The organism is Paralteromonas sediminis (genome assembly GCF_003820355.1).
GTDB classification, from domain to species: Bacteria; Pseudomonadota; Gammaproteobacteria; order Enterobacterales; family Alteromonadaceae; genus Alteromonas_F; species Alteromonas_F sediminis.
Map to the genome: position 1 here is coordinate 230,687 of NZ_RPOK01000006.1, position 51,865 is coordinate 282,551.

Annotated in this window: 45 protein-coding genes and 1 tRNA gene (1 of these 46 only partly in view); 27 read left to right on the forward strand and 19 right to left on the reverse strand. The window is 45.2% G+C overall.

Going from position 1 to position 51,865, the window contains the following annotated elements:
• The 9 genes from DRW07_RS17495 to purF all read left to right on the forward strand — a co-directional run.
• A protein-coding gene (locus DRW07_RS17495) for a 4-phosphoerythronate dehydrogenase (protein ID WP_240630717.1) crosses the window boundary here: on the forward strand, nucleotides 1–189 show its final stretch. Its footprint begins 921 nt before the window's first position; only the last 189 of its 1,110 coding nucleotides appear in the window; the start codon falls outside the window, past its left edge; the stop codon is at nucleotides 187–189.
• A 39-nt stretch (nucleotides 190–228) separates the two neighbouring features.
• On the forward strand, nucleotides 229–1,245 hold the full coding sequence (locus tag DRW07_RS17500) for an aspartate-semialdehyde dehydrogenase (protein WP_124029237.1): 1,017 nt from the start codon (nucleotides 229–231) through the stop codon (nucleotides 1,243–1,245).
• Between the two features lie 269 nt (nucleotides 1,246–1,514).
• Nucleotides 1,515–4,886, forward strand: a complete 3,372-nt coding sequence (locus DRW07_RS17505) for a FimV/HubP family polar landmark protein (protein WP_124029238.1) — start codon at nucleotides 1,515–1,517, stop codon at nucleotides 4,884–4,886.
• Nucleotides 4,887–4,936: 50 nt separating this feature from the next.
• The gene (gene truA / locus DRW07_RS17510) at nucleotides 4,937–5,725 is read left to right on the forward strand and encodes a tRNA pseudouridine(38-40) synthase TruA (RefSeq protein ID WP_124029239.1); all 789 of its coding nucleotides are present in this window, start codon (nucleotides 4,937–4,939) and stop codon (nucleotides 5,723–5,725) included.
• Between the two features lie 85 nt (nucleotides 5,726–5,810).
• A complete protein-coding gene (gene accD / locus DRW07_RS17515) occupies nucleotides 5,811–6,650 on the forward strand; it encodes an acetyl-CoA carboxylase, carboxyltransferase subunit beta (protein WP_124029240.1) in 840 nt (279 codons plus the stop codon).
• A 2-nt stretch (nucleotides 6,651–6,652) separates the two neighbouring features.
• Nucleotides 6,653–7,888: a bifunctional tetrahydrofolate synthase/dihydrofolate synthase gene (gene folC, locus DRW07_RS17520; RefSeq protein ID WP_124029241.1), complete on the forward strand. Its 1,236-nt coding sequence runs from the start codon at nucleotides 6,653–6,655 to the stop codon at nucleotides 7,886–7,888.
• Nucleotides 7,889–7,917: 29 nt separating this feature from the next.
• On the forward strand, nucleotides 7,918–8,535 hold the full coding sequence (locus DRW07_RS17525; protein WP_124029242.1) for an SPOR domain-containing protein: 618 nt from the start codon (nucleotides 7,918–7,920) through the stop codon (nucleotides 8,533–8,535).
• Nucleotides 8,536–8,619: 84 nt separating this feature from the next.
• The gene (locus DRW07_RS17530) at nucleotides 8,620–9,111 is read left to right on the forward strand and encodes a CvpA family protein (RefSeq protein WP_124029243.1); all 492 of its coding nucleotides are present in this window, start codon (nucleotides 8,620–8,622) and stop codon (nucleotides 9,109–9,111) included.
• Nucleotides 9,112–9,126: 15 nt separating this feature from the next.
• Nucleotides 9,127–10,644 (forward strand): amidophosphoribosyltransferase, encoded by a 1,518-nt coding sequence (purF, locus tag DRW07_RS17535; protein WP_124029244.1) that lies wholly within the window; start codon nucleotides 9,127–9,129, stop codon nucleotides 10,642–10,644.
• 18 nt (nucleotides 10,645–10,662) lie between these two features.
• On the opposite strand, the gene DRW07_RS17540 is transcribed toward purF, so the two are convergent.
• Nucleotides 10,663–11,262: a Yip1 family protein gene (locus tag DRW07_RS17540; protein WP_124029245.1), complete on the reverse strand. Its 600-nt coding sequence runs from the start codon at nucleotides 11,260–11,262 to the stop codon at nucleotides 10,663–10,665.
• Nucleotides 11,263–11,396: 134 nt separating this feature from the next.
• Nucleotides 11,397–12,578 (reverse strand): cation:proton antiporter, encoded by a 1,182-nt coding sequence (locus tag DRW07_RS17545; protein WP_240630718.1) that lies wholly within the window; start codon nucleotides 12,576–12,578, stop codon nucleotides 11,397–11,399.
• 56 nt (nucleotides 12,579–12,634) lie between these two features.
• Between DRW07_RS17545 and DRW07_RS17550 the strand changes: the two genes are divergently transcribed.
• Complete coding sequence (locus DRW07_RS17550) at nucleotides 12,635–13,264, forward strand: acyl carrier protein phosphodiesterase (RefSeq protein WP_124029246.1); 630 nt, start codon at nucleotides 12,635–12,637, stop codon at nucleotides 13,262–13,264.
• On the opposite strand, the gene miaE is transcribed toward DRW07_RS17550, so the two are convergent.
• Entirely contained in the window at nucleotides 13,185–13,964 is a 780-nt protein-coding gene (gene miaE / locus DRW07_RS17555) for a tRNA isopentenyl-2-thiomethyl-A-37 hydroxylase MiaE (protein WP_124029247.1), read from the reverse strand. The genes DRW07_RS17550 and miaE overlap by 80 nt on opposite strands.
• Nucleotides 13,965–14,051: 87 nt before the next feature.
• A complete protein-coding gene (locus DRW07_RS17560) occupies nucleotides 14,052–14,894 on the reverse strand; it encodes a phytanoyl-CoA dioxygenase family protein (protein WP_124029248.1) in 843 nt (280 codons plus the stop codon).
• Nucleotides 14,895–14,977: 83 nt separating this feature from the next.
• Here DRW07_RS17560 and DRW07_RS17565 point away from each other — a divergent pair, with 83 nt between their 5' ends.
• On the forward strand, nucleotides 14,978–15,826 hold the full coding sequence (locus DRW07_RS17565) for a putative RNA methyltransferase (protein ID WP_124029249.1): 849 nt from the start codon (nucleotides 14,978–14,980) through the stop codon (nucleotides 15,824–15,826).
• A gap of 71 nt (nucleotides 15,827–15,897) precedes the next feature.
• Nucleotides 15,898–16,734: a hypothetical protein gene (locus DRW07_RS17570; protein WP_124029250.1), complete on the forward strand. Its 837-nt coding sequence runs from the start codon at nucleotides 15,898–15,900 to the stop codon at nucleotides 16,732–16,734.
• A gap of 13 nt (nucleotides 16,735–16,747) precedes the next feature.
• Here the strand turns inward: DRW07_RS17570 and DRW07_RS17575 are convergent, their stop codons facing one another.
• Nucleotides 16,748–17,317, reverse strand: coding sequence for a DUF5655 domain-containing protein (locus tag DRW07_RS17575; protein ID WP_124029251.1), 570 nt, complete (start codon nucleotides 17,315–17,317; stop codon nucleotides 16,748–16,750).
• A 224-nt stretch (nucleotides 17,318–17,541) separates the two neighbouring features.
• Here DRW07_RS17575 and DRW07_RS17580 point away from each other — a divergent pair, with 224 nt between their 5' ends.
• Nucleotides 17,542–18,165, forward strand: coding sequence for a carbohydrate binding domain-containing protein (locus DRW07_RS17580; RefSeq protein ID WP_124029252.1), 624 nt, complete (start codon nucleotides 17,542–17,544; stop codon nucleotides 18,163–18,165).
• A 60-nt stretch (nucleotides 18,166–18,225) separates the two neighbouring features.
• Here DRW07_RS17580 and DRW07_RS17585 read toward each other — a convergent pair whose 3' ends face one another.
• Both DRW07_RS17585 and DRW07_RS17590 read right to left on the reverse strand, forming a co-directional pair.
• A complete protein-coding gene (locus DRW07_RS17585) occupies nucleotides 18,226–18,690 on the reverse strand; it encodes an energy transducer TonB (protein WP_124029253.1) in 465 nt (154 codons plus the stop codon).
• 74 nt (nucleotides 18,691–18,764) lie between these two features.
• Nucleotides 18,765–20,795 carry an NADPH-dependent 2,4-dienoyl-CoA reductase gene (locus DRW07_RS17590; protein WP_124029254.1) on the reverse strand — a complete coding sequence of 677 codons (2,031 nt, stop codon included), beginning with the start codon at nucleotides 20,793–20,795 and terminating at the stop codon, nucleotides 18,765–18,767.
• 196 nt (nucleotides 20,796–20,991) lie between these two features.
• On the opposite strand from DRW07_RS17590, the gene bglX reads away from it, so the two are divergent.
• The gene (bglX, locus tag DRW07_RS17595) at nucleotides 20,992–23,172 is read left to right on the forward strand and encodes a beta-glucosidase BglX (protein WP_205665417.1); all 2,181 of its coding nucleotides are present in this window, start codon (nucleotides 20,992–20,994) and stop codon (nucleotides 23,170–23,172) included.
• A gap of 45 nt (nucleotides 23,173–23,217) precedes the next feature.
• Here bglX and DRW07_RS17600 read toward each other — a convergent pair whose 3' ends face one another.
• Entirely contained in the window at nucleotides 23,218–26,340 is a 3,123-nt protein-coding gene (locus DRW07_RS17600) for a TonB-dependent receptor plug domain-containing protein (protein ID WP_124029255.1), read from the reverse strand.
• 264 nt (nucleotides 26,341–26,604) lie between these two features.
• Nucleotides 26,605–28,380, reverse strand: coding sequence for a tetratricopeptide repeat-containing sulfotransferase family protein (locus DRW07_RS17605; protein WP_124029256.1), 1,776 nt, complete (start codon nucleotides 28,378–28,380; stop codon nucleotides 26,605–26,607).
• A gap of 184 nt (nucleotides 28,381–28,564) precedes the next feature.
• Here DRW07_RS17605 and DRW07_RS17610 point away from each other — a divergent pair, with 184 nt between their 5' ends.
• Both DRW07_RS17610 and DRW07_RS17615 read left to right on the forward strand, forming a co-directional pair.
• Nucleotides 28,565–29,320: an esterase/lipase family protein gene (locus tag DRW07_RS17610; protein ID WP_124029257.1), complete on the forward strand. Its 756-nt coding sequence runs from the start codon at nucleotides 28,565–28,567 to the stop codon at nucleotides 29,318–29,320.
• A 20-nt stretch (nucleotides 29,321–29,340) separates the two neighbouring features.
• On the forward strand, nucleotides 29,341–29,967 hold the full coding sequence (locus tag DRW07_RS17615; RefSeq protein WP_124029258.1) for an RraA family protein: 627 nt from the start codon (nucleotides 29,341–29,343) through the stop codon (nucleotides 29,965–29,967).
• Between the two features lie 25 nt (nucleotides 29,968–29,992).
• On the opposite strand, the gene DRW07_RS17620 is transcribed toward DRW07_RS17615, so the two are convergent.
• The gene (locus tag DRW07_RS17620; protein WP_124029259.1) at nucleotides 29,993–31,318 is read right to left on the reverse strand and encodes a glycoside hydrolase family 2 TIM barrel-domain containing protein; all 1,326 of its coding nucleotides are present in this window, start codon (nucleotides 31,316–31,318) and stop codon (nucleotides 29,993–29,995) included.
• Between the two features lie 319 nt (nucleotides 31,319–31,637).
• Here DRW07_RS17620 and DRW07_RS17625 point away from each other — a divergent pair, with 319 nt between their 5' ends.
• The 4 genes from DRW07_RS17625 (at nucleotide 31,638) to DRW07_RS17640 (ending at nucleotide 35,877) form a co-directional block, all read left to right on the forward strand.
• Nucleotides 31,638–32,795: a sensor histidine kinase gene (locus DRW07_RS17625; protein ID WP_240630719.1), complete on the forward strand. Its 1,158-nt coding sequence runs from the start codon at nucleotides 31,638–31,640 to the stop codon at nucleotides 32,793–32,795.
• Nucleotides 32,792–33,622 carry a LytR/AlgR family response regulator transcription factor gene (locus DRW07_RS17630; protein ID WP_124029260.1) on the forward strand — a complete coding sequence of 277 codons (831 nt, stop codon included), beginning with the start codon at nucleotides 32,792–32,794 and terminating at the stop codon, nucleotides 33,620–33,622. The genes DRW07_RS17625 and DRW07_RS17630 overlap by 4 nt, the downstream gene beginning before the upstream one ends.
• Nucleotides 33,623–33,674: 52 nt before the next feature.
• Entirely contained in the window at nucleotides 33,675–33,965 is a 291-nt protein-coding gene (locus DRW07_RS17635) for a hypothetical protein (RefSeq protein WP_124029261.1), read from the forward strand.
• 199 nt (nucleotides 33,966–34,164) lie between these two features.
• Complete coding sequence (locus tag DRW07_RS17640) at nucleotides 34,165–35,877, forward strand: putative bifunctional diguanylate cyclase/phosphodiesterase (RefSeq protein WP_124029262.1); 1,713 nt, start codon at nucleotides 34,165–34,167, stop codon at nucleotides 35,875–35,877.
• Between the two features lie 7 nt (nucleotides 35,878–35,884).
• Here the strand turns inward: DRW07_RS17640 and lpxH are convergent, their stop codons facing one another.
• Complete coding sequence (gene lpxH, locus DRW07_RS17645) at nucleotides 35,885–36,616, reverse strand: UDP-2,3-diacylglucosamine diphosphatase (RefSeq protein ID WP_124029263.1); 732 nt, start codon at nucleotides 36,614–36,616, stop codon at nucleotides 35,885–35,887.
• A gap of 19 nt (nucleotides 36,617–36,635) precedes the next feature.
• The gene (locus tag DRW07_RS17650) at nucleotides 36,636–37,130 is read right to left on the reverse strand and encodes a peptidylprolyl isomerase (protein WP_124029264.1); all 495 of its coding nucleotides are present in this window, start codon (nucleotides 37,128–37,130) and stop codon (nucleotides 36,636–36,638) included.
• A gap of 118 nt (nucleotides 37,131–37,248) precedes the next feature.
• Here DRW07_RS17650 and cysS point away from each other — a divergent pair, with 118 nt between their 5' ends.
• Complete coding sequence (gene cysS / locus DRW07_RS17655) at nucleotides 37,249–38,625, forward strand: cysteine--tRNA ligase (RefSeq protein ID WP_124029265.1); 1,377 nt, start codon at nucleotides 37,249–37,251, stop codon at nucleotides 38,623–38,625.
• Nucleotides 38,626–38,631: 6 nt separating this feature from the next.
• Here cysS and DRW07_RS17660 read toward each other — a convergent pair whose 3' ends face one another.
• Genes DRW07_RS17660 through gloB form a run of 3 tightly spaced genes read right to left on the reverse strand, consistent with a single transcriptional unit; the run spans nucleotide 38,632 to nucleotide 42,109 of the window.
• Entirely contained in the window at nucleotides 38,632–39,645 is a 1,014-nt protein-coding gene (locus DRW07_RS17660) for an ion transporter (protein ID WP_124029266.1), read from the reverse strand.
• A gap of 2 nt (nucleotides 39,646–39,647) precedes the next feature.
• Nucleotides 39,648–41,270 carry a LysM peptidoglycan-binding domain-containing protein gene (locus DRW07_RS17665; protein ID WP_124029267.1) on the reverse strand — a complete coding sequence of 541 codons (1,623 nt, stop codon included), beginning with the start codon at nucleotides 41,268–41,270 and terminating at the stop codon, nucleotides 39,648–39,650.
• Nucleotides 41,271–41,326: 56 nt separating this feature from the next.
• Nucleotides 41,327–42,109: a hydroxyacylglutathione hydrolase gene (gloB, locus tag DRW07_RS17670; protein ID WP_124029268.1), complete on the reverse strand. Its 783-nt coding sequence runs from the start codon at nucleotides 42,107–42,109 to the stop codon at nucleotides 41,327–41,329.
• 55 nt (nucleotides 42,110–42,164) lie between these two features.
• On the opposite strand from gloB, the gene DRW07_RS17675 reads away from it, so the two are divergent.
• Nucleotides 42,165–42,935: an SAM-dependent methyltransferase gene (locus tag DRW07_RS17675; RefSeq protein ID WP_124029269.1), complete on the forward strand. Its 771-nt coding sequence runs from the start codon at nucleotides 42,165–42,167 to the stop codon at nucleotides 42,933–42,935.
• Here DRW07_RS17675 and metG read toward each other — a convergent pair.
• The gene (metG, locus tag DRW07_RS17680) at nucleotides 42,886–44,919 is read right to left on the reverse strand and encodes a methionine--tRNA ligase (protein ID WP_124029270.1); all 2,034 of its coding nucleotides are present in this window, start codon (nucleotides 44,917–44,919) and stop codon (nucleotides 42,886–42,888) included. The two genes, DRW07_RS17675 and metG, sit on opposite strands and share 50 nt — an antisense overlap.
• Before the next feature lie 126 nt (nucleotides 44,920–45,045).
• On the opposite strand from metG, the gene apbC reads away from it, so the two are divergent.
• A complete protein-coding gene (apbC, locus tag DRW07_RS17685) occupies nucleotides 45,046–46,167 on the forward strand; it encodes an iron-sulfur cluster carrier protein ApbC (RefSeq protein WP_124029271.1) in 1,122 nt (373 codons plus the stop codon).
• Between the two features lie 62 nt (nucleotides 46,168–46,229).
• Nucleotides 46,230–46,820, forward strand: coding sequence for a dCTP deaminase (dcd, locus tag DRW07_RS17690; RefSeq protein WP_124029272.1), 591 nt, complete (start codon nucleotides 46,230–46,232; stop codon nucleotides 46,818–46,820).
• Nucleotides 46,821–46,839: 19 nt separating this feature from the next.
• Here the strand turns inward: dcd and DRW07_RS17695 are convergent, their stop codons facing one another.
• Entirely contained in the window at nucleotides 46,840–48,453 is a 1,614-nt protein-coding gene (locus tag DRW07_RS17695; RefSeq protein WP_124029273.1) for an L-lactate permease, read from the reverse strand.
• A gap of 185 nt (nucleotides 48,454–48,638) precedes the next feature.
• Here DRW07_RS17695 and DRW07_RS17700 point away from each other — a divergent pair.
• A tRNA-Pro gene (locus tag DRW07_RS17700) sits at nucleotides 48,639–48,715 on the forward strand.
• Between the two features lie 514 nt (nucleotides 48,716–49,229).
• On the opposite strand, the gene DRW07_RS17705 is transcribed toward DRW07_RS17700, so the two are convergent.
• Complete coding sequence (locus DRW07_RS17705) at nucleotides 49,230–49,832, reverse strand: hypothetical protein (protein ID WP_124029274.1); 603 nt, start codon at nucleotides 49,830–49,832, stop codon at nucleotides 49,230–49,232.
• Nucleotides 49,833–49,968: 136 nt separating this feature from the next.
• Here DRW07_RS17705 and DRW07_RS17710 point away from each other — a divergent pair, with 136 nt between their 5' ends.
• Nucleotides 49,969–50,538: a hypothetical protein gene (locus DRW07_RS17710; RefSeq protein WP_124029275.1), complete on the forward strand. Its 570-nt coding sequence runs from the start codon at nucleotides 49,969–49,971 to the stop codon at nucleotides 50,536–50,538.
• A 54-nt stretch (nucleotides 50,539–50,592) separates the two neighbouring features.
• Nucleotides 50,593–50,883, forward strand: coding sequence for a hypothetical protein (locus DRW07_RS17715; protein ID WP_124029276.1), 291 nt, complete (start codon nucleotides 50,593–50,595; stop codon nucleotides 50,881–50,883).
• A 340-nt stretch (nucleotides 50,884–51,223) separates the two neighbouring features.
• Here DRW07_RS17715 and DRW07_RS17720 read toward each other — a convergent pair whose 3' ends face one another.
• Nucleotides 51,224–51,784, reverse strand: a complete 561-nt coding sequence (locus tag DRW07_RS17720) for a VapE domain-containing protein (RefSeq protein ID WP_124029277.1) — start codon at nucleotides 51,782–51,784, stop codon at nucleotides 51,224–51,226.
• Between the last annotated feature and the right edge of the window lie 81 nt (nucleotides 51,785–51,865).

Below are 51,865 nucleotides of genomic sequence, written 5' to 3' on the forward strand. Positions count from 1 at the left end.
ATATATGATATACATTTTGATCATAGGCAATTTGTAAATAACATGGCACAATCCAACGCATTCTCGCAAATGCGAAAGGCTTACAGAGTCAGGCGAGAATATTCTGCGTATAGACTGGCCTTTGCCAGTGAGTTGTCTGACGACAACCGACGCGTATTGACAGCCTTGGGCTTCAATCTAAACGCTTAATAAATCAATAAAATTTTTATAATAGGAGCATAAAACACCATGTCTCAATCCTTTGATGTTGCCGTTTTGGGGGCAACAGGTCTGGTAGGACAGACCATGATAGAGTTACTTGAAGCGCGTGACTTTCCAATTAATACGCTTTATCCACTGGCGAGTAAACGCTCGGCAGGTGGCACGGTAACCTATAAAGGAAAAGACATCACGGTGTTAGATGCAGACGAGTTTGACTGGTCAAAAGCGCACTTTGGTTTCTTTTCTGCTGGTGGCAGTGTGTCGGCAAAATTTGCCCCAATTGCCGGTGATGCGGGCTGCATTGTTATCGACAATACTTCACATTTTCGCTACGACAATGACATCCCTCTGGTCGTTCCAGAGGTCAATGCCCATGCATTGGCTGATTTCCGTAATCGCAATATTATCGCCAACCCCAATTGTTCAACCATTCAAATGTTAGTGGCACTTAAGCCTATTCAGGATGCTGTTGGTATTTCGAGAATAAATGTAAGCACTTATCAGTCTGTTTCTGGTGCGGGTAAGGACGCTATGGAAGAGCTGGCCAAACAAACCGCTGACCTACTTAATGCACGCGAAGTGAAATCAGAGGCCTTTAGTCGTCAGATTGCATTCAATGCGATTCCACAAATCGATGTTTTTATGGACAACGATTACACTAAAGAAGAGATGAAAATGTCATGGGAAACCCAAAAAATAATGGGCGATGACAGTATACTGGTCAATGCAACCGCAGTGCGTTTGCCCGTGTTTTACGGTCATGGTGAAGCTATTCATCTCGAAACGCATCAACCTATAAGTGCTGAAGAAGTGAAAGATTTGCTGGCTAACGCACCGGGTGTGACCGTGTATCGTGATCGTGAGGACTTTCCCACGCAGGTTAGCAGCGCTAGCGGCAATGACAGTGTTCATGTAGGGCGCATACGCAACGATATTACTCATCCCAATGGTATCAACCTGTGGGTAGTGTCAGACAACATCCGCAAAGGCGCAGCAACCAACAGTATTCAAATTGCTGAAACGCTTATCCGAGACTACCTGTAAAAAGAACTAATGTAAGCCACCTGCAGCTATCTTTTGCCGCGGGTGGCTTTGTGGTTTATATTCAATACTAATGTTTGCCAAGTTGACAAAAATGTAAAACACTTTTATGTCGGCGCGAATCTTGCTAGTTTTCAAACTGAGAGATTGTTCGCTTGTTTGGCGTCATAATTTTGTCGTTATTTTCAACCAGCAAACAGACAATAAATATAAAAAGGTTCATCCGGTTTACAGGGTAGGTGATCGGTTTTGGGGGACAGTGTAGAAGCGCTATGAGATACACCCGGTTAGTGATAATTGCCGCTCTTATGAGTGTAGGCATAGGATTTCCTGGCATAACGCCTTCAGGAAATGGTGCTTTTGCGCAGGAAAGTGTACCGATCAAGGGGCCAAAAAGTGCTACTGACCAGTTTTCTGGTGCAGTATACGGGCCGATAACCTCCAGTGACACCCTCTGGCGTATCGCTGAGCGGTACAGACAAAACAATACATTGTCTATTTATCAGGTAATGGTCGCTATTTATGAACTTAACCCTGATGCTTTTGAAAAACAAAATTTAAACTTAATGGTCGATGGCGCTATGTTGCAGCTGCCATCGGAGCGATTTATTGCCCGAATCGATGCTGAAAAAGCAAAAAAGCGGGCTGAGCAGGACGACAACAATTGGGAGCGTGCGCAACAGCAGCCTGGCGATCCCAAAGAAAACCTCAAACCGCCCTCACCACTTGTCAATCAGGAAGATTTGGCAATCACTAAGACGGCGCTAGAAGACAAGCTGAATACATTGGATGCTTCACAAGCTGCACAATTCGAGTTGTTACGAGAGCAGTTTGCGTTGTCTATTGATAGCGTCGAAACACTCCTTCAAGACAACCAAAAGTTGTATGAACGAATAGACAAGGTAAACACTGATTTAGACGCACTGCGCTCAAAAGTAGAGAGTGATGTGCAAACGCAGATGCAGGAACAATCGGGTCAAATCAACGAAATTCTCTCCTTGATGCGTCAGGAGCAACAGCAACGAGAAGAAAAAGAAGCTGCGTCAATTATGACCCTGCTTTCTTCGCCTACTGCACTCATAGCAATATCAGCGCTACTGACAGTGTCATTAATTGGTGGAATAGGCGCTTGGTTGTTAAAACGCAATCCGAGCAAAGCTCAAGATACTGACACAACAACAGTAACTGAATCAGCTGAAAAAGCGATGGACTTGTCAACAGCCGATGATCTGGCAGACACCTCCTTAGGGGGGGATGACGATTTGAGCGATGATGATTTGTTCAATGATGACGATTTACTGGACGATGTGTTGTCCAGTGAATTGGAAGAATCATTGGATGATGAACTTGAAAGTTTTGCTGATTTAAGTGATGAAATGTTAGTGCCGGACCAGTCTGAATCTGGTGACAGTTCGGAAGATTCATTATTTGAAGAGGGTGAATCTGAACTTGATCAGGATGATTTAGATAGTTTGTTTGAAGAAGATACCCTGGCTGAGGACCTCGAGAGCGGTGATGGTATCGACATTTCAATGCAAGACGAAGAGCTCCTCGATAACCTTTCTCAAGAGTCCGACTCTGAACTCTTGGATGAGATGCTTGAAGATGACGAAATTGATGACATCGCCAATGTTGCTCAGGATGGTGAAACGACCGAAAACCTGCTTGATGAAGGCGGTACAGAGGGTGCTGACGAAACGGTAACCGTAGATGCCATTGAACCGGCAGAAGATGCACCTGAGATAGATATTGACGATCTACTTGAGGAAAACGCTGAGACGCCAAATATCGCCGAGAAGCTGGGCGTTGATGAAAATAACCTTGATGAAGAAATGCTGTCTAAAATCGATGATGAGATACAGCAACAAGGACAAGAACTCGACCAGCTCACCGATAATATTATTGGTGAGATAGAACAGCTGGAAATGATGGGCGGTATGCTCGATGAGCTGGATGATAGTGATGAAGAGGCCATAGAAGTTCCCGAAGATGGAAGCCATGGGCCTCAAGATTTAGATGCACTGGCAGAGGATCTGGAAGATATTCAGGTTGATGATATGGCCAATGCCGAAGATTTTGCCGATCCATTGTCTGATGAACTACTCGCCGAGTTGCAAAATGATGATGCGGATGATTTAACTGAAGAATTACTGCAAGAGCTTGAGCCTGAACCCGATGATGTGGCTGAGGCACCCAAAGATGAAAGTGACGCGCTGGCCGATGAGCTACTTGAAGAACTCGAACAATCGCCAGATCCTCTTGATGATTTAAGTGATGAGCTTTTGGCAGAATTGGATGATGCTGGAGATTCTGAACCGCAAGCTGAAGAAGACAGCGACACCCCAGATGATGCCTTGTCTGATGACGTGCTGGATGAGCTTGAAAGCACGCCACAAGCTGAAGAAGATAGTGAAACCCTAGATGAAGCCTTGTCTGATGACGTGCTGGATGAGCTTGAAAGCACGCCACAAGCTGAAGAAGATAGTGAAACCCTAGATGAAGCCTTGTCTGATGACGTGTTGGATGAGCTGGAAAGCACGCCACAAGCTAAAGAAGACAACGACACCCTAGATGATGCCCTGTCTGACGACGTGCTGGATGAGCTGGAAGGCACGCCACAAGCTGAAGAAGACAGCGACACCCTAGATGATGCCCTGTCTGACGACGTGCTGGATGAACTGGAAAGCACACCGCAAGCTGAAGAAGACAACGACACACTAGATGATGCCTTGTCTGACGACGTGCTGGATGAGCTGGAAAGCACGCCACAAGCTGAAGAAGACAGCGACACCCTAGATGATGCCTTGTCTGACGACGTGCTGGATGAGCTGGAGAGCACACCACAAGCTGAAGAAGACAACGACACCCTAGATGATGCCTTGTCTGACGACGTGCTGGATGAGCTGGAAAGCACGCCACAAGCTGAAGATGACAGTGAAACCTTAGACGAACAAGATGCTGCATCACAGAATGATCATGAGATTGATGATTCAATTTTAGAGAATGTGGACGACTTCAGCCTTGAGCAAGAACAGGATGGGGTGTTACCGGAAGAGGAAAAACCCGCAAAAAAAGAGGTCAAGGAAGCAGCTGAAGATATCTCTGACGTGCCTGGTATTGATGACTGGTTATCAGAGAACTCAGATTCTACTGACACGGCGATTCTCGATGAGCTTGAAAATACTGATTTTGACGAGCTACTGAATTCAATCGACGAACCGACGCCAGAGATTGAAGAAGCACAAGAAAAGCCTAAACTGGATAACCCTGATCTGGACTTAGATGCGTTGCTCAATGACTTTGATGATATTGGTGCAGACTTGAGTGGCGACGCAATATCAGAAGACTTTGTTAGTGTAGAGTCGTTGATTGATGAAGCCGATCAGGACGATTCACCTTTACCTCAAGATGATTTTGATTTGGATGTGAGTCTGGATGAATTCACTGGGGCTCTGGCTGACAACGATATGATTGATGTAGATTTAGACGCCAGTCAGGCTGCAAATTTAGATCTAGCGAGGGCCTATATAGACATGGATGATTTCAGTGCAGCTAGAGGCTTGCTCAACGAAGTACTGGAGCATGGGAATGAGGGGCAAATTGAAGAAGCCAAGGCACTTTTACAAGAATTAGGTGATGCCTAAACCGTTTCGGGCTACACTAGCGCGCATTTTGTAGAAGGGCAGTGGTGAACATGCGAATAGCATTAGGCATTGAATACGACGGCGCGGCGTTTTACGGCTGGCAACGTCAACAAAATGTACCGAGTGTGCAAGCCCACTTGGAAGATGCGTTGTCTGTTGTCGCAAATCAACCGATTACCGTGCATTGTGCAGGGCGCACTGATGCTGGCGTGCATGCAACTGGACAGGTTGTTCACTTTGACTGCTCAGTACAACGCCCAGATAAAGCCTGGACGCTGGGCGTTAATGCTAACTTACCCGATGCAATTTCGGTTTGCTGGGTAAAAACAGTTGCTCAAGACTTTCATGCACGTTTCTCTGCGACGGCAAGACGCTATCGCTACATTATATACAATCACCGTTCACGTCCGGCTATTTTGTGTTCGGGCCTGACTCATGTGCACAAACCTTTAAACGAAGAAAAAATGCACCGTGCCGCACAGGCGCTGTTAGGCGAGCAGGATTTCAGCTCCTTCCGGGCTGCACTTTGCCAATCAAATTCTCCATGGCGAAATGTCACCAACCTATCTGTACATCGACAAGATCGGTTTGTCATTATCGATATTAACGCGAATGCATTTGTTCACCATATGGTCAGGAATATTGCGGGATCGTTAATTGCTGTTGGTTGTGGAGAACAGGAAGAGCAATGGGTAGCGTGGTTGTTAGCACAAAAGGATCGAACACTCGCAGCGGCAACCGCTAAACCACACGGCCTTTATTTGGTTGATGTAACCTATCCAGAAGAGTTTGAATTACCAACCCGGCCTGTCGGGCCAATATTTTTAACTGATGATTAGACCAGTTTTGCTTTTTATGGGCGCGTTAAATGTGGTGTAATACGCGGCTATCGCCCGCTTGGTATGAGTAGAGAGGAACATAATAATGAGCTGGATACAAAAAATACTTCCTAGAACCCAAACATCCACAAAAGGCAATGTGCCAGAAGGTGTATGGACAAAGTGCTCATCTTGCCAGGCTGTGCTGTACAAATCAGAATTGGAAAAATTGCAGGAAGTCTGTCCCAAGTGTGATCATCATATGCGGATCAGTGCTAGGCGTCGCCTGGATGGATTTCTAGATCAATCAAACCGCGAGGAAATCGCGGCTAACCTCGAGCCTCAGGATATCTTGAAGTTTAAGGATTCGAAGAAATACAAGGACCGTTTGGTCTCTGCGCAAAAAGCAACGAATGAAAAAGATGCGCTGGTAGCAATGAAAGGTGAGCTCAAAGGCATGCCGATCGTCGTTGCAGCGTTTGAGTTTTCCTTTTTAGGCGGGTCTATGGCGTCCGTGGTTGGCGCGCGTTTCGTCGCAGCGGTCAATGCAGCAATTGAAGCGAATGCACCGCTCATATGCTTTTCTACCAGTGGTGGGGCACGTATGCAGGAAGCCCTGTTGTCACTCATGCAAATGGCGAAAACATCGGCCGCGCTAGCAAAACTTAGCGAAAAAGGTTTGCCCTATATTTCAGTATTGACCGACCCAACCATGGGCGGTGTATCTGCTAGCTTAGCTATGTTAGGTGATATCAATGTCGCTGAACCTAAAGCATTGATTGGTTTCGCTGGCCCGCGAGTGATTGAACAAACGGTGAGAGAAACATTACCCGAAGGTTTTCAGCGAAGCGAGTTCTTGCTTGAAAAAGGTGCCATCGACATGATTGTTGACAGACGTGATATGCGAGACAAACTTCACGGAATTTTGCTTAAATTACACGCCTGATAATGCGTTCACTGCAGCAATGGCTGAGTTATCTGGAGTCGATTCACCCCACCTCAATTGATATGGGGTTAGTGCGGGTAAAACGCGTAGCAGACAGACTTGACTTCAACTGGCACTCTTCGACAGTTATTACCGTTGGTGGTACCAATGGTAAAGGTACAACCTGTCGCGTGCTTGAGTATCTGCTCCAGGCGCAGGGTCATAGCGTGGCCACTTATCGCTCCCCGCATTTGCTGGACTATCGCGAGCGTGTAACCTTCAACGGTGAAATGCGCGATGAATCTGAATACACGCAGGCTATGCAGGATGTTGAAGAGGCCAGAGGCGCTATCACATTAACCTATTTTGAGTTTGGTACCTTAGCCGCTATGCAAATGATGCAGCAGTGGAAACCTGATTTTATATTGCTCGAAGTCGGCTTGGGTGGCAGGTTAGATGCAACCAATATTGTTGACAATGATTGCGCTGTAATTACATCAATTGGTATTGATCACGAACGCTTTCTTGGCAATACAAGAGAGTCGGTCGCAACGGAAAAAGCGGGTATATTCCGCGCTCACAAACCTGTGATCATTGGTGAAACTAGCCCGCCCGCACCACTCTTGGAAAAAAGTTGTGAGTTGCGGAGCCTTGCAAGATGGGCCGGTAAAGACTTCGCTTACCACGAAAATACAGATGGCTCATGGAGTTGGTCAGGAAAGCAAAACGAGTTTGACAACTTGCCTTATCCTCAGGTGCCAATACAAAATATGAGTACAGCGCTAGCGACATTGGAAGCCCTAGGGCTAGCATTGGAGACTAAACACATTAATGCCTGCTGCCGCGAAGCGAGATTACCTGGCCGGCGACAGATTATCCAACGGCATCCTACCGTCCTGGTAGATGTTGCTCATAATCCTCACGCAGCGGCAGACCTTGTGAAGTATTTAACAACACACAGCTCGGCCAAGCACTACCGATTAGTTGTTGCCATGTTAAATGACAAAGCCACAAAAGAAACATTAGCGTGTTTTGAGTGTTTAGCGGCGAGCTGGTATTTGTCGTCTACTTCAGGTGAAAGAGGCTTGCCAGCACAAGCGCTGAAGGAAACGTTGAATACAATATGTGCAGCAACCTGTTATGAGAATATCGAACAGGCTTACTTATCTGCATTAAAAGAGGCAGACCGTGATGACATCATAGTGGTATTTGGCTCTTTTTTAACGGTGGCAGACGTATTAGCATTAGGGTCTGAGTAATTAACCCCAACTGGTTGTAGGAGCGACGCTTGTCCAGTCCTTTTCAAAACAGACTAGTCGGCACTGTGATATTAGTGGCGCTAGCGGTCATTTTCCTGCCTGATTTTTTAGACGGCAAAAAAGAGGCGCGAGAGCCTTTATTCGAAAGTGTGCCTGCGGTACCTGATAAAAAGCCTATAGTGAACCCTGAGCCATTTCCCTTGGAACGGGTCGAAAACAATGCCCAGCGACCGGTTGAGATTGTCGCCGCTGCGGCAGATGACGATGCCCTGAAAGACAATGAGTCAACTGTCGATGAAAGCAGTCAGGAAATGCCACCTTCATCGGATGAAAATACTATACCCTCTGCTCAGGATTTGGCGAATCAGACCGTGATTGAAAAACCTGACCCCTCACTTTCAGGTGCAGGTTGGGTAATCCAGTTGGGTAGCTTTCGGCATGAAAAGAATGTCAGGCTTTTACTGGATAAGCTAGAGAAGGCCGGTTACCGCGCATTTAGCCGTCCCATTCAAACGCAGTCTGGCCCGTTAACCAAGGTGTTTGTCGGTCCGGATGTGCAAAGAAGCAAGTTAGAGGATTCCTTACCCCACCTAAAATCACTGACAGGGCTTAATGGTAAAGTCACGCGCTTTTCTGTCTCGCCATAGGTACAACAAATCGTGGTATTCAGAATGGCAATCATATAGAATGCGCGCCATCTTGACGTTCTTCAAGCAGTCTGGGTGAGTTAGTTGTTAAACTGGATAGACTTTGCACTTATTGGTGTAATAGCGCTTTCTACAATCATAAGCATTGTAAGAGGGTTTATTAAAGAGGCTATATCACTAGTTGTGTGGTTTGGCGCACTTTTTATCGCTAGCCAGTTTTATCCTGACGTCGCTGTTTATTTCACTTCAATTGAAGATGCTGTGCTGCGCAATGGTGCGGCGATAGCTGTGCTGTTCGTTTCCACACTGATTGTCGGTGGATTGGCCAACTACACCATAGGCCAGTTGGTGAGGGTCACTGGATTATCGGGCACAGACAGAGCTCTGGGTGCAGTTTTTGGTGCATTGAGAGGCGTATTGATTGTGAGTGCACTATTATTCTTCGTAGATACGTTTACGCCTTCCTCGGAGGCACAATGGTGGCAAGAGTCTGTGTTAATTCCGGAGTTTGCCGTCATCATCGAATGGTTCTTTGAATACGTCAAAGGTAGTTCAAGTTTTGTTAAACCCGCTTAAACATAGGTATTACTGATGTGTGGTATTGTCGGAATTGTAGGAAAATCGCCAGTTAATCAATCACTTTACGATGGATTAACGGTATTACAGCACCGAGGTCAGGATGCCGCTGGGATCATGACCATTGATAATGGTGAGCTCAACTTGCGTAAGGCCAACGGTTTAGTACGTGATGTGTTTCACACACGCCATATGAAACGTCTTACGGGTAATATGGGTATAGGGCATTGTCGTTATCCTACTGCGGGTTCTTCGAGTTCTGCAGAAGCCCAGCCTTTTTACGTCAATTCTCCCTTTGGCATTGCTTTTGCGCACAACGGTAATTTAACCAATGCCCACGAACTGAAAGAAAACTTGTTCAGAACGGCTCGCCGTCATATGAACACAACGTCAGACTCTGAAGTGTTATTAAATATTCTTGCTCATGAGATTCAGCAAATTCCTGATCTGGATATCGCACCTCAACAAATGTTTGATGTTGTTGCTAAAGTTCACAAGCAAATTCGGGGAGCCTATGCAGTGGTTGCAGCTATTATCGGGCAGGGCATTGTTGCCTTTCGCGACCCCAATGGCATTCGACCTCTTGCGCTGGGCAAACGCACCACTGAGTTGGGTGATGAATTCATGGTGGCGTCTGAGAGTGTTGCACTTGATGCCGTAGGCTTTCAGTTTATTCGTGATGTTGCGCCCGGTGAGGCTATTTACATCACCGAAGCGGGCGAGCTGCATACCAAACAGTGCTTTGAAGCACCGACTCACACGCCTTGTATCTTTGAGTTTGTTTATTTTGCCCGTCCTGACTCATTTATTGATGGTGTGTCTGTGTATGCCTCCAGGGTAAATATGGGGCGCAAGCTAGGTGAAAAGATCAAACGTGAGTGGGCCGATTTAGATATTGATGTCGTTATCCCTATTCCTGAAACCTCCATGGATGTAGCGCTTCAAATAGCGAATACCCTGCAGTTGCCATATCGGCAAGGCTTTGTAAAAAACCGCTACATTGGCCGTACATTTATCATGCCTGGCCAGACCATGCGCAAAAAATCAGTACGACGTAAGCTAAACGCCATATCTTCAGAATTCAAAGGTAAGAATGTACTGCTGGTAGACGATTCTATTGTACGTGGCACTACTTCGGGGCAGATTATCGAGATGGCCCGAGAGTCCGGTGCGAAAAAAGTGTACTTTGCCTCTGCTGCTCCGGAAATTCGATTCCCGAATGTGTATGGCATTGATATGCCTTCGGCCAATGAATTAATTGCTTACGGCCGTGAGATTGAACAAATCTCCGATCTTATTCGCGCTGATGGGCTAATCTTCCAGGATCTGACAGACTTAGTTGAAGCTGTTAGAGAAGAAAATACAGCCATTGAGCAGTTTGAAACATCGGTATTTGACGGCAACTATGTGACTGCTGACATTGACCAAAGTTACCTGGAACGTATTGATATGGCGCGCGGTGAACAGAGTCGAAAAGCCCCAGTGTTGCAGGCTGAACTGACGAACCTAGATATCCATAACTTGGACAGCTAGGCTCGCTGTTATTGCGGATCAGGAAGTAAAGACTGGTCCGCCTAACATTCCCCAAATGATGACCGAGCCAGTCATTAGAATAACCAACAATACTAAGCCACAAGTTACCACTGAACTAGAGTAAATGAAGCCTTTCTCTTCGGGAATGTGAAGCATGATCGGCACACCTGAATACAGCAGGTAAACCGAGTATGATAAACCGGCTAAACCCACCATCATAACGAACCAAAGTGCAGGATATAAACCTGCAAAGCCCACCATAAACAGTGGCGTTGCGGTATACGCAGCCAGTTCGAGTGCTTGCGTATAGGTAGGTTCGGCATCAAACGACTTGGCTAGCTCGTGCATCATAATAGCCAAAGCGACAACGCCCGCCACGAGACCAAAATACATGCCAACGCTAAATAGCATGGCGGTTTGTTCCGTGAGTCTGATTTTATCGCCTACACCAATACTCCAGCCTAAATGCGCAGACGCGTAATAGCAGACAACTGCTGGAATAAGCGCAATGATAGCTATATGGCTAAGTGCATAAATATAGCTCTCGTGTTTTTCATCAATGTCTTTCCACTCTTCGCGTGGGTGAGTGTAGATACCCCAGAGGTGATTTAGAATCATGTTTGCATCTTTATGTTAACAAGGTGTTAACATGAGTGTGTCGGAATACGGTTAATTAATCAACACATTAAAGGAAATACTGACAAAAAAATCGGTTTAAGTTGTTTTAACAAGCGGTTATCTGCGCACCTTTATTAGTGCCTCATTGCTTGTTGCAGTGTTAGACGGGTTAGGACAGGGCCTGCGAGTTCGAAAAAAACCGTCGTACTTACTACGACAGACAAAAGCACCTGTCGGTGGTCAGGAAAATACTGTGCTGCGGCCAATGCTAGGCCTATTCCGACACCAGCCTGGGGTAACATAGCCAAACCCATCCAGTTCCTGGTCATCGCTGGGGCGCCACTGAGGGTCCCGCCAATAAAAGCACCCAGCCACTTTCCAAGACATCTGGTCACGGTGTAAACAAGGCCCAATAAGCCTATTGTTACAATGGCGCTCAAGTCAATACTGGCCCCCGCCAGTACAAAAAATAGCACCATAAATGGCCACTCAATATTTTCAATCTCGTGAAAAGGGTAGTCGTGATGACGGGCAAAGTTTGCAATACAAACGCCCATGACGATAGCAGAAATTAAATATGACACATGAAATGCTTGTGCTAAGCCGCCACACAATAGGACACACCCCATAGCTTCAATGAGCATAGGCTGACCCGGTTTCATTCTACCTGTTAAGTAAGAAGCCGGCAGACCGATTGCCAAACCCAATAAAACAGCGCCGCCGATATCCCATGCCACAAAAGCGAGAGAATCTGCGATCGCATGTCCATTGATTGCTGATGCTATGGCAATACACACACCAAACAACAGCAGTGCCCAGGCATCGTCGATCGCCACTACCGCCAACAGTGTATTGGCATAGTTTGACTGTAACTTGGATTCATCAATTACATCATAAATCGCTGCGGGTGCCGTAGCTGATGCTATAGCCCCAAGTAACAAAGCCACATCATAGGACACACCAATCAATGCTGCACCAAGGTAGACCAGTATCGCTGTGACCAGCGCACCCATTAGGGAAATCCACAAAACCTGGCTACCGCTGTTTCTAAATTGGGCAAAAACAAGCTTGCCTCCCAACAGGAAACCTACCATCAACAAGGCAATATCTGTGACAAGTTCAAAGCTATTAGTGAGCCCCTCAGGCAGCAGGTTTAACCCTTCACTGCCTGCAGCAACGCCAAGAAGTAATAAAAGGGTTACTCTTGGCAATGCTGTGCGTTGGCCTACAGCGTTCACTGCTAAGCTGATTAGGAGCAGGGCGCCAATGGCAATGAATATCGCTGACTGGTTGGAAATATCCATATTCGATAACATAGTACACTCTTATTGGTCAGCATAATCGCTAATCTATATAAAGCACAATACGCAGAATGAACTATCTGGGACATCTCTATTTCGCTCAATCAACAGCAGACTCGCATATGGGGAGTTTGCTGGGAGACTTTCGTCGTGGCGTTGATATTAGCCAATTTAATACCGCAACCCTAAAGGCACTGGAAAACCATTACAAAGTTGACAAATTTACCGACAGCCATCCCAATGTACTTGCCTCAAAGCGTTTATTTCGTCCAGAAAATAGACGATTTTCAACGGTGGCGCTAGATATTTTATACGACCACTTTTTGATCCGTCACTGGAGCGATTATCACAACCAGGCATTGCCTCATTTTACAACGGCTAGTTATTCGTTATTAAAAAAAAGGGTGCCTGTAATGCCTCCAAGAATGAAAGCGGTGGTTTTGCACATGATAGAAAATGACGGCCTTAGCGTCTATCGAACCATGCAGGGGGTAGATAAAGCCATACAACACGTTGCGAACAGAATTAGATTTGCGAATACGTTTGCTACATGTACTGACGATATCATGCAGCATTATGATGCTTTGTTAGACCATTTCTTAGTTTTTTTACCCGCTTTGATCAAGCATGTTCAACACGATAATCCAGAACTTCCTTTACCGGGCCACTGTGAAAACGAAATTGGTCGTCAGGCAAAGTAACTAGCTGGCGTTCTTTTTCGATAAAAAACGCTACTCTAGGCGCAATACTCTCAGTAGCGATTTGTTGCGCTAGGCTAAGATAATCTTCAAAGTGACGCGCTTCAGAGCGTAACAAAGAGACATAGAATTTACTGATGTTTTCTTCCATGAAAGGGGCGATAGCAGCAAACCGCTCACAACTTCTCGCTTCGATAATGGCACCACAAATAAGGGTGTCGATGAGCTTTGCAGGCTCGTGGGTTCGCACGCATCGCATCAGGCCTTTTGCATAGCGTGAAGCGGTCAGGTTGTCATAAGAAATATCACGACTTTGCATAATTTCTAAGACTTGCTGAAAATGGTGAAGCTCTTCTTTAATTAGCAGTACCATCTTGCTAATCATTTCATCACCATGAGCGAAGTCAGATTTATTAATCAGCTTTTTAGACAAACTGATATGTTGAGAAAAGTCGCCATTCCCTATTTTTCGATAGACAAAGTCTTCAAATGGCTTTAGCCACGCCAATAATGCATCGCCACTTTCTTTATCAACGGCATAGCGTCTGAGTAACAACATAGCCGTTTGTGCGGCCTTCAACTCGCAGTTTGCGTGATCAATCAGCAGAACAGCAAAATTTTCAGACCGTTTGGCTTGTGCAAGCCAGGTTTCAGGTGTTTTACAGCCAAGAAATGCATGTATGGGGTTAAGCAAAGTATCCACGATTTTTTCAGGTCATCTTGTTTGCGCTCATTATGCGTAGGCTGATTGTAGAATCAAGCAAAATGGCTGCTTATTGCGCCAATACAGTCACGTATTGTTTACCTGTAAACGCATAGGCGGTGCTTTTAACCAGTTGTGCTCATGATATTCGCTCTGCGCACAGGTTATATGTAGGGTAAACGCATGCCGAGATGTGTTTGAACGATTCGCTGAACTAAAATGCGGTAATACGCCATTAAATACCACCAAGGTGCCCGCTTTCACTTCAAGAGGCACAGCGGTTTCGTCTGCAGGCCAGGTAACGTCCGTGAGTTGTTCCAAATTTGTGGTGTTGTCCTCAAACCGTTTAAATTGCTCCTGAAGTGGGTAAGTGGCACCGTTGGGGGCTACCTGCAAGCAACCATTATTGAGATTAGCGTCTTCAATGGCCAGCCAAAATGTGACAACGGATTGCGGTGTTGTATAAAAGTAAGTTGCATCCTGATGCCAGCGAACCTCTCCACCAATTCTGGGCTGCTTGAAAATATACATGGACTGTCTTATTTCAGGTGCAACCACACCAAGATCGCGGGCGATGTTGGCAATGTCTGCAGACTGACTAAATTGTTTAAACGTTGGGTTCAGGTTGTGCAGAGCATGGCCAATCTTGTTAATGCTAAGTAACTTTTGCTGTGTGAGATGACCGTTGTCGTCAAAAGCTTCTTCTTCAAAAAAACACCGAACTTTGTCATCAGAGGATAAAAAGTAATCCTGTTGATTCGTGTAGGACTCTTTTGTTGAAAACGTTGCTCGTGTGGACTCCGCGTCAAATTGATCGACAATATCAAGCGCGGCCTGCCTGAGCTCATTCATTTGTGCCAGACTAAAGGCATCCTCAATGACCACATACCCATTTTTCTGAAACGCGTGTTTCTGCTTGAGTGAAAGCATAGTTCTTATTCGTTAAACAAGATAAAATCACCATAGCATTGGCAGTATCAGGTTGCCACTATCAACACAAAGTAGGAATGCTGATGTCACAAAACAGTTTTTCTTGGTTATGTCCTTCTTGTCGGCAGCCACTTCACCACAGTTCTCGAAGTTGGACATGCATAAAAGGTCATCAATTTGATTGTGCTAAAGAGGGTTACGTCAATCTAATGTTGGCACAACACAAGAACAGCAAGCAGCCGGGAGACAGTAAAGCCATGGTGGCGGCAAGACGGTCATTTTTAGAAAGTGGCAATTATGCGCCACTGGCGAATAAAATGGCCGAAATACTGTTGGCAAATATATCGACAGATGCTCACTCTCATAAACCATTTGCACTGTTTGATGCTGGGTGTGGTGAGGGGTATTACCTAAATTATGTTCAAGCGCATGTGGCACCTAAACTGGGCGTGGTGGAAAGTAGTGGCGTAGATATCTCAAAATTTGCTGTGCAAAAAGCGGCTAAACAGTACAAAGAGCTACATTTTGCAGTGGCCAGTACCTATGCCATACCGGTTGCTGATGACTCGCAAGATCTGCTTATACAAGTGTTTGCTCCAAGTAGTGATGAGGAAGTTCACCGCATTATTAAACCCGGTGGGTTTTGGTTGAGAGTCAATCCGGCCGCGGACCATCTTCATCAATTAAAGGCTCTGGTTTATGACAAGCCCAAAGCACATGACATGAAGGTGTCCTCGCCACAAGGCTTCAAAAAAATTGTGACAGAGCGCCTGCGTTTTAACGTATCACTTGACGATAGGCAGAGCAGGGAAAGCTTGCTGATGATGACTCCTTTCTACTGGCAAATCTCCGAGCAAAAAAAGGCGCATTTATTGGCGCATTTACAGCAAGTCGAGGCCGACTTTCTGATTGAGTTGTTTCAAACTTGCTGAAAAGTCAGGCCCTGTAACTCTTTGTTTAATAGGTTACAATCGAATGCGTATTCCATCTTAATGAAAACGCTATGATGTCTCTTTTATTCGCTGCACAGACTGTACTGTTTACTCCTCAACCTGATATCGCCCTTGAGATCAAAGGGACCCTTTCCCAAAAATCACCTTGGGTATTTTTTGCACCACATGAAAATGAAAATGTGGTTAATGACTATGTTACTGAACAAGTGCGGGAAAAAGGCGGCGCCTATGTCGTGTTAAAACAGAACAATCAACGAGGTATAGCACTTAAATTCGGTGAAGACGTTGTGGTAGTCGACCCCAATCGCATCTTTACCCAAAGAGGGATTCAGGCATCCATAAGAAAATCTAATTTAAACAAAAAAATCAGTGAAGATTTGTTTGAGAAGGCCACGGAAAGGGCTTATATGTTGGGGCAATTTATTGTTGAAAACTTGGGCGGCAAGAATACGTCTATGACGTGGATTGCTACCCACAATAATACCCAAGGGTATACCGGTGATGGCAACACTGGCTATGGCACGATATCGATAAACCGATATCAGAAAAAGCTGTCAGAAGCGGCTGCGTATTTGGCTGATGTTCACAACGCGGGTAAAGATGAAGATGATCTGTTTTTTGTAACTGAGCAGCCTCACTTTGATGCAATGAAACAAGCGGGATACAACACAGTCTTACAACACCCTCAAGTTGCCTGGTTAGAAGACGAAGATGACGGATCATTATCGGTTTATGCGGAAATGCTCGGTATCAATTACATTAACATTGAAGCTGAGCGACATGATGCCTTTTTAAAAACAGGTGAAAATCATCTGGACGAACAAATTGATATGGTGAATTTCACCATTCAAATGCTGTTAAATTCGAAAGAATACGCTACAAAATAGGCGGCACAGGTATCTAGCCTGAAGCATTGTAGGCCTGTTGAATGAAGTCAATCAGAATATCGTCAACGTCTGAAGGCGATGTTAGGCGTATGATAAAATGGCACATCTTGCCTTTGGGTTGTGGAATTAACCGCTCATCGTCAGGCAACGATGGGATATTTAAGCCTAATTCAACTCGTGAATTAGTTGCTGGCCCAATCATGCAAAACTGCTTCTTTCTACGATAGCTGATGTACGTCTTTTTAGGTGCAATTTCATACCCGCCGAAGCTCTCAAGTTTTGCATCCAACAGTTCATGAATAGGTCTGAGGTGGGCTTTTTTATTTATATATAGATTGTCCAAGGGGTCATTGACAGAGTTTGTTGATGGCTCTTTGTCTTCTTTTACTTTTTTCGCATAGTGCACCAAAGTATTTGCGTCACCATAGCCTATCGAAAGCGATACCTTAAGGTGATCGACTTTTTGTTTGTGCTTGAGTTCCCCTAAGCTAACGACTTCCTCTACGAGTTCCTCAATGGATTTATGGGTTTTTGCTTCTATGTTTTTAAGCTGTGTTGCCAGCGCTTTGTCAACAATGGACATGTTATTTTCCACAATGAGTGACTCGGTATGAATATAGTCAATCCATTCTGATACGTAAAATTTGCTTTTTTACGATTGTCTAAAAATTTTACACTTGAAAATTTATTCACCTGTTAGTGAAAAGCTTTTTTTGTAAGCACCTGTAAAATATAAGTAATTTATAATTGGCCTATAAATTGCTTAAGAAGGTTTAGATGAAGTTTGAATGTATCTGGAGTCGAAAGATGTTTAAGAAGTTATTAGCCATATCCTTTTTATTAGTTGGAATATCTGCCAACGCAAACGCAGCAATCGTTTATAGCAATGGGTTTAATAATCCTGAAGACTTAGCCGATTGGGAGGACGTGTCGTTAGGTGGTGGCGGTGTTGTCGCCAATACGGGTTGCTGTAGCCTAGACCCGCAAGAAGGCAACGGCTATCTAGCGTTCACGGGCAACAGTAGCAGTGTCGACTCTAATTGGTATGGCGGAACTTATTTAGATCTTTCGTCTATCCTGACTGCTGGTAAAGCGTATGAACTTTCATTCTACTGGGGTGGGAGAGGACAGCAGCGCGACCAAGATCCACGCTTAATGGTCGGCTTGACATCAGGTGATTTTTTAACGAATGACCTTTGGTCGGTTACCTTTAATACCAATACGGTAGTGGGCGAATGGACACTTTACACCATGAGTTTTGTGGCTCCTGCATCGGTTCTGTATTTGGATATCGCAGAGATATCTTCAAACAGCCGAAACGTTGGGCCTGCTATCGACAATCTGGTTATTAAAGAAGTATCAGCACCCAGTGTTATTGCACTGCTTGGTCTTACAATGATTGGTTTTGGACTACGCGCTCGCAAGCGTTAGTCGGGTAGACCATTATGAAAGGTGGCATTGCGTTAGCACTGCCACCTTTTTTTATACTTGCTACATTTGCATACCAACAGAAGGTACCACATCGTTACCACTACACTGTGTTTTATTCAGAAGTGTATTCATACTGCATCTGCCCGAACCATTTTCCAGGCAATACTCAAATCGCGTTTGAAATTTTAGCGGACCGGTCTTGAAGTCAGACGCAAGGTTTTCCCAACGCCATTTTTTGATCACTTTTTGTGCTTCTGTGGCAAAAAGCGGATTTGACGCAACCAGCGTGTTTACATCCTGCACTTCGAAATCAGGTGTCACCACATATTCAATGGTTGCACAGCCCTCAATACCTGAACTTGCTACACGTGTTGGGTATTTGGGGGGGAATCGTTCCAAGGTTTTCTTTTGCTGATCAGACAATTGCACCCGTTCAGCGACACCATACTCTGTCGAGGATTGGTGTGATGTTGACGTGCAACCCAATAACAAAACGATCAACGAACCTGCAATGGTGTATTTCATACTTATTCCTTGTGGATAATGATGGTTCCTTCAACCCAAACAGTATCACTCATTTTACATTTTTCAAACACTACTTATAGCGTTGCTGCCAGTTCCGCACCTTGACGAATAGCGCGTTTGGCATCCAGCTCGCTGGCAACATCAGCCCCTCCAATCAGATGAACAGTGTGTCCGGCCTCTTCGAGGCTTTGTTGTAGTTCTCGCAAGGGTTCTTGTCCAGCGCAAACAATGATGTTGTCCACTTCCAGGCACATAGGTTTTTCATTAACAGTAATGTGTAACCCTGTATCATCAATACGTTCATAGGTCACGCCGTTCATCATTTTAACCTGATGATTTTTAAGAGAGTTCCTATGGATCCAACCGGTTGTTTTTCCCAGACCTGCACCCACTTTGCTCGTTTTGCGCTGCAATAGGTATACTTCTGTGTCTGCAGGCGGTCTATGGGGCTCCTTGAGGGCGCCAGGCTGCTCAAACGCTTTATCAATTCCCCAGTGAGCAAGCCATTTCTCTGGATTGACCGTTAGATTTTCATGTTCAACTAAGAATTCAGCAACATCAAACCCAATACCGCCGGCACCAATGACTGCTACGCGTTTACCAACAGGCTTGTGATCTCTCAATACATCCAAATACCCCATTACGCTTGGGTGATCCGCACCAGGAATTGTTAGCTCGCGAGGTTTAATGCCTGTTGCAAGTACAATTTCGTCATAGTCTTGTCCGGCAAATGTATCCGCTGTGACCTGTGTATTTAAATGCAAGTTTACACCAGTCAATGTAATGCGTTTGTCAAAGTAACGCAGTGTTTCATAGAACTCTTCTTTGCCAGGAATTTGCTTGGCATAGTTAAATTGCCCCCCTATTTCACTGGCCTTATCATAGAGGTGCACTTCATGACCGCATTCTGCCGCATAAGTAGAAAACGCCAAGCCTGCTGGTCCTGCGCCAACAACGGCCACTTTCTTTTTATTCACGGCTTGCTTGAAAATTAGCTCTGTTTCATAGCAGGCTCGTGGATTAACAAGGCAACTGGCACGCTTTTGTTCAAATACGTGGTCAAGACAGGCTTGGTTGCACGCTATGCAAGTATTAATCTGATCAGCCTGGTCACGTTCTGCCTTTACCACAAAATCAGCATCGGCTAAAAACGGCCTCGCCATTGAAACCATATCGGCGTGCCCCTCTGCCAGCACTTTTTCTGCTACGTCAGGCATGTTTATCCGGTTTGTGGTGATAAGCGGTACTGACACCTCAGATTTCATGCGTTTTGTGATCCAGGTGAAGGCCGCCCTCGGCACAGACGTGACTATGGTAGGTACTCTGGCTTCATGCCAGCCTATGCCAGTATTGATTAGTGTAGCCCCCGCCTTTTCAATTTCTTTTGCCAAGTAGACAACTTCTTCCCAAGGTGCGCCACCTTCGACCAAATCCAGCATGGATAATCGATAAATGAGAATGAAATGCTCACCAACGGCTTCGCGAGTTTGCCTGACTATCTCGACTGCTAGGCGGGCGCGGTTTTCCAGACTGCCGCCCCATTCATCGTCTCTGTGATTAGTACGTTTACAGAAAAACTGATTAATTAGGTAACCTTCAGAGCCCATAATTTCGACACCATCATAGCCAGCCTCCTGTGCAAGAAGTGATGACTTTACATAATCATTGATAGTGCTTTTAATGCCTCGTCGGGACAGTGCGCGCGGTTTAAAGGGCGTTATTGGCGATTTAACGGCTGAGGCTGAGACTGCAAACGGATGATAGCCATAGCGACCAGTATGGAGTATTTGCATACAAATTTTGCCGCCTTCTTTATGCACGGCATTAGTGATCACCTTGTGCTTTTTGGCATGAGAACGTTTACTCATCCGCCCTCCGAATGGTGCAACCCAGCCTGCAATATTTGGGCTTATACCGCCTGTAACAATCAGGGCAACGCCACCTTTTGCTCGTTCTGCATAAAAAGCCGCCAGCTTGTCAAAGCCATTTTTTTCTTCTTCTAAACCAACATGCATGGACCCCATCAACGTCCGATTCTTCAGTGTAGTAAATCCTAAATCTAGCGGCGCTAACATATGAGGGTAGGGTGAGTGTGTTGTTGTCATTGTCGATTCTCACAGGTCTGATCAGTTAAAAGATTGTAAAGAAAAAACAGCCTAATTGAAAATTCAATACGAGAACATTTGTGTTTGGTTTCAACCAAATCACCGACATAACGGGGCGGGTCAACGCATTTACTTTGTGGAGACGCCGTTCATGTGTATTTTTTTTAGCTTTATGCCACCGAAACTGGAGTGCATCATGAATGAATTTGAAACCAAGGCGTTGGCTTTGTTGAAAGACATGACACTGGAAGAGAAGATAGGTCAGATGAATCAGGTTTCCGGTTCCGTTGGCTATATTCCAGAGCATCTATCAACGGCTATCCGAGCCGGTCGTGTTGGTTCTGTGATCAATGAAGTGGACCCTGACATTAATGCTGAACTGCAGCGAATTGCCAAAGAAGAGACCCGTCTAGGCATCCCACTTCTCATTGGACGGGATGTGATACATGGGTTTCGCACCATTTTTCCTATACCCTTGGGGCAAGCTGCGACATGGTGTAAAGACACCATTGCGCAAAGCGCACGTATTGCCGCCATTGAAGCGAATACGGTAGGGGTGAACTGGACGTTTTCTCCAATGATTGATATTGCCAGAGACCCGCGGTGGGGCCGCATTGCGGAAAGTTTCGGTGAAGACCCTTATTTATGCGCGACGCTGAGTGTTGCTATGGTAGAGGGGTATCAATCAGAATCGCTGTCAAACCCTACAGCACTTGCCGCTTGTGCTAAGCATTTTGCAGGCTATGGGGCTTCAGAAAGCGGTAGAGATTACAACACCACCAATATTCCTGAAAATGAACTGAGAAATGTTTACCTACCGCCGTTTCATGCTCTTAGTGACGCGCAGGTTGCAACCTTTATGACATCATTTTCGGATTTAAATGGTATACCTGCCAGCGGCAATACGTGGTTAACAAAAACATTACTTCGCGATGAGTGGGGGTTTAAAGGCTTTGTTGTCAGTGACTGGGAGTCTATTAAAGGGCTTACCATACACGGGTTAGCCGAGGATAAGCGACACGCCGCCAAGCTTGCAGCCACAGCCCAGGTAGACATGGAAATGGTGAGTGAGTGTTATTTAGCGTACCTCGGTGACCTGGTAGAAAATAATGAGGTACCTCTTGCCACCCTCGATACTATGGTGAGCCGTATTTTAACGTTAAAATTTGAGATGGGCCTTTTTGATTCTCCCAGAGCATCACAACCGCTACCACAAACCTTACCACAGGCACATTTATTGGCAGCCAAAAATGCCGCGCTGAAAAGTTGTGTGTTATTGAAAAATCAAGATAAGCAATTACCATTGCGGCCCCATAACTTGAACAATATCGCGGTTATCGGCCCGCTTGCCGACGATGGTTTTGAGCAAATGGGCACCTGGGTGTTTGACGGTTGTGCAGAAGACAGCGTTACTGTGTTGTCAGCAATTAAGGCTCGGGTGGGTGATGATTGTCATGTAAGTTACCAAAAGGCGATGGCTAATTCTCGCAGTCAGGCATTGTTAAATGAAGCTGAGATACTGCAGACAGCGAAAGATGCTGATGTGATTGTTGCGGTGCTGGGTGAAGAGGCGATTTTGTCGGGCGAGGCCCATTGTAGAACTAATATCGATTTACCGGGTGCCCAACACGCTTTAATCAATGTAATGTCATCCTCAGGCAAGCCCGTGGTTGCTGTGATCATGGCCGGTCGGCCGCTTACCCTTGAACCGGTTCTGGACAAGTTAGATGCCGTCTTGTACGCCTGGCACCCAGGTACAATGGGAGGACCGGCCATTGCGGAATTACTTTTTGGCGTACACAGCCCTTCTGGAAAATTGCCTGTATCGTTTCCGCGCGTGGTAGGTCAAATTCCTCTTTATTATGCGCAAAAGCAAACCGGCAGGCCGGCTGATGAGGAAAGCTTTATTCATCAGGATGATATACCCGAGCGAGCCGGGCAGACGTCTCTGGGGATGACGGCAACCCATTTGGATTGTCATTTTTCGGCACTTTTCCCATTTGGGTTTGGGTTGTCTTACGCCGACTTCCACTATTCAGATATTGCCCTTAGCAGTGGGGAAGTGAGCAAAGACGCTCCCCTAACTGTGTCAGTGACCCTTACCAATATGAGCGATATTAAGGCAGACGAAATTGTGCAGCTGTACATTCGCGATCGCGTAGGCAGTGTTACTCGACCTGTTAAAGAGCTCAAAGGTTTTCAAAGGGTTACCATGAAGCCGAACGAGTCTAGGTCAATCCATTTTTTGATAACCGTCGATGACTTGCGCTTTTATGATATCAATCAGGCATTTAACTACGAGCAGGGTGACTTTGAAGTATGGGTTGGCAGCCATTCTCACAGCGGTTTACACGGAACGTTTAAGCTTGTGGAATAAAAAAGGGCCCGCAAAGGCCCTTTAGTTTTTAGTTATGTAACAAACCTATTCCATGTAGTAGTTGACACCCAAGAATAGGGTTCTACCACGTGGACCTGTAGGCCATGCTTCTTCAATAGCAAACGGCGATTTGTCGGCAAGGTTGTTAATGCCACCAAACACAGTGGTATTCTCGTCTAACTGATAGCTCACGTTAATGTCGTGGATCACAGTGCTACCGAAGAAACCACCACCGTTATCATACAAAACGCTTGCTCCGTTAATACCTAAAGAGTTTTCAACTGCGCCATAGGCCTGTCTGCTCTGATAGGTGGTTTGGAAAGTAGCGCTAAGCGGACCTCTGCTCCAATCGAACGAAATGTTACCTGATGTTTTGGGTACCTGAATTTCTTCTAGCACTACGTTGACATCATTCGGGTCGAGTGGGTTGAAATAACGGTTTAGTGATTTTTGACGTGTGCCAACAAGACTAATGCCAAAATCATTTTCATCAACACTGAACGTATAGTTGATTGAGAAATCGATACCTTCAGCTTCAACACGGGCATAGTTTATTTCACCGGTTGTCAAATCGCTAAGACCACCGTCTGAGCGACGCACAAACTGGTCACAGAAGCCTAGGTTAGGGAAGTTGGTTGAGTCATAGCAACCATCAAGAATGTCAGCTGCACCAACGGCAGCAATGGCATCTTCAATTTCCACATCCCAGTAATCTAACGTAATCGTTAAGCCTTCAACAAAGCTAGGCGTAAATACTGCACCCAAAGTCAGCGTTTCTGCAGTTTCAACATCAAGCTCTGGATTACCACCCGACGTACCTGAGAAACGGGCTGTTAACGGGTTAAGCCAGATGTAGTTACCGTTCGCATCTAAAATGTCGCCCAGTGGCACACCCGCAGCTTGAAGGCCTGCCACACAGTTTGCCTGACGAGACGACGTGCCTGCATTAACGTTTGCCGGATCGCAAGGATCGTTATTTAGGTTAATAGTAATGGGTAACTGCGGGTCAAACAGCTCGGTGATGTTTGGTGCACGTACTGCTTCAGAAATAGTACCGCGGAAATTAACATCTTCAACAGGGCTGTAAGCAAAACCTAGTTTCCATGTAGTGGTGTCACCTAACGTAGAGTAATCGGCAACCCTAACAGCACCGTCGATAGTGAACTCATAGGCAAATGCACGATCCATGAAGATGGGAAGACGTACTTCTAAGAAAGTATCCCATACATCATATTCACCCGCCGTATTAAATTGTTGTGCGTTATCAATACCCGTGATGAAGTTCAACCAAGGCGACACTTCACTTACAAGAATGCCAGGTGTGAATGACGTGCCTTCTGGCAGAATACCCAACTCATTGGGATCAAGTCTGTTGTCGCTTGACTCTTCGCGATATTCAATACCCGCTGCATAACCAATGGCGCCATCAAGAATGCTGTCCAGTACCTCAAACTGACCTACTGCAGTTAACGATACAACCGTTTGCTCAATGGTGAGTTCATCTTGTTTACGCACGGAAATGAAGTCTTTCGCTTCATCGCTAAGTGCATTAAGACCAAATGGGTTCAACGGTGCACACTGTCCGTCACCAGGTGTAAACGTGTAGTACCTGTCACTAAAGAAGTTGCCGTTTGCATAGTTCTCACCAAATGCAAAATAATCAATTTCGTAGGCTGCGTTTGGATCGATGTCTGAACGACAGACAATGTTGCCGTTGCCGTCAGTCGTCGCATCCATAGCGGCAAAAATTCTATCGATATATTGCTCGGTGTACCGTGTAGTATTTTCAAAGCGACCGTGATTGATAGAAAATTCCAAAGAGTGGTCGTAGGAATAATCCCAGTTAAAACCAGCTACAACTCGCGTGGTTTCTCTTTCATAGGTTGTAGGGTCATCATCCCAAGCAATAGCATCCTGAGTTATCAACAAGCCACCTGTTTGTGCCACTACAGGTTGAAGCTGATCAGGGATAAACGGGTTATCAGGCAGGATGAACAAGGTGTCGTAATAAGAATCGTATTCAGCGTAGAAGTTAGTCTCCGCTTTAACGTATTTCGCTTCGAAAAACGCATTCAATTCATCGGTGAACTGATAGTTACCGTTAATGTTAAGAACCGTTTTATCGGTATCGGGCATTAGGGTGTCGTTGTCGAAGTTAAACTTACCGCCGTTTCCGCCGCTACTTAACAGACCGTCGTATATTGGACCGTCTTGGTTCACAGACACTGAACCATCGGGATTGGTTATCCAGCACCCTGCAAGGAAGGATGCTCTACCGCCACGTGATTCCTGACAGTCAGGGATCCCGTTGTTGTTAATATCGACATACAAGACGTCACGCCCACCAAAGGTAGGTGCAATCGAACCTTCATTTGATGTTAGCCAGTATCTAACGTCAGTCGCGATAATACGCTTGTCTGGGTCGTTAGGGTCAGGAACCACTGCACCCAGGCCGTTGTTGCGTGACCACTCACGATCGCCGTGTAGCAGTTCTTCTTCTTTTTCCAATGACAACGTAAAGACAATGTTGCCTTTGTCATCGTCAAAGTTTTTACCAAATGCGCCGTCAAATGCGAAAGACTTACCGCCCGCTTCTTCAGGGATAGCGCCAGTGGCATTAAGTTGAATACCTTCAAAGTCATCTTTCAAAATGAAGTTTACAACACCGGTTACAGCGTCAGCACCGTATACTGCAGATGCACCACCCGTAGTTACTTCAACACGCTCAACGAGGGCACGTGGGATTGTACCCACATCAACTGCTTGAGAGCCTCTGAAACCAGCTACGTGACGACGGCCATTCACCAAAGTAAGTGTTCTGTCGCTGCCTAAACCACGAAGGTTTAGGGCGTTAGCGCCAGTATCTGTGTTTTCTGCTGTGGTAGATGAAATAAGGGCGGGAATATCATTAACGATATCAGCCAGGTTCAGTTCACCGGCCAACGCAATGTCTTTGCTGTCGAGGGACTGCATAGGCACTGATGAGGTTACGTTGGGATCGGTAGGGATCCGCGAGCCGGTAACATCGATAACTTCAACCGACTTTTCTTTTTCTTCCTGAGTCTCCTGAGCAAATGTGGCGGTGGGAATAACAAGCCCTAATGCCGTTGCGATGCACAGGGAAATAGAAGAACGCCTGATACCATGTTGATGTGTGTTTGCTTTCATACTTTTAATTACCTCGACGAGCAAGATTGGTTTTGTTTTTATGGGAACAGCATACTTTGTGCCATTCCATCTAAATACCGTATATCGCGATACAAAATGCCTTTTGGATTTCAAATGACGAACTCACGATCGATATTAGTGCAATGCCTTGCACTAAACGAGTGCAAAAGACGTTTATGGAGCAACTGAATTTACCTTATGGCAATACAGCTCATCTTGCAAATTTGTTTTTTTGTCGCATTTTTATGCGTTTGATGGATAATTTTACCGGTGAATAACGTTGAATAAATCACTAAGACTATCAGCGACTTCGCGCCATACACCGACCGCTTTACTGTTGATTGGTTGGCGCACTTGTTCACTGCTCGCGGTATGTATGTTTCTCCTGTATTCATAAAAATTCATACAGGATGAATCAAAATTCACGCCAACATGATTTAACAAGCGATTTATTTCTGTTTCTGGTGCATTTATGAGGTTTTCATACTGAATTTCTAATATACGGTTGGGTAATATAGTATGCCAATAAGTCATAAGGTCAGCGTAGGCGTTATAGGCTTCCCCGATGTGTTTGAGGTCATAACTGAACGGTACCCCAGAGTGAAAGTGCTGTTTATAGAGACTTAAACCGCAATCCATAGGATCACGCCTGATATCTACTATTATTGCTTGGGGCAGGATCTTGTGAATAAGGCCTATCAAGCGGAAATTAAACGGTTGTTTGTCTGTAAAAAATAGTGTGTTTTCACCTCTGAAAAGCGCACCTTTATCAAGATAAGAACGACCAAGAAGTGCGAGATCTTCGTCGCTAAGGCGGGGGAGACTCTGATGCAAGCTTTCGCCATATTTTTCCATACAAAGGCGCTCTGCCTGTGATTCCACATAAGCGAGTGTGGGCTGCTCTATGGTGCCTTGAATGAGCGGGTGACTGGCGAGTATCTGTTCAATCAGTGTTGAACCGGAACGAGGCAAGCCCACTATGAATATAGGTGTTGGGGTTGAAGGCAATAAGGTGGCCTGTGTTTTTACGCTGGTTTGCGTATAAGCTAGCTTGCGAGCTTCAAACTCTTTTACCATCAGCTGAGGCTCAAATTGTTTCGGCGATGCCAATCGGTTTGCCTTCTCGTATAGGGGCATACTCGGCGCAATACCTTCATTCAGCTCAAACGCCTTGGCTAAGGCAAACGTAGCAACACTGCGAACATGACCGGGCAGACTAGTATCGTTTGACAGTATCTCTAGACAGGTCTTATCTTCACTCGAAAAGGTATAGTCTTTAAAATCAGCCAACGCCCACCACGCATCGACATTTTGCGGATGCAAAGTAATGCTTTGTCTTAATGCCGCTATGCTTTGCTTCCTTTCACCCACCACACGAAATGATTGACCTTTGATCAGCCACAACTGGCTTTGCTTCACATTGTCTTGTTTCGCAAAAGGTAAAGCCGCTTCACATGCTGTAAGTAATTGACTGTGCTGTGCGTATTTTTGCAGCAGCCCAATCAGTTTCCAGTATGTGTCAAAACTTGGCGCTAGTTTTACAATGGCCTCGGCTGAATCGATGGCCTTTGAAAATAAACCTGACTGAACGCAAGCGTCGGTGTGAAGATGCCTAAGAACTGGCGTAGCGGGCAGGTTAGTAATGGCATCTTCCAATACAGAGACGCAATGTTCAGGCTGATTGTTTTCCAATGCAATATGGGCCAGCGTATAAATAGCTCGGGGATGATGCGGCACTGCCTCAAGCATTTGTGTAGCAATTTCTTTAGCCTCATCAAACGACTTTTGCTGCATGCTCATTTGAATATGGCTGAATTCTTTTTGTAGCGGATCAAAACCCTCTGCATGCTTTGCAACATCTATGGCTTGAGACACATATCCGGCATCATATAAGCATTTACTTAGTAACAGCCAGCCCTCAAATAATGAGGGGTATTGCTTTAAGCCCTGAGATAACAGGGCGATGGCTTGTGTTGTGTTGCCATCTTTTATGAGTTGATTGGCATTAACTACTATAGGATGAGAAGCACGCTGCTGCATAGAATACTAGTTGAGGTACATGTTGCTGAAGAGACGATTTTCAGCCTATCAGCTATATTTTTTTCCTGCAATAAACCTTGCTTAATATTGTAATCGGCGACACTAAGACTCAGCCATTGTGTGCCAATATGAACCAATCGGATCAGCACTTACTATAAATAGTAAACCACTCCGGAGAACAACAATGAAAGTGCTTGATGAGGCAAAAAACTTAGCACCACCAAGAAGGGTTCACACTGTTATGGAGTTGTTGGCCCCGTTTGAATGGTGTGCATCTCTGCTCACTCGGCAAAAGTTGTCTGGCCTACCAAGGGGGCAGAAACAACCCGTTATGCTTGCGCCCGGCTACATGACCGATGAATGGTCAATGCGTCCGTTAAAACGCTTTCTCACATCATTGAATTATCAAGCATTCGACTGGGGCTTGGGACGAAATCGCGGTCAGGTCGACAAATACATCGCTCATATGGCTGAACATATTCGCCATTGCCAGCAGTCGTATGACATTGTTCAACCTTTCACGCTAATCGGTTGGAGTCTTGGCGGCGTGATTTCCAGAGAAGTGGCGCGTTTGTATCCAGACTTGGTTCAAGAGGTAATTACCCTTGGCTCTCCAATTAGCGGAGGTCCAAAATATACGGCATTAGCTAACCGTTACGCGAGTAGAGAGACCATTGATTTAGATGAATTTGAAAAAGAAGTACTCTCTCGCAATCGCAAAGGGATCAGTCAGCCTGTCACCGCTATTTACAGTAAGACTGATGGTATCGTTGGGTGGCAAGCAGCCCGCGATATATACAATACTCAAGCTAGAAATATTGAGGTGAAAGCAACGCACTTAGCGCTGGGTGTTAACACCTCCGTTTGGCAGATAATTGCAAAAATATTAGCTGAAAAGCCCCATGAAAAGCCAAAAACGCCTACACTCACTCTAGAATAAAATGCATCTGTAATATGCCTATGAATCTTACATCAGAAGACTTCGCCTCGTTATCGGTATGCGACTACGCAGACTTTTTGCCGCGCAACCAGTTCATTAATCCTGAAATTCGTCCGTTGTGGCACCCTATACCCAGAATAGCGGGTAGGGCGTTTACGGTGTTTTGTGATCCAGGTGATCATTTGATGGTTCACGCTGCTATTTACCGTGCAGAGCCCGGCGATGTGTTGGTAATAAAGGCCGACAAAAACTATGCTGTGGCGGGTGGTAATGTGTGTGCAATTGCTCAGCAACGTGGTATTGCGGGTATGATTGTCGATGGGATGATTCGTGATATTGCCGAAGTGCGAGCGGCAAAGTTTCCAGTGTATGCCCGAGGCGTCATCCCAAAGCCTGGGGCCAAAAGGCAGATCAGCGATTTAAATCAACCCATCGATTGTGGTGGCGTGATTGTGCACAGACACGATATGATTGTCGCCGATGAAGAAGGGGTAGCTGTTATCCCGAAAGCGCAACTGGAAGAGGCCTACAAGAGCGCTGCAGCTCGCGCAGAAAAAGACGCTTCTCTGTCATTAACACAATGGCGTTCCCAACATCAGCAAAATGTAGAGAGAGTTTTAACAACCTTGGGTTACCAAGGTAAGTAGAAGTCAGACTGCAATAGTGGTTTGCTCAGTCTACATAAAAGGGAATATTGGCATGTGCAGCATTGTTGTTGCCATCAAACGCATATACAAAGAGGCGATACGCTCCCGGTTCATCCGGTGCTTTAAACTGAATGTTGTTGGCCTGCTTTTCAATAAGTCCTTCAATAACTGGAGGAACATATTCTTTATCGCCACCCACCTTTTGCGACGTAGATTCTTTTCTTATCTCCCACTGATAGCGGATCGGGTCATTTTCGGGGTCGCGCACTGAAACCTTGGCTGAGTATGACTGACGCTTTTGCAGCCTTACATTATCAAAAGCCGTTTGCCCTTCAATAGTAATAGGGCTAATTTGAGGCACTCTATTGTCTGGCCACACGCCGTTCCAAACGTGGTGTAAAACATCGATGACCTCAGTTTCCTCCCCACCTTCTAAAAACATCCCATACCAAGTCGGGGTCTTTTCTTGCTTTTGCCCCCATAAAAATACGTAATTTCCAATAGCGGTATCATCATAGGGTCGAAGAATATCGTAATAGCTGCGTCTGTAATTCTCAGCTTTCTCTGTACTGGTATTTTCTATAGGCGCATCCCACTCCGTTTTGGCCACCTCCCAGTGTCCAACTGAACCCCACTCTGTGACGAAATAAGGCTTATTAAACCCTGTTTCTTGCATGAAATTGGGCATGTTAAGTAAAGAGGCATACATCTGAAAACTGACAAAATCCAAATCAGGCGCTCGTTCGGCGATATCTGACAGTGCTTTGGTATCGAAACCCGCTAACGCCGTCGTTGTGGGGTGGTTGGGATCGACTTCTTTGATCATTTTGGCAACGTCATTCACGGCATCAAATACTTTCGGATTTTCGTACCCAAAATTCACCTCGTTGCCAATGATCCAGGTTAATAAGGCGGGATGATCCTTATACCTAAGCACACGCTCCTTTGTTTTTCTAAACTGTTCTGCAACCGCTTCTTCGTCGTTATAGTCGAAGCCATGTCGCTCCCTGGCAAACTCTAGACATAAGGATACCGTGAGACCCAAAGAATAGGCGCGGTCAAGAAGCTGTTGAGCGGGCTCGGCGTGATGGTCAACAGCCCAGTTGCGCATTGAATTGCCCCCATGGGCGGCCAAGCTTTCCAAATCTAGGCCATCAATGCCTGCACCTTTTACTTCGTAGGGTTTTCCGCCTCGAAGCAGCATGTACTTACCGTCACGTTCAACTATCTCGACTTTTACTGGCCCAATGGTTTCTTGCAACGTAGTGGCATTCGCCTCAACACGAATAGAGAGGCAAAGAATCGAAACGACAAAAAACAACCAATTGGCACGAACTAGCAAAACAAGCATGATTTTAAAATACTGAGTTTTGTTATTTAAATGTGAACAAAATATCACCTTTTTGGCTTTCTCTACACAATATAAATGCGTTCAGTTGGTTTCTTTGGCAGCTAAAGCGGAAGTGTCATAAGCCAGGATGGCCATGCGCTGAAAAATTAAGTTGCCACAAACACACAGTCATTGGCTTGAGTGCGTGTAAAGATTTACCAACGAATTAATACCAAAAAATTTACAAAAGACGACGAAATGGACCTATATTGAGATAGTGCGGACAAATAGTGCGTTTTTTTTTCACGTTAGCGTGTAGGCTAACGGGGTTTGAAGTTGGATGTTGGAATTACAAATCACTCGCCTTAAATCTTTAATCATGAACAACGCCTCTTTCCGGTTTTGGTTTTGGCAATCCGGCTTTTGGCTATTTATGAGTGTTGTTAGTATTGTCACTCTCACGCTGTGGTACAGCTCGTTTGATTGGGTGAACATGGCACACGCGGGCATTCAAGCCATCTTTGGGCTGGGCTTTTCTCTAATTCTCTATAAAGTATTTATGAGCATCTGGGAACGCTCTACCCGTAGCCGTTTTACGATTGGTACTCTGGTTATTTTTGCGGTTGCGTTTGTGTGGACTGTATTTCGTATGTATGCACTCGCCTGGTTGACTGAATTTACCGATATGTGGGATGAGTTTGGCGGGTGGTATTTTTCCAGTATTTTTATCTTTTTGTGCTGGACGGGCTTGTTTCACGGTATTCGTTACTATGAATTACTGCAAAAAGAGCACAAGATATTGCTAAGTGCGGAAGCAGAAACCCGGCGCGAACATGTAAAACGGCTTCAGGCGCAGAGTGTTGCCCGGGACGCTCAGCTAAAAATGTTGCGGTATCAACTTAATCCGCATTTTTTATGCAACACCCTAAATGCAATTAATTCGTTGATTGAAATTAATGAATCGGAGAAAGCACAGCAGATGACGGTGCAACTTAGTCAGTTCTTGCGCCATTCCCTCGATAACAATCCGGATACAAAAATTACGCTTGCAGATGAAATTAACGCGCTTAATCTCTATCTTGAAATAGAGAAAACACGGTTTGCAGAGCGCTTAGCTGTGGACTTTCAGGTTGAAGAGGTTGCCAGCGAAGCACTCGTACCCAGTTTGTTATTGCAACCCATCATCGAAAACTCGATGAAGTACGCCATTGCAAAAAGTGAAGAGGGCGGCAAGATCTCCCTACGTGCCTTTGTTGATAAACGCACATTACACATTGAAATTACAGATACTGGACCCGATGAAAAAGTGATGGAAGCATTAAATACTAAGAAGGAAAGCCGTGGTGTTGGTTTATCAAATATTACGCAACGACTTCAAACCTTGTATGGACATCAGGGAAGAATTGCGCAATTCAATCTGTCTGCTGGGGGCATGGAAACACAAATAATGCTGCCGTTTGAAGTGGCAGAGGCACCGAATAAGGTAGTTAATTTATGAGTACGGTGTTACGCACTTTGATCGTCGACGATGAGCCCTTAGCCTTAAAACTATTGGCCTCAAAACTCGAAAAAATTCCTCAAATTACTGTTATCGGACAATGCAAAAATGGCCGGGAAGCGGCACAGGCTATTATGGAGCATGAGCCTGACCTAGTCTTTTTAGACATTCAGATGCCCGGAGTATCGGGTCTTGAAGTAGTGAAACGCACCCAAGAAGCGATTATGCCCCTGGTGGTGTTCATTACAGCCTATGAGGAGTATGCGCTTGAAGCCTTTGAAGCCAATGCAGTGGACTATATTCTTAAGCCCCTTGACAACGAGCGTCTAGCCCGTGCGGTTGCACGCGCCTTGGACCTTCATCAGGCGAAAGAAGCAGTAGACAGTTCTAACAAGGCCAATATTCTTCAGGCTATTGAACATATCGATAAGTCGAAGAACAAAAAAGTAACCTGGTCAGCAAGAGATACCCTAGATGCTGACAGCGCAGAAAATGCTGCCACTCTGAAGAAACTGGTAATAAAAGACCGGGATGAAATTCACCTGATCAAACACAGTGACATCGCTTGGATTGATGCGGCGGGAGATTATATCTGTGTTCATGCAAATGGACAGACCTACATCAAACGCAGCACACTTAAAGAAGTGCTGGATGAGTTGGACGACAATGTGTTTAAGCGCATACACAGATCAACAATTGTTAACCTGAAAGCAATTGAAAAAGTAATACCTCACACCAAAGGTGAATTCTTTCTGGTGATGGACGGTGAGCACAAGATAAAAGTGAGTAGAAACTATAAAGATGTTATTAGGTCGTTCTTGACTTAACGGGCTAATCGGCATTACATAGTGCTTAAATTCGCTGTAGCAGGGTTGCTCATTGTCTCCGGAATTCGCTGTTATTGGACTTAATATTTGTATTGTTGCCGTTGCCTATACGTCAGTATTTCCCGTACTCGCCGGTAAAAATGTCAAAAAGATAGCGTTGCTAGACCTTATTGCGTCTGTCATATCATTGTGTATTGTGGGCAGTGTTTACTGGGGCAACGACTTCGGCTTTTCACTTGGTTTATTCGAGGTTAACTGGTTTTGGTATACCTTGATAACTTATGGACTATGCGAGATTCCGGCCTATTTGTGGTATGTGAAAAAGCATCGCATCACGCTGTAACTCCTCTCACTTTATACCGTGCCATTTTCTGCAAAAAAGTAGTTGATAATCAATTGCTAAGTGGTAAATCGTCACGTTTGGTATACCAAGGTCTTAGATTGAATAACTTGCTTTAAATTCAAAAAGATACTATTCCATATAGATAAACAATGGTTTGTTGTTTGCTAGGACCGAGAATCGGGAGGCAGGGCCGCTTTAGATGGAAGAGACCAATACTAACCGCAGTTTAATTCAGCAAAACGATTTGCACTTTAGGGAATTGCTTACGGCACTTCCCAATGTGTCGGTACAAGGCTATGACAAACACCGCCGCGTAATTTATTGGAATAAAGCAAGCGAGCGCCTTTACGGATATAGCGAACAAGAAGCCATGGGACGGTTGTTGGAAGATCTCATCATTCCAGATTTTATGAAGCTGGATGTGATTGAAGCCCATAAAACGTGGATACGCACGGGGCAGCCTATCCCTTCAGAAGAACTTCAGCTAATAGACAAAAATAAAAATGTGGTTCCAGTGTATTCCAGCCACGTGATGCTTCATCAGGATACAGATGATCCAGAAATGTTTTGTGTTGATGTCGATCTATCCAGTCAGAAGAAAAATGAACGCCAATTGGCTTATCTAAAGCAGTATGATCAACATACAGGCTTACTCAACAAACACAGTTTATTCGTACTGGCGAATGAGCTGATGAGCAGGGCGCAAGTCGATGCTATTTCAAGCGCCGCTATTTTTGTTGGTATTGATGATCTTACTATGATCAATAACGCATTCGGCTATAAAGCGGGCGACACACTCTTACGTGAAATGGTAGAGCGTTTGCGCCATTGTGTTACAGACCAAGGAATACTTGCACGTTACAGTGGTGATGTATTTGTCTTTCTTGTCGTTATTGATAACGCGCCTAAGTATATTGCAGATGTTATCGACAAAATCAAAGACGTTTGCCTTACCCCTTTTCGCTTTGACGGAGAACGGCGTCAGGTAACGGTAAGCGGTGGTGTTTGCATAGACGAGTTTAGTCAGGGCTCTCACATTGAACTGTTCAAAAATGCCGAAGTAGCTATGAATCAAGCCAAACTTACCGGCAAAAATCAGTTTGTGTATTTCGAGTCTCAGTTTGATGAAAACATGCAGCGCTTTCATGCCCTGTTTTCTGCCTTGTCGACGGCTGAAAAAAACAATGAATTTCACATGGTGTATCAACCTCAATACAATCAGCAGGGCCAAATTGTTAGTGCTGAAGCATTGCTTCGCTGGGATCACCCCAAATTAGGCGCGATATCACCCGCTGAGTTCATACCGCTTGCAGAAAATAAAAACAAAATGAAAGACATCGATCTTTGGGTAATGCGCAATGTAATACAACAAATTAAACACTGGCGAGCCCAAGGTATGTCAACCGTAAGGGTGTTTATGAATATCTCTGGTCAGAGCCTTAGTGACGTTAACTTCGTCAATTTGCTCTCAACGCAGTTGTCTGATGCCGGTGTGCCTTATGAAAACGTGGGTATAGAAATTACAGAGTACGCACTTATTTCAGAAAATGATGCCATGATAAACCAAATGAAATGGCTTCAGCGGCGGGGGATTGAGATTGCACTTGACGATTTTGGTACGGGTTACTCCTCGCTGAGCTATCTAACCAAATTCCCTTTGGATTACATTAAAATCGACAAGTATTTTATCGCCCATGCGCCCATTAAGGAGCAGGATGCCGCGATAACTAAAGCTATCTTCGCTTTGTCAGAGAGCCTAGGAATGCAAGTTATTTGCGAAGGCGTAGAAACACAAACTCACCTCGAGTTTGTGCGAGATCAGAACCGTCAAAGCCTGATTCAAGGTTACTTGTTTTCTAGACCCGTCTCGGTACATGACTTTGAAGCATTATTGGCACGTGAAGTGGCTTGAATTGTAACTATGACGAGCAAAAATTACGGCTTTCTAGCGTAATACCCTGTTTGCTAATTCTGGCTACGCTGCCTTGTTCGTACCAATCACCCAGCACAATGCGGGTGCCAGCCTGATCACCTAGCGGTACATGGTGAATGTTGGGACGGTGCGTATGTCCATGAATAAATTGTCTGACATCAAATTTAATCATGGCTTTAACCACCTCACTGGGCGTAACATCCATGATTTCAGCGCTAAGATTCTTTTGATTGTTTTGACTGATTCTGCGCCCGCGTCGGGCGAAATAACGGCGCACTGCCAAAGGCATTGCGAGCATTAATCGGGGCCACCACCAACCGCGTGCTTTCTTTCTAAACTTCATGTACGCCTCGTCACGGGTACAGAGTTCGTCACCATGACTAATGAGAGTGCGTTCTCCGTACAAGTCGATAACGTATTGCTCGGGCAAAAGCGTGATACCTGCGCGATGTGCCCATTGATCTCGAATGGCGAAATCGCGATTGCCGTGGATAAAAAACACCGGCACGGTTTGACTGAGTTTGTTAAATGCTTGGGCGACTGTCTCACTCAGCGCGGTAACGTCGTCGTCACCGATCCAGAATTCAAACAAGTCACCTAGTACGTAAAGCGCGTCAGCATTCGGCGCCTCGTCAGCAAGGAAGGCAAGCAAGCAATCAGTGATATCTTGCCTGTCCTCGCTCAAGTGCAAGTCTGAAATAAAGAAGGTAAACGCCATTTTAGACAATGGACGTGTATTATTCAGTGACTGTTACTTTTTCAACGATAACAGGTTCCATTGGCACATCCTGGTGCATGCCGTGACGGCCTGTTTTAACCGCTTTTATTTTCTCTATTACGTCCATGCCCTCGGTCACTTTACCAAACGCACAGTACCCCCAGCCTTGCATGCTTTCACTACTGAAATTCAGGAAGTCGTTGTCTTTCACGTTGATGAAGAACTGACAAGTGGCTGAATGAGGGTCATTGGTGCGTGCCATGGCGATGGTGCCCGCTTCATTACTCACGCCATTATTGGCTTCGTTTTCAATGGGATCTTTGGTTGGTAGTTGGTTCATATCCTGATCAAAGCCGCCGCCCTGGATCATGAAACCATCTATTACACGATGAAAAATGGTGCCTTCATAGAAACCTTCTCTGGCATAGGCCAAAAAGTTCTCCACTGTATTAGGCGCCTTGTCAGCGAACAGTTCTAATGTAAAGCTACCGTGGTTGGTTTGAAAAACGACCATAATCTGATTCCTGAAAACAAAGTAAGGCGCGCATAGTAGCGAAATAGGCCATGCGAATCCAGTATGTCAGTGGTACACTTGCCGTCCTTTTTTTTAATCTGCATAAGGATTTTTACACATGTTGCATTTGTACGACACTCTCTCACAAACAAAACGCCAGTTTGTGCCTATTCAGGATGGGAAGGTCGGACTTTACGTGTGTGGGATTACCGTTTATGACCTGTGTCATATGGGACATGCACGTACTTACTTAAGTTTTGATGTTCTGGTGCGTTATTTACGTCATCGCGGTTTTGACGTCACTTATGTCAGAAACATTACCGATGTAGACGACAAGATCATAAAGCGTGCTCTTGAAAACAATGAAACGCCGGATGCACTTACCGAGCGAACTATTGCTTTAATGCACGAGGACTTTGCCTCTATCAACCTGCTACCGGCTGATATTGAACCGCGTGTTACCGAGCATATGCCCGAAATCATAGAGGTAATCAAGCGTCTGGTGGACAAAAAGTACGCCTATCAGGCGGAAGACGGCGATATATTGTTTGACGTTAGCCAGTATCCAGAATATGGGAAACTGAGTAAGCAAGATTTATCACAGCTTCAGGCTGGGGCGCGGGTCGAAGTGGCCAGAGACAAAGCCGATCCTTTAGATTTCGTATTGTGGAAAGCGGCAAAACCAGGTGAACCTTACTGGGAATCGCCTTGGGGAAATGGCAGACCAGGCTGGCATATTGAATGTTCTGCAATGAACCACAAACATTTGGGCGAACACTTCGATATTCATGGTGGCGGCTCAGATTTGATTTTCCCCCATCATGAAAACGAAGTTGCGCAAAGCTGCTGTGCCCATGACACACCATATGTGAATACCTGGATGCACACAGGCATGGTACAGGTGAATGATGAGAAGATGTCAAAATCCTTGGGCAATTTCTTTACCTTGCGCGATGTTTTAAAAACCTATGATGCCGAAACGCTGCGCTTCTTTTTGATGTCTGCACATTACCGCAGTCAGCTAAGTTATTCTGAAGACAATATTCAGCAGGCTAAAGCAGGGTTGTCACGACTCTACACGGCATTGCGTGGTGTTCAATGTGATGTGGCAACCGATATGTCTTATGGTGGCTATCTTGCGCGCTTTAATAAAGCCATGGACGATGATATCAATGTACCTGAGGCTTATGCCGTGTTGTTTGATGTGGCCCGAGACCTCAACAAGCAAAAAGAAAACGCCCAAGAAGCCTCGAAGCTTGCACACGTACTTAAGTCTTTGGGGGCCATATTAGGGATATTGCAACTTGACCCTGAACAGTATTTGCAAGGTGATAGCAACAGTGAAGCACAAGAAATTGAAGCCCTGATTACCAAACGAAATCAAGCAAGGGCCAATAAAGACTGGGCTGCGGCTGACGAAGCCAGAGATGCGCTGACCGCTATGGGCGTGACGCTTGAAGATGGCCCGGAGGGAACTACTTGGCGAAAAGCCTGACTTTGGTCAGGCTCTGTCTTTATCGCGCGAGGCTAATTCTTCCAGCCAGCGCTTTTGGCTGACATGTTGCTTGATCAGCTCGATGCATTCATTCACTACCATCAGCATTTCTTGGTCGAGTATTTGTTCGTCAGGCGTAAACTCGTTGATGCCGTGTCGAATGAAACGGTCAACTTTTGCTTCGTCTACATCAGTGAGCAGATTAATGATGGATGACGTGACTATATCCGTCACGGCACTTTCTAATGTAGATTCTATCGTACTGCCTACAAAGGGAACGATACTGAGTGTTGATACTTCGGCATTGCTGCGCACTGCTTTGCCCACACTTTGCTTCACGTGTTCGCGAATAACTTCACCATGTTCACCGTCATAGATAGATTGGCCCAAGTGATTCATTGTTTGTGCTATCCAGCTACTGACAACACTCATGCGTGGTGCGATAACCTGTTTTTGTACGTCTTCGATCAGCGGTGAACCAGCGGCAATATCTCGCTGTGCATCGCTCAGAACTTTTACGACAATTCGGTCACTTAGCTCTTCAACAAACACATCGGCATAGAAGGTAATAAACCGAAACAGGGCTGTGCGGTTCAGGTCGATAATTTGGTGTTTGTGTAGCCGATAAATGATTGAAAATATGCGTAAGACCCTGAACAAACGCGTTGACGCCAGCGGGATACAGCCGACTAAATCATACCAATGCAAGAAGGGAAAAAAGTACCATCTTGGGTGTTCTTTTCGAACTATCGAAGCAATCCAACGAAATATAAATTCACTGAGAAATAGCCCGATAAAGGCTAAATCGACAAACAAAAAGTTGTCGTGAATAGGTTGGTAGGCTGTTACGAATCCTGGGCTCATGCTTTGCAACAGCTGTTGGACGGCATTGGTGTCGAACAAACTGTCAAAAATAAGCCATAGCATGTTGATCAGTAAAACAAACAACATGACCAGATCAAGTATCAGCCAAGGTGCTTCATGGCTCTTGCGAAGGTTTTCGCGGCTAAACCCGAGCATACTTAACTCGATGAACGAGTTACATCAATGTGTAACGTTAGTGTTTGCCCGGGTTGTAGATAGCGGCTCGCATTAAGGTCATTCCACTTCACAATGTCATTGGTTTTCACACCAAAACGATTGGCAATACGCGATAACGAATCACCTCGTCTGACCTTATAGACAATTTTACGCATGATGGCGTTGGGATTCGTCGACGCATTAACGGTATCGGTCCAGACGACTAACTGCTTACCTGGCATGAGAGGATCTTTCGGTGCCATGCCATTCCATTTTGCCAAAGAAGACAAGTTGACTTTGTATTTGCGACTAATGTCCCAAAGGGTATCGCCTGATTGAATCTCATGGGTAAGCTTATGTCGTGCTCTAGGCGTGTTTTGTTTTGCTGCAAGGCGCGCTTCGTTGGAGAGTGAGTAGCTGTCCAAGTCTTTTGCAGCGACCGGCACCATTAAGTGTTTGCCTGCAATGATCACGTTACCATCAAGCTGATTAACTTGCCTGATCACGTCTGCTGTGGTGTGGTACTTTTTGGCCAGTTTTAGCAAGCTGTCGCCGGATTTCACTTTATGACGTACCCAATTGAGTCTTTCTGAACGGTCTACCTGGGCAAGTGCTTGAGAAAATTGTGATGCCTTTCCCATGGGTAAAAGCAATTGATGTGGCCCGTTAGGATCGGTGGCCCAACGATTAAACCCTGGGTTTAGCGCATGTAGTGCATCAGTTTCCATGCCAGCAAGCTCTGCAGCCAGCGCAAGATCGATTTGTGAGCCTGTTTCTACAACGGCAACAACAGGTGCATTATCAACAGCCGGCCAGTCAAAATTATAGGTTTCTTTATGTTTTAAAATATCAGCCAGTGCCAATAACTTAGGTACATAGGCGCGTGTTTCGCGTGGCAAATTCAACGACCAAAAATCTGTCGGTTTACCCGCTCTGGCATTGGCTCTGACCGCTCGTCTGACCCGACCCTCACCACTGTTATAGGCAGCCAGAGCATGTAGCCAGTTGCCATCGAAAAATTCATACAGATATTCCAGATAGTCCAGTGCACCTTGGGTTGATGCAATAACATCTCGACGACCGTCATACCACCAGGTTTGCTTCATACCAAACCGCTTTCCCGTGCCAGGCACAAATTGCCACAATCCCGCGGCGCGACCATGGGAATAGGCAAACGGATCAAAGGCACTTTCAACAATGGGCAATAAGGCAAATTCAAGTGGCATATTGCGCGCTTCAATTTGCTCAACGATGTAATGAATAAAGGGGCTTCCACGGCGCATGACCCGTTGCATATACTTGGGATGCTTTAAATACCAATTGCGCTGGGCATCAATACGCTGCTGCTGCGGCACATCAAAAGACAGTTGCATGGCAACGCGCTCCCACACATCTTCAATCGGGGCGACCTGCTCAACGGGAAGTTCAACAATAACTTCCTCTTCGGGATGCACAATTTCAACTGTGGAATCGGGTTGCTTGTCTTCCTGTTCACCTTTCGTGACAACTTTTGTAGTGACGATGTCAACGTCGTCGGATGTGGGCGTGATCATGGTGCTTGTGCACCCGCTCAATGTCACAATGGCTAGCGTTGATAGTCCTAAGACAGACCCTTTTACTTGCATCCCTTATCGTGCCTCTTGTTGTAATACCCTAAATTAATCGCACAAGTGTACGGACTTTAGCCTTTAAATGCATCTTTCCATCGACGGATTGCAGCAAAGGCATTTTGCGTATTTTCGACCTTCTCTCCCGTCATTTGTTCGACATAAGGCCAATTTTGTTGGCGCTCTGCCCTTAAAAATGGATTGATTTGTTTTTCGATATCTAAACGGGAGGGCAATGAAGGTAAGCCAGCAGCGCGCATGTCGGTGACATTTTGTATGGTCGATGTCACGGTTTCATTATTAGGTTCCACCGCTTGCGCAAATGCGAGATTGGCCAATGTATACTCATGGGTACAGTAAACCTGTGTCTGTTCGGGCAAGGTCATCAGTTTATTGAGTGACGCAAGCATTTGTGCAGGCGTGCCTTCAAACAATCGGCCACACCCAGCACTAAACAGGGTATCACCACAAAATAGCCAATTGTTGGCATAGTAGGCGATGTGGTCGAGTGTATGACCTGGCACTTCAAACACGTCAAAAGTCAGATTGAATTGCTCAAGTGATACCTGATCACCTTCTTTTACCTTGTGTGTAATCTCTTTTATTTTTGGATTATCAGGTCCGTACACTGCTAAACCTTCATAGGCTCGGGTTAATGCAGGCAAGCCATCAACATGATCGTAGTGATGGTGGGTGATCAGCACAGCATCTAAGCGAAGCCCGCGCTGGGACAGGGTCTCCATGACAGGCTCAGCATCACCAGGGTCCACAACCACAGCATGACAGCCGTCGTGAATACACCAAATATAATTATCGCTAAAAGCTGGAATAGGAAAAACGGTTAAGGGGTTTGCCATACCATAGCGGCTCGATTAATAATGGTGCTCTTAGTTTAGCGTATGAGTATCGTCAATGCGATCAGCAAGGCGTGACAAATCCCCTCAGTATCCGGAATCGTGGCAAGCTGTGCCAAATGGTCAATGTTTGCTTGATGAGCTCAGCGAACAGTGTGATTCGCTGTCATCCATGATGTTTGGGTACCACTTGGTTAAGTTGGGTGACTTATCTGCAAACATCCACCTTCCACAGTGCCCTATTCGCCATCAAGTTACGCTTGGCTACCAACAGCACAGGGGGGGCGTGACGGCATCAACGCATAAACTACCCCTTCTTGAAAATTCGGTGGATGCTTTTTTGGTTGCGCTGGAGCTTGATTTTTCTCATGATCCGCATCAGATACTGCGCGATCTAGACCGCAGTATAACCGCAAACGGCATGGTTCTGGTATGCGGGCTAAACCCAATTAGTCTCTCTGGCTTACTACGGTATTCGCCGTTTTATCGAAAACACCCGTTTAAGCAGGCGCGTTTTTTCACAGCCGGACGAGTTAAAGACTGGTTACAGCTATTGCATTTCGATATTGTGGAAGAACGGTATGTACACTATCCGTCTGTGTTTAATCGCTGGCGTGTGCCATACAGTGATAAGCTCGACCCCTTTATTGCCCGATATCTGCCATGGAGTGGTTCCGCTTACTGTTTGCTGGCCAAAAAGCGCACCATCCCCATGACGCTGGAAAAGCCAAGGTGGCGCGCAAAGCCCAAGTTTATGCCAGTACAAGCGGGCACGCGGGTTATTTCACCCGCATCCCCGGCTGTGCGCCCTCATGCGGCTCGAGAATAAACAGGTCTTTACCGCCAGGTCCGGCTGCTAATACCATACCCTCAGAAAGCCCAAAACGCATTTTTCTAGGTGCGAGGTTGGCAACCATTACCGTGTGTTTTCCAATTAAATCTTCTGGTGCATAAGCAGACTTAATGCCAGCGAATACTTGTCGAGTTTCACCGCCTACATCCAACTCTAGGCGCAAGAGTTTGTCGGCTTTTTCAACGTGTTCCGCTTTCACAATTTTTGCGATACGTAAATCCACCTTTGCAAATTCGTCAAAGCTAATTGTGTCGCTGATGGGGTCGGCACTAAGGTGCTTATTGTCTGATAAGGGTACTGCGGGAGTGGCTTGTAAGTTTTGTTTGGACGCTTCCACGATGGCATCAACTGTTTTGGTTTCTACTCGCTGCATCATCGCTTTAAATTTATTAATCGGTTTACCGGTAAGCACTTCTTGCATGCTTTCCCATGTAAAGGTGTCATTTAAAAACGCTTCGGCTTTTTCTGCCAACACGGGCAAGATAGGCTGCAAATAAATAGTGAGAATTCTGAATAGGTGAATACCTAATGAACATACATCATGGGTAAAGGCTGCTTTACCTTCTTCTTTGATGGTGACCCAGGGCGCATTTGCGTCGATAAACTGATTTGCTTTATCGGCCAGTCCCATAATTTCACGCACTGCTGCACTATATTTTCGGGCTTCATACAGGGCTGCAATTTTCCCCTCGGCCTGCTGGAATTCTTCTAACAAGGCTGCATCTACAATATTGTGTGACAAAGTGCCGTCGAAGCGTTTGGTTATAAAACCGGCACACCGGCTGGCGATATTTACCACTTTACCAACCAGATCGGCATTCACTTTTTGTACAAAATCTTCAAAGTTTAGGTCGATGTCAGTCACGCCATCACTGAGCTTAGACGCGAAATAATAACGCAAATACTCAGGCTGTAAGTGGTCAAGATAAGTCCGGGCCTTTATGAAGGTTCCACGCGATTTTGACATTTTTGCACCATTTACGGTAACAAAACCGTGAATATTCACGCCGGTAGGCTTTCTAAAGCCAGCGCCTTCGAGCATGGCAGGCCAGAATAAACAGTGAAAATAAGTAATGTCTTTGCCAATAAAGTGGTAAAGCTCTGCGTCGCTGTCCTGCTTCCAGAAACTGTCAAAGTCGATATTGTGTTGATTACAGTAATTCATGAAACTGGCCATGTAGCCAACAGGTGCATCTACCCACACGTAGAAAAATTTGTTAGGTGCGCCAGGGATCTCAAAACCAAAATAAGGCGCATCACGGCTAATATCCCATTGCTGTAATCCGGCTTCGAACCATTCTTCAAGCTTATTGGCCATTTCTTCCTGCAGTGCACCGCTGCGGATCCAACCTTTTAGCATGTCTTCAAATTGGGGTAGGTCAAAAAAGTAATGCTCTGACTCTTTTAATACGGGCTCTGCACCAGAAACTACACTGCGAGGATTTTTCACTTCAGTAGGGCTATATGTTGCGCCACAAACATCACAGCTATCGCCGTTTTGATCTTCTGCACCACAACTCGGGCAGGTACCCTTCACAAAACGATCGGGCAAGAACATTTCTTTTTGCGGGTCGTAAAGCTGGTTAATCGTGCGCTTACTTATGTAACCCGCTGCATCGAGTTTGTTGTAGATGTCTTCACACAGCACGCGGTTCTCTTCTGAGTGTGTCACATAATAGTTGTCATAGCTGACCAAAAAGTCGCTTAAATCCTGATGATGCTCGGCACGGGTTTGCTCCACCATTTGTTCAGGTGTAATACCCAGTTCTTGTGCTTTGAGCATAACAGGGGTGCCGTGGGCGTCATCTGCGCATACGGCGTAGCATTCATGGCCGCGTAAACGTTGGAAGCGCGTCCAAATATCGGTTTGAATATGCTCAAGCAAGTGGCCCAAATGGATGGAGCCGTTTGCATAGGGTAAAGCGCTGGTGACAAGTATTTTGCGAGCTGACTCTGGCATGTTGTTGTGACTTACTCGATGTTGTTAAAAAAAGACAGCGAATAGTAGCGAAATTAGCGTTGGAATGCATCCTTCAAGCGTTTTTTTCTGTACTATTAGCCACAACAAAAATTGTTCATATCTTCTATGTTTTTTAAATCCAGTCGCAACAAAAAGGCCTTGCGGGTATTACTTGATAGCTACGCGCAGGATATCGCAGCGCACTTTTCATTGGCAAAAGAGTCTGTACCTGCGGAATGGTTTCATTTGGATGCTAAGGTACTTACGGTAACATTGCCGTTTGCCTGCCAGTCTCAGCACGACGAACTCACCCGCATTATTTTACAAAATGCCCACGCAAAAGAGCAGGGTATTGACAAGGTTCAAATCAATACACAGATACCAAGCTTTGCCACGCACAAAGACGCGGTGATCAATATTAAAAATATTGTGGCGGTGTCGTCGGGCAAGGGCGGTGTAGGGAAGTCGGCAACGGCAGTGAATCTGGCTTATGCCTTGCTGCAGGAAGGCGCTAGGGTTGGTATTTTGGACGCGGACATTTACGGCCCCTCAATACCTACCATGCTGGGAAATAAAACGGCTAGCCCTGCGTCTTCAGACAACAAAACCATGACACCCATTTCAGCCCACGGTATTGTGGCGAACTCCATTGGCTATCTGGTACCCGAAGAAGATGCTGCCGTGTGGCGTGGGCCTGTGGCCAGCAAAGCCTTGTTGCAGTTACTCAACGAAACCCGTTGGCCGGTTTTGGATTATTTGATTGTTGATATGCCACCGGGCACCGGTGATGTGCAGCTCACTATGGCTCAACAAGTGCCTTTAACCGCTGCAATCGTGGTGACTACGCCGCAAGATTTGGCCTTGGCCGACGCGCAAAAAGGCATTGCTATGTTTGATAAAGTCGATGTGCCCGTTGTTGGGTTAGTGGAAAATATGAGTGCGTATGTTTGCGATAACTGCGGGCATGTAGCGCATATTTTTTCTAAACTTGGGGGCAGTCGATTAGCCGAACGTTATGCATTACCTCTTTTGGGCTCATTGCCCTTGTCACTATCAATAAGAGAGTATGCTGATGCAGGCACTCCGCTGTTGTTAAAAGCGGATAAATCTGACGCTGAAAAACAAATTGCACAAATGTATCAGGCAGTGGCTATTCAAATGGGCGCACAATTGAGTGCTGGTCTTGAATTGAGAGCAGAGCAATCCAGTCATTTAAAAGGCGATCCTATTGCCATTCAAATTGAATAAAAAACCTCCCGGCTCCATAATAGCCGGGCAAAAAATAACTGACATGATAACTAGGAACGCCAATGCGCTTATGTGACAAAGATATCTATGACCACCTTCAACGTGGCGATATCAAAATTGATCCTACGCCTGATTACTCAGAGATATCAGGTGTAACTGTGGATATTCGTCTTGGCAACAAGTTTCGCGTGTTTGAAGATCATGCCGCGCCTTACATTGATCTAAGCGGGCCAAAGTCAGAAGTGCAGGAAGCGCTTAATTCGGTGATGAGTGATGAAATAGAATTGCCATTGGGTAAGGCATTTTTCCTGCATCCAGGCGAACTGGCTTTAGCCATCACGCATGAATCAGTCACTTTGCCCAGTGACATTGTAGGGTGGCTTGATGGTCGCTCTTCGCTTGCGCGCTTGGGGTTAATGGTGCACGTGACGGCTCACCGTATTGATCCAGGCTGGTCTGGAAATATTGTTTTGGAGTTTTTTAATAGTGGCAAGCTACCTTTGGCGCTGCGTCCTCTGATGAAAATAGGTGCGTTAAGTTTTGAAAAGCTGTCTAATCCGGCCGAAAAACCCTATAACGCCCGCCTAGATGCCAAATATAAAGGGCAGGATGGCGCGATTGCCAGCCGGATAGACTCAGACCAAAAAGGGTAATATTGAACAGGATAGAGGGCTACATTATTGCCCAAGCTACCATGCTGGCAGCCACACAATAGTAAAGCATTGGGCCAAGGGTTAACCGAATTATCTGGCCCTCTTTGCCGATTAAATTTACCACTGACGCGGCAGCTACTACGTTAACTACACAAATCATGTTACCGGCATTGGCGCCCAGCATCTGAAGAGCGAGTACCCAGTGCTGGTCTAGACCGCTCTGTAATGCCGCATTTTGTTGAAAAGACGCAAACATCATATTGGAAAATGTGGCAGAGCCGGCGATAAATGAACCCAGGGCGCCCACAAAGCTAGCAGCAAATATCCAATACTCCGACAGGTATACCGCCGCTTGTTCCGCTAATGCCATCGGCATGGAGGGGCTAGCCATGGCGTTCACATTACTATTGAGGAAAATTCTCACCATAGGCACAGAGGCTCCTAAGGCTATAACAGTAGGTACCAATGACGAAAAGGAATGGCGTAGAGCATTGCCGGCTTGTTGAAGTGGTAGCCGGTGTAACCAAACAGTGATAAGCGCAACCACAATAAATACAGTGCCAGGCAAGTAGAGCGGCGTAATGCTGGCATTTAAGCCCGATCCAAGTATATTGCTTACACTAAAAGAGTATTGTGTTAACCAAGCTTTTACCGGTAACACTTCAATACGGCTAATAATCAAGAAAACAGCAAGCAGAATATAAGGTAACCACGCCAGCGTTAAGGTCATGTTTGATGGAGACGCGAGAGTCTTTTCAACTGTATCACTTAGCGAAGATTCAAGCGGTGCAGCTTGTTCAAAGTCCCAGTTTGTTTTGGGTTTAAACAAGGCTATTTTAGCGGCAGGGACAGCCAACGCTAAACCCAATAAACCGCCCAATACTGAAGGGAACTCAGGGCCAAGTAGCCAGGCAACCAGCCACGCCGAGCCGGTAAAAGCAATTCCACTAAACAGTGCAAAGGGGAACACGGCCAATCCATCGCGCCACCGCCTTTTTTCGCCAAATACCCCAGTCAGCAAACAAGCGATCAACAAAGGGATAAAGGTAGATACGACTAAGTCTATTGTCACTGTGTTCATCACCACATCGCGAATCACTGTATTGGATGATTGATCTATACCTTGGGTTATACCCACTAAAACAGGGGTGCCGACCGCTCCAAAAGACACCGCCGTGCTATCAGCAATTAAAGCCACAGTGACCGCGGCCAAAGGAGGAAAGCCAAGTGCAACCAGTAACGGTGCACAAATAGCCGCAGGTGTTCCAAAGCCTGATGCACCTTCTAAGAAAGAACCAAACAGCCACGCAATGATAATGGCCTGAATGCGTCTGTCGGGGCTGATATGCGTAAAGCCGTTGCGGATACACTGCAAAGCGCCACTTGCTTTAAGCGTGTTGAGCAGCACGATGGCGCCTAACACGATAATTACAATGCCAAGCGCAATCACCCATCCTTCTATTATGGAGGCAAACAGATGCATAACGGGTATTTGCCAAATAAAGTAGGCACTGCCAAAGGTCAATACCAGCGACAAGGGCATTGCACGAGTGGCAGGCAGCCGAAGTACAACAAGAAACAAAAACACCGCGAGTACGGGGGTCAGTGCCGTCAAAAGCTGTAATAAAGACATTAGCTAATCAGCTTATGGAAAATTAGATTGAGAATAGTATGCATAAGGTTTTAGCAAAAAGGCTTGTTATGAATCAAGGGCTCGCAAAGATTGACCATAATTTCTACAAACGCACCAGAAAAAGCAAAATTGCGTAAAAATCGGTGGAATTTGTGAAACCAATGCCTATAATACGCGTCTTCGGTCGGTGTGTAGCGCAGCCTGGTAGCGCACTGTCATGGGGTGTCAGGGGTCGGAGGTTCAAATCCTCTCACACCGACCAATTATCTTCCTGATATCCTTAGTAATTCGATTTTTTTCACTTGTCTTCCTGTTTCAAAGTTCTGTTTTATGTCGAACCTGTGTCGAACGGTGCGATTCAATCGTTTATATACGTTGTTATATGGGGCTCCACCCCATAAACGGTGGATTGTTCTTCATCGACATTAATATTTGTGCCGGCAATCAACTAAAAAATCGAGTATGCTCAAGGTTTAAGCCTTACCTCAAGGATGACTGTGAATATTAAGCAAGAAAGAGAAACCATCGAAAAAATCAGAAAAACCTCAAAGTTGTTTAATCTTGTAGCTTGGTTTTTCGCACTAATGTCTTTTTTCATATTCAACCCCACCCAAATGATATTGGGGTTCCAGATCCCGTCAAAACTATACCTGTTTACAATGTTCATGGCACTGATATGCAAACTGGAGAGCTCTCGGCTTTTTAGTATATATGTCTATGATATGGGAGAGCTTGAAAAGGACTTATCGCGTTTTATTGATAGATAGGCTTATTTTTTACAACATAGAACAACCAAAAAACTCAGTCATTTTTTGTTCTAGATCAGACTGCTTTCCTGCTGCTTTCTGTTGGATTTTTTCATATGTGTGCCACCTCATCCATTTTGGCTTCTCAATCCAGTCTATTCCGTCTAGAGCACATAAATTTGACCCTTGAGAGAGTTTATTTTGATATTTTTCTACGGCCCTTAATGCGCGATAAATTTTACTTTCGTTAACACTAGGATGAACTAATTCATGACACTTTCGGCAATGAAACTGTTCTCCACCATAAAGCAGAAGGACGTTTTTTCTACAACTGGGACATTCAAACCAAAGTCTAGAGCCACCAAAATTACACGCAGTCTTTTTTATGTGGATGCTCTGTGTGATTGATTGGTTTATTTGGGAACTGTAGTAACTAATATGAAATGCGTTTTCGGTCATTACATATTCCACTTCGCCAATTTTATAGCCAGCTCTAGTCCAACTGAGGGTGCCAATGGAATTAAACTTAAGCCAGCCTCTTTGCTTGAATCGGCGTAAGTCTATGTCAAGCATATCGGTAGTTAACCGTTTTGAATTGGTTCTTTGATAACAGCCTGAGTTGATTCCGCCCATAATCGTCTTTTTTGCCCAAATTGCCTGTGTAACTCATTGTTTATAAATTATACAGTGATTTTGATTTTGAATTTCAACATTATTTGCGGTAACTTCAAAAACGACTTCGCTAATTTTCAGGAGAGTGTCAACTTACATGGATATAATCAGCGTTTCGTTGGCAATGTTGTTAGGGGCACTTATTTGCTATGTTTTAGCAGGGAAATATCACAAAAAAATATATCGTCAAATTGCTTCATCAATCGAATCTGAGTACATTTTACACGATAGAGATATTAGTACGCTCTACAAAAATCTTGCATTAATGATGTCAACATACCTGCTGGCTGAGTGTGAAGACGACTTTCTCGAATCACTAGAAAGCATTATTGATTTCGAAACCGAAGTCAGTAATTTGTCGGTAGTGACAGTTGCTAGCATGTTCAATCGTTTGACTATTAAATACCCTTACATAAGTAACTTTGCGCCAAGGAGTTTGCATTCAAATCATTTGTTGCCTTTGACCGCAAATGAAGATTGGGAACCTGAAGTCGTTTTAGAAAAGTTTAGGGATTTAAACCATTACATCATATTGAATAATAGGTTAAATAAGTTGGAACCAGGGAACAATACGAGATATCTAGGTCGAATAGTGAGTAAAGATTCTGTGTTACAACTAAATCGCTATTTAAAACGTGATATGAGTTATAGGCTTTCCGCTGAATAGCTTTCATACAGTTGACTCACTGAGAAAATTTAAACGCTGATATTTTATGGAAAAATGATGCTCATACTTCAAATCGCAATAGGTGTGGTACTTGGAATTTTTCTGAGCACAATACTTTATCGCTTCAGGGCAGAAGCCTTTAAGTTGCTGTGGTGGTCAGTCCTTGCCGCATTGATAATAGCTCTTCTATTTGTAATTATTTTCTTCTTCGCTAATTTTGACTTCTATGAATACCTCAATTCTGATTATGTTGCAGGAGCAATTTTAGTATTTCTTGTTGCTGGTGGAGTGATTGGTTTGATGGCAAATTTTCGTGATATAGCTTCTCTTTTTAGGAAAGATTAACCTTGTTTAAAGCTCCAAAGGCATCTACCTTCAACTAACGGACGTTTGACGTGGTCTTTTTATTTAACTGCCTCTTTAACTTTTAAATATGTATGTCAATTCAATAGGTTAAGAGTTTAGTTAAAGAGTTAAAGAATTTACACAACTTTAGCGGTTTTGTCGTCAGCTAGCCATGTCTATAGTGTATGGCTGCTATGACTAATCCTTAAAAAATAAAAAGTAAGTAAATCTCTTTACCTCTTTAACTAGATTCATTACAACCCATATAAATAAAGGGCTAGAAAGGAGTTAAAGAGCTTTGTTTTCTTTACCTACTCTTTAACCCCAACAACGAGGCTGTCTAAATAACTCTGTAGTACTTGCGGTTACCGTTTCTCTTTTCCCCTTTCAAATAACCGTCTTGCTCTAGTCTGGCTAGTGCCTTACCTATCTGCCTTGTATCTTGGGCCCTAAAGTCCTCACCAGACTGCGCTATATCACCAGCATTGAACCAATCTTTTAAATCAATGAGTAGACTATCTTTCATGATTAACGCATCTAAAATATAGTCGTACCATGAGCCATTATCGTTAAATGATCTGTTAATCTGCTGAATGGTTTTGACTTCTTCGTCTGTTAGCTGCCAACCCGCTCCGTTTTCATACATCACTTTTACTTCAAGCCAAAACTGATGTAATTTCTGTGGTTCAATTTGCTCTATTGCTCCAGTGCCATCATAGCTCCATCCCAGTATTTCATTGAGTTTGTCCATATCTGCGGCTTTTTCCATTTCAATTACGGCAAAGCGTGTTGAGCCTGTATCGTCTTTTAAAAAATCAGCACCATTTACTGACGCAATAAAGTTACTTTGGCGAGGTTTGTTTGCGTATTCTGCTGAACGTGAACACCGATTCTGGCGCATCGTGAACACCTGAGATTTCCCGCATTGGGCGAAGCTTATTTTTACGCTAAGTGTTCACCATCGGTCAACTCTGAGCGTGTT

What these genes read in the sequence shown, in the direction of transcription:
- DRW07_RS17500 (WP_124029237.1), top strand. Translation starts at nt 229, where the DNA reads ATGTCTCAATCCTTTGATGTTGCCGTTTTGGGGGCAACAGGTCTGGTA.
- DRW07_RS17505 (WP_124029238.1), top strand. Translation starts at nt 1,515, where the DNA reads ATGAGATACACCCGGTTAGTGATAATTGCCGCTCTTATGAGTGTAGGC.
- truA (WP_124029239.1), top strand. Translation starts at nt 4,937, where the DNA reads ATGCGAATAGCATTAGGCATTGAATACGACGGCGCGGCGTTTTACGGC.
- accD (WP_124029240.1), top strand. Translation starts at nt 5,811, where the DNA reads ATGAGCTGGATACAAAAAATACTTCCTAGAACCCAAACATCCACAAAA.
- folC (WP_124029241.1), top strand. Translation starts at nt 6,653, where the DNA reads ATGCGTTCACTGCAGCAATGGCTGAGTTATCTGGAGTCGATTCACCCC.
- purF (WP_124029244.1), top strand. Translation starts at nt 9,127, where the DNA reads ATGTGTGGTATTGTCGGAATTGTAGGAAAATCGCCAGTTAATCAATCA.
- DRW07_RS17540 (WP_124029245.1), bottom strand. Translation starts at nt 11,262, where the DNA reads ATGATTCTAAATCACCTCTGGGGTATCTACACTCACCCACGCGAAGAG.
- DRW07_RS17545 (WP_240630718.1), bottom strand. Translation starts at nt 12,578, where the DNA reads ATGTTATCGAATATGGATATTTCCAACCAGTCAGCGATATTCATTGCC.
- DRW07_RS17550 (WP_124029246.1), top strand. Translation starts at nt 12,635, where the DNA reads ATGAACTATCTGGGACATCTCTATTTCGCTCAATCAACAGCAGACTCG.
- DRW07_RS17560 (WP_124029248.1), bottom strand. Translation starts at nt 14,894, where the DNA reads ATGCTTTCACTCAAGCAGAAACACGCGTTTCAGAAAAATGGGTATGTG.
- DRW07_RS17565 (WP_124029249.1), top strand. Translation starts at nt 14,978, where the DNA reads ATGTCACAAAACAGTTTTTCTTGGTTATGTCCTTCTTGTCGGCAGCCA.
- DRW07_RS17570 (WP_124029250.1), top strand. Translation starts at nt 15,898, where the DNA reads ATGATGTCTCTTTTATTCGCTGCACAGACTGTACTGTTTACTCCTCAA.
- DRW07_RS17575 (WP_124029251.1), bottom strand. Translation starts at nt 17,317, where the DNA reads ATGTCCATTGTTGACAAAGCGCTGGCAACACAGCTTAAAAACATAGAA.
- DRW07_RS17580 (WP_124029252.1), top strand. Translation starts at nt 17,542, where the DNA reads ATGTTTAAGAAGTTATTAGCCATATCCTTTTTATTAGTTGGAATATCT.
- DRW07_RS17585 (WP_124029253.1), bottom strand. Translation starts at nt 18,690, where the DNA reads ATGAAATACACCATTGCAGGTTCGTTGATCGTTTTGTTATTGGGTTGC.
- DRW07_RS17590 (WP_124029254.1), bottom strand. Translation starts at nt 20,795, where the DNA reads ATGACAACAACACACTCACCCTACCCTCATATGTTAGCGCCGCTAGAT.
- bglX (WP_205665417.1), top strand. Translation starts at nt 20,992, where the DNA reads ATGAATGAATTTGAAACCAAGGCGTTGGCTTTGTTGAAAGACATGACA.
- DRW07_RS17600 (WP_124029255.1), bottom strand. Translation starts at nt 26,340, where the DNA reads ATGAAAGCAAACACACATCAACATGGTATCAGGCGTTCTTCTATTTCC.
- DRW07_RS17605 (WP_124029256.1), bottom strand. Translation starts at nt 28,380, where the DNA reads ATGCAGCAGCGTGCTTCTCATCCTATAGTAGTTAATGCCAATCAACTC.
- DRW07_RS17610 (WP_124029257.1), top strand. Translation starts at nt 28,565, where the DNA reads ATGAAAGTGCTTGATGAGGCAAAAAACTTAGCACCACCAAGAAGGGTT.
- DRW07_RS17615 (WP_124029258.1), top strand. Translation starts at nt 29,341, where the DNA reads ATGAATCTTACATCAGAAGACTTCGCCTCGTTATCGGTATGCGACTAC.
- DRW07_RS17620 (WP_124029259.1), bottom strand. Translation starts at nt 31,318, where the DNA reads ATGCTTGTTTTGCTAGTTCGTGCCAATTGGTTGTTTTTTGTCGTTTCG.
- DRW07_RS17625 (WP_240630719.1), top strand. Translation starts at nt 31,638, where the DNA reads ATGTTGGAATTACAAATCACTCGCCTTAAATCTTTAATCATGAACAAC.
- DRW07_RS17630 (WP_124029260.1), top strand. Translation starts at nt 32,792, where the DNA reads ATGAGTACGGTGTTACGCACTTTGATCGTCGACGATGAGCCCTTAGCC.
- DRW07_RS17640 (WP_124029262.1), top strand. Translation starts at nt 34,165, where the DNA reads ATGGAAGAGACCAATACTAACCGCAGTTTAATTCAGCAAAACGATTTG.
- lpxH (WP_124029263.1), bottom strand. Translation starts at nt 36,616, where the DNA reads ATGGCGTTTACCTTCTTTATTTCAGACTTGCACTTGAGCGAGGACAGG.
- DRW07_RS17650 (WP_124029264.1), bottom strand. Translation starts at nt 37,130, where the DNA reads ATGGTCGTTTTTCAAACCAACCACGGTAGCTTTACATTAGAACTGTTC.
- cysS (WP_124029265.1), top strand. Translation starts at nt 37,249, where the DNA reads ATGTTGCATTTGTACGACACTCTCTCACAAACAAAACGCCAGTTTGTG.
- DRW07_RS17660 (WP_124029266.1), bottom strand. Translation starts at nt 39,645, where the DNA reads ATGCTCGGGTTTAGCCGCGAAAACCTTCGCAAGAGCCATGAAGCACCT.
- DRW07_RS17665 (WP_124029267.1), bottom strand. Translation starts at nt 41,270, where the DNA reads ATGCAAGTAAAAGGGTCTGTCTTAGGACTATCAACGCTAGCCATTGTG.
- gloB (WP_124029268.1), bottom strand. Translation starts at nt 42,109, where the DNA reads ATGGCAAACCCCTTAACCGTTTTTCCTATTCCAGCTTTTAGCGATAAT.
- DRW07_RS17675 (WP_124029269.1), top strand. Translation starts at nt 42,165, where the DNA reads ATGCGATCAGCAAGGCGTGACAAATCCCCTCAGTATCCGGAATCGTGG.
- metG (WP_124029270.1), bottom strand. Translation starts at nt 44,919, where the DNA reads ATGCCAGAGTCAGCTCGCAAAATACTTGTCACCAGCGCTTTACCCTAT.
- apbC (WP_124029271.1), top strand. Translation starts at nt 45,046, where the DNA reads ATGTTTTTTAAATCCAGTCGCAACAAAAAGGCCTTGCGGGTATTACTT.
- dcd (WP_124029272.1), top strand. Translation starts at nt 46,230, where the DNA reads ATGCGCTTATGTGACAAAGATATCTATGACCACCTTCAACGTGGCGAT.
- DRW07_RS17695 (WP_124029273.1), bottom strand. Translation starts at nt 48,453, where the DNA reads ATGTCTTTATTACAGCTTTTGACGGCACTGACCCCCGTACTCGCGGTG.
- DRW07_RS17705 (WP_124029274.1), bottom strand. Translation starts at nt 49,832, where the DNA reads ATGGGCGGAATCAACTCAGGCTGTTATCAAAGAACCAATTCAAAACGG.
- DRW07_RS17710 (WP_124029275.1), top strand. Translation starts at nt 49,969, where the DNA reads ATGGATATAATCAGCGTTTCGTTGGCAATGTTGTTAGGGGCACTTATT.
- DRW07_RS17715 (WP_124029276.1), top strand. Translation starts at nt 50,593, where the DNA reads ATGATGCTCATACTTCAAATCGCAATAGGTGTGGTACTTGGAATTTTT.
- DRW07_RS17720 (WP_124029277.1), bottom strand. Translation starts at nt 51,784, where the DNA reads ATGCGCCAGAATCGGTGTTCACGTTCAGCAGAATACGCAAACAAACCT.